Consider the following 42508-nt stretch of genomic DNA (forward strand, 5'->3'; position numbering starts at 1 on the left):
CAGCACCAGGCATGCTGCCTGCTGTTTGAACTCAGGGGAAAACGTGCGTCTTTGCTTGCTCATCAAACACCTCTCCATGGCGAGCATTCTCGCCTAAATCAGTGTCCGGGTACATTAAACCACTACAAAGTGATGCGGTCAGGTTGGCCATTTGGCGCTGGGCGCCATAGAAGCGAGTCCACACGAAACCTGATTAGAGCCACGAACGAACAACGCAGACGCGCGAGGCTGCTGCGCAGCGGCAGCAGTTGGTCGCTTCGGAGAGGGCCAAGCCGCTAGGCCCAGCCCTTCGAATCCCCCCTCGCCCCGCAGGGGGCGTGCTTCTCTTCGCGGACAGACGAAAGAAAAAGCTACCCGAGGGTAGATTTTTCTTTTTGAGAGGGGGATTCCCATCATGGCTAAAAACGTGTATGAATAGCCGATTTCGATGGATACTAACTTAAAGAGTACCCTCAACAATACCCTTACCAAGAATTTTCCCACCGGCACCATAAATTAGTGCAAAAAAAATATTCATTCGAGTCAAGGATTGAAAATCCCTGTGCCAGTGGTTCGATTCCGTCCAGAGCCACTAAGAACACACGTCGACAAACACCAAACCATGTAAGTCGGCATTTTTATTTGTAGACAGAAAGTCCTTCTGTCCGGTCCATTTCCGGCACCGACACAGCCATCGCGTGGACAACTCAAAGCCCACAAGCCTCACGTCTCATCAGCCCCTAGCTTTCAAACACGGTCCAAGAAATTCTCGGGTGCAATTAGCAGCCTCGACAACGCAAGTGCTACGCTTTTCATAAATACATTACTCGCGGCAATACTGCAAGCCTTGATCCGAATAGGGTTTTGACGGATTCTGCTTGGTTCGCGCAACGAGGATCGATTCCGGTGATTTTGTATGGTGCCACTATGACCAATACGCAACTCGCATTCGTAGCTCACCCGTCGAAAGATCCAATGCTAGCCGGCACAATTAACGAGTGTATTGGGAAAGCGCTTGCAAGATGGAAGCGCCCCAGTACCAACTATGGAAATTCAATGACATTGCGGGAACATCGCTCATTTCTCTAATTATTGAAATCCTCAATGCATTATCGCCGATTGCATCTGCTTTTGAACGTACTGGTAAATCACGTCGGCGCACACTTCGATGTCTTCGCTGGAGTATTCATCAGGCATCCCTTCCAACATCCGGTCAATAATCGCGGCCTTCATTTTCGCTTGAATTGCAGCCCTGTCGCGCAAGTCGCCCATCTCGTACCGACGGGTCTCAACTGTCTGCATCAGATCCTGGGCGACTTTTTTAATCTTCTGAATATCACCTTTAGTGATACTTGCATTATCTTTCGATAGCAGATCAAACAGGGCCAACTCCTTTTCGCTCTTGAATCCTTCGCGTACGTAACGCTGCTCCTCTTGATCGAGTGAATCATGCAGTTTCATTAAATCTTCAAAGACTTTCTGAATTTCGGCGTCGTCCTTGTCCTTGTTGTACTCAGCAATAATGTCTTGGTAGCGCTTATAGAGGTCAATCCGGCTCGGATTCTCTGCCATCATTAGATCTAAACGGGCTTGAATTCGCTCCTGCAAAGTCAGCACAACCGTTTCCTTAAAAGGCGACTTGGCAAACTCAACCCGAAGACGCTCAAAATCAATGCGCGACAAGTCGTATTGTTTGGACATTTGATTGAGGCGCCCTCTCGGAGTGACTTCCAATGACGCGTCGATGACACCACGAATCTCTTGCATGATCGCGGTTATATCCACTTTTGGCTTTGGCTTTTGTAGTAGGTTATAAATTGCCGAGATTGCATTTTCTTGCGGCTCGTACTTGAACACTCCTGGATTCGGGAAAAGACCACGGAAGCGATCGAAAACATCTTCGGCCAACACCTGAAAAGTCTTCTTACACTCGGCAGAGGCGCTCACCGCGTTCTGCGCATTCAACAACTCCGCCCACGTCTCCTCGCCCTCTTCAGCTCTTACTAAGGCATCAAGATCAAAGCCGACTATGGCCAAGTGCGCCCGGACCTTATCAATGGAATTAGAATATTCAGCCAGTGCTTGGTCTTCGTCGAACAAGGGATCGGCCGGTGTGCCTTTGTCGCCCTGAGCATAGGTGGCGAGAGCTTTGCGCAGGCTCTTGAGCATGCCGTTGTAGTCAATGATTAGGCCGTTCTTCTTGTTCGCAGCGACACGGTTAACCCTGGCAATGGCCTGCATCAGTGTATGCCCCTTCATGGGTTTGTCTAGATACAAGGTGGCTAGTGCTTTCACATCAAAACCAGTCAACCACATGGCGCAAACTACGGCGATGCGGAACGGATGTTTGCCATCTTTAAAACACTCATCAACGGCCTTGCCGTTGATCCCCTTAACCAATATCTCACGATATGGCCTCACATCAATCCCGTCTGCGGCGAAATCCTTAATTTCGTTTTGCTCAGGACTGAAAACCGGGTGAATCTGCGTATCAGCCATCCACGCAATCTGCGCGCGTAAACGGGCTACGAAAGCAGTCTCAGGCTTTCCTACCTTCGCGAAGTATTCCTCTTCATTTTGAAGTCTGCCTTGCAATTGAATCCGCTTGGCTAGCCATTTTCCCTTGATCCGCTCCGCCATCTTGGCACAAGTAATTTTGTCAATACAGACCAACATTGCCTTGGCATTGCCACCGTACTTCGGCGTCGCGCCTAGCTTTACGGGCGACTCCATAAGACGCCAGCGCTGGTGATAATGCTCGACAAAGTCTGTCGCCACATCGTTCAAGTGGGTGTCTGACGTAAAAACCGGATACTCACGAGCTAATTCACGGTAAAGCTTTTCCTCCTGTTCCTCGGTGAGTTCGCCGTCAGAACGGGCTGCGTCGATGCGCGCCTCAATGCGCTTATTCAGATCCGGGTCGACGATGCGCAACTTCTCGCCACGGTTCTCGTAGTACAACGGCAAAGTCGCTCCATCTGCCACTGCTCGTTGAAAATCATAGACGGACACGTAAGGACCGAACACCTTCTCGGTCTCATGCTGCTCTCTACCGTCAATCAACGGTGTCCCCGTGAAGGCCATAAAAGTCGCACTATTGAGCGCCATACGCATCTGAGTAGCCAGCCGACCGTATTGCGTGCGGTGCGCTTCGTCAGACAATACAATGATGTCGCGCCGAGTTGTCCAAGGTTCGGCCACTCGCTTGCGGAACTTGTGGATCAAGCTGAACACGTAACGGCGGTTTTCATCACGCAGTAACCGTTCCAGTCCTTCGGCGCCAGTGGCCTTATCGCCCTTGTTGGTCGAAACCCCGCAGCCGACAAAAGTTGTGTAAATCTGATCGTCTAACTCTTTGCGGTCTGTCAGCAATACAAAGGTGTAGGCTGCCGATACTTTTCGGTGCACTTTCTGGCAGAAGAACAACATTGAATAGCTTTTCCCACTCCCTTGAGTGTGCCAGAATACCCCCAGCTTTCCTGCCAGCACGTCGGCATCTCCAGCTTGCAGCTTGGCGATAGCCTTGTTGACACCCAAATACTGATGATTGCGTGCAACCACCTTCAGCATGTGCTCTTCGCTGCCGTCGAATAAAGTGAAGTTCTCAAAAATATCCAGCAATGCACTCTTGTTACACATGCCACGCAACAAGATTGGGAGAATGGGCTTCAGCGGAGACTCATCGTGCTTCGGTGCTGGGTCCGTGTCGTCTTCATTCAAACGCTTCCAGCGGTAGAAGTGATCCCATGTACTGCTAATGGAACCAAAACGAGCATCTAGCCCGTTCGAGACGATAACTAGCGCATTGTAATGAAACAAATGCGGAATCGTATCTTTGTAATCGTTGTAGTTGTCGTCGAACGCGGCCTTCAGCCCCTTGTCGTGCCGCTTAAGTTCTATGAAAACCAGCGGAAGCCCATTGACGAAGCCAATAAGATCACAACGCCGCCTAAATGGGCCGCTTTGCACCCATAGTTCGCGTACCACCAGGAAGTCATTAGCCTCTGGCGCATTGAAATCTATCACTGTGATGTGCACATCCTCCACCGCATTGCCGCCAAGCGATTTCAAGGTGATGCCATCACGCATCATCCTCCATTTGGCTTCATTATGTTGCAAGAGTGTCTTAGTCGGGTCCGCATCCAATAACTGATCTCGTGCAATTGCCAACTGGGATCGCCCGTCAGGCGTCGCTGCCAGTTCCGAGTTCAGTTTCGCCAATGCCGCATCTAGTGCTCGTACAAGTACGACCTGAGTCGCATCTTTGCGGCCAAGTAGGGATGTTGCGCCAAAGGTTTCTGCGTTGAAGGCATAGACTGAGCGCCAATCAAGGTTATCCTCGAACAGCTTGGCTGCGGGTTCCTGAATATTGTTGTCTTCTGAGTAATCTGCGCACGCCATATTGTTTCTCCTCTTTCGTTCAGAGGGTAAATTCACCCGACATTATTTTTGGCAACAGTGCGTTACGAGCAGCTTGCAACCCTACTTCCTGCCGACCAAGATTTTTCACTTGATCGAATAGCGGCGTTACAGTTTGTTCAAAAAGCTCTAATGCTTCATCGCTTGGACGCAGGACTGGTAGCGAATATGCATAAGTCCTATTTAACCCAGGTACTGCTGTATCGCTACTAACGAACGGCTGTGATTCCAGGAGTAAATAGTTGTAGTAAGTGGCTTGGGCACCATCGACGTAATACACTGTATCAATCGGAAAGCAGCTCGTCGCCGAGTAATAGACGCTGCCCACATTGCCTTTTCTTCCGACTATAATTGCAGAACCATTGACAAGAGCATGATTGTTGGCCCCAACAATTCCGCTGGACCCATAGACCGGAATATCACCCGCGATACGAACTGAGTCTTTTAAAGATTTCCCATAATTTAGCGTGACCAGATCACCCAAGTTGCAACTTGCCCAGCCGATCGGCAGACCACTACCTTTGACTTCAGCACCAGGGCAGCGTAGATTCACAAACCATTCACGGTAAAGCATGCGTACAGCTTCTTCAAGCAAAGCAATTCGGCGCTGGTTAGTTTCAATCAAATGGTCGTAGCGGACAATGAAATCGACAATTCGATCTTGCTCGTCGATGTTTGGCAATCTGAACTCAAAGCTTGCAATGTCCTTGCCGCTGATATGAGGAATGTTTGCGCCAGTCGTGATGCGATCAATGTGCGCAAGGAAACTAGGGGTCGATAGAACATAACGCAAATAATTTGTTTTCGCCTTTTCGGAAATACCTCTGATTCGAGTCACACGCTGCACGAGCAGACTTGGTAAGTCCTCATCCCTAATCCAAGCGAGCTTAAGCCCGCCGCCCACAATAGGGCGATCCATTGCAAGGATCACATCATCTTTTTGCAAATGATAGCGTACCAAGTCGTCATAAGCATCATTACGCCATTTTTTTGCCTTTTCTCCCCAGCGAATGAATCCTTGCTGTACATTGTCGCCACGTACCAAATAGATGCCGTCCTCAGAGTTGTCGAGAAACTCTTGACTCTTAAAGGCAAAGCCCGACATCATATCTGCAACATCGCCTAGCCTGACAAGCTGCCCCATCATTCGTCCATCTCGGCGAAAACATCCTGGATCTTGGTTGCGAGAATATTTGCTAAGTCATTTAGTTCAGCTAAGTCGGCGTGAATCTCCTTCATCCGAAAAATAAATGCCTCACCTTCATCGTCACTTTGGCTAACATGCGCCACGCCTACATAGCGCCCTGGCGTCAATGAATAGTCGCTGTCTTCGATTTCTTTTTTCGTCACAGCCTTGCACAGCCCTGGCACGTCGTCATACAAACCGTCCGGAAAGCGACTTATCAGCCAGTGCCCTTGCGCAATGAAGTAACTGGCTCGCTTGATCGCTTCTAGTCCCTGATCGTGCAGTGTAGGTTTTTCGCGCTTCTTCGCATCATGAGGAAGCAATGCTTTTTTAGCATTTCTCGCCACATCGGCGGCAAAATTTTGCCAATGGCGCGCTCTCAATGTTTTTTCTGCAATATCTAACACTTTCAGCCAGCACTTATGCCGTACCTCCAAGACGGCGAGTGCCGCTTTCAGTGACGGACTGATCGTCTCAATCTGGTTCTGTAGCGACCTGCGCTCTGCAAAAGTGCTGCTTGGCGAGAGGCCTGCGATTGCTTGTTGTATAGGTTGGATACCTGCCAACGCCGCTTCCAATGCAAAGCCCCAGCCTTCGGCAAGCTTGTCCAACTTTATGAGCTCGGTCCGATAGATTTCCACCGCCTCATCGGTGATGCAATGTTCATCCCCTAATCTATCGCGCACCGTATTAATAATTGCTGCATCTGCGGTCGTCTGGCCAAAGTTACGCAGCGCTTGGCTCAGCAAGTTAACTTGCTGCTCGTCACTGGCGAATCGTTCTGGGAGCTGTGACAAATACTGCCCGGCCCTAATTTGGTAGCTGGCCAATAGTGCCGTGAATTTCTCGTGCTCTCCCCGGTAAAGCCAAGTAATCGCACTGAGGTTGAGAAGCTGTTCGTCGGTGAAAACGTGGGAGCGCGCCGATACCACCGTGTATACATTGCGGGCATCAATCATCAGCACGGTGTCTAGCAAATCGTCAGGCTTGCCTTTATCGAAAAACCACAAAGCACATGGCAAGGTGCGCGTGTAGAAGAACTTCGGCCCGATTGACATCATCACATCCACATGTCCGGTTTCCACCAACTTCTGCCGGATTTCCTTGTCCTTATTTCCGGCATCCGAGGCACTAGAGGCCATCACGAAGCCTGCGCGGCCACTCGCGTTCAAGTAGCTATAAAAGTATTGAATCCAAAGACTGTTGGCATTGGAGATGGTTTCACCGTCGCCATTATTCTTGCCCTTGGATTTTCCAGCGACGCCGGGCAAACCAAAGGGCAACCGTCCGGTCTGGTTTTCGCCGACTTGACTCTTGATCTTGGCAACCTGGACGCCATCAACATTGAAAGGTGGGTTTGCCATGACGAAGTCGCAAGTACCCAGCAGTTGGTGGTGGTCTTCATAGAAGGTATTGCCAATGCGAATGTTGCCCTCCAGCCCATGCACGGCCAAGTTCATACGGGCTAGCTTGCTGTTCAGGTCAGCTTTCTCTTGGCCATAAAACGTGATATCGATGTCGTTCGTGTTTTTGTGACAAACCTCTTCGATGAAGTGGCCTGTTTGCACGAACATACCAGCTGAGCCGCATGCTGGATCAAGTACCATGCCGTGGTCTGGCTCGATCACATTCACGATCATGCGCACGAGGCTTGGCGGCGTAAAGAATTCACCGCCCTCTTGAGCACCGCTTTGTGCAAACTGGTTCAGAAAATATTCGTAAATACGACCAAAGACATCACCCTTGGCTGTCTGCAACGCGGGGCGGTTGAATATCTTGATAAGCTCGGCGAGCAAGTCCTGCTCAAGCCCGAGATAGTCCTTCGGCAACGCGCCCTCAAGGAGCTTCTGCCCCTTTTGATCTGTCACAGAATCTTCGATAGCTATCATGGCGTCACGGATAGCCGCTCCAACATTTGTGCCAGCTGGCAGCGCGGCCAAGTAGTCGTATCTAGCTGATTCTGGAAGGTAAATGGCGGCCTTACTCTGAAAACCAAGCTTGAGGCGATCCTCACGCAAAGCACCCGTGGCGCGGGCTGGTACTGCTTTTAACACTTCAGGCAATAGGTCATTAAAGCGCGTGGTGGCGTGACGCAAGAAGATCAGACCTAGCACAGGCATAGAGTACTCGCTGGCCGTGAGCTTGGAATTGGCGCGAAGTTGATCGGCGGCTTCCCATAGGTCGTCTTCAAGTAGTTTAAGTTCTTGGTAATCCATTAAGTTCTATTTCCTGCAATGAGTAGTTCGCCCTGAAGTACGTGTCGGGTTAAAAAATTGGGAATACGCGGCCTACGAAAAAACGCTCGCATGAAGCCAACCCACTGGCTCTGCCATTGTTATTCTTCGACCATAGTCTTGCTCTCGTCGGCGCCGCCAGACTTAACCCATGTATCAACTTCGACACGCTGAAACTTCCAGAATCGGCCTACTCGATGCGCGGGCATCCTCTTCTTAGAAATCCATGCATAGACGGTATCCTTGCCAATTCCAAGGTGTTCAGCAATTTCCTCAACCGACAACCAACGATCTGACATGACGTCGCCTTTTCAAATTACAAAATATTCCATACTGGAATGATGATCCCACAGTCTCCGGCCACATGCAAATAAGATTAGAGCAATTTAGAACTGAGTAGACTTGATTTAACCAAATTTAGACCAGTCCTGCATACACCCAGTGACATCAATTCCATTTTTTCGAATACGTGATTACGACTGTTGAACACAACCAAATCCCAAAACCCTGTAAATGCCTTCGGACTTTCACCTCGACGCAGAAAAATGAGGAATCAACAACGATAGACATCACGGCAAAACCGACCTAGCAGTGGTCAAGCAAAGACACCAACACACGTTCGGCTAGTACACGAATCAACAACGCAGGCGCAATGGCTATCAAGCAAACCTTGCTACCGCGCAGCCTGGATCTGGCCTCCTCACTCAAGTACCGACGCTGACCGATCTGCGACACCCAACGTCAGCTCATTGAATCCCCATGACGGCGAAGTCATGATTTCTTTCTTTCTGAAGCATCAACCTACAACAGAAGATCAGCATAACAAAGACAAGCTCTACGGATACATCACCGACGATTCCGGAATCATCAATGCCCGCCGACGCGACCATGCAAGATATCGCCATCCCACAATCGTTCTGGCTGCTCAAGGACAGCACCATCTGCCACGCCCTTGCGTTTAGGGCGAAGGTCTGAGATGTACACAGCTGCTTCAGACCGGCTTCCGAACTGCCCCAGCTATCACGGCTTGATCAGTGGGTCAATGGCGACCTCCGACCGGCACTCGTCCGCAAGCTTCCACTCCTTGTCTTCGGGACGTTTGATCCAAAGGTCTCGCCACGCGTTACGACTGTTGCCCGCGATAGTGTTCGCCAAACTTCCGGGTGAGATTGGTTGGCCGTCGTAGATAATTTCGTCACCATCCACCTTGGCGTAGAAGTATGCACCCTTGTACTGCATGCGGATCTGAGTGCCGCTGGGCAGAAACAGATTTTTCCACTGGTAGCCGCGAGTATCACTTTCGGATAGAAGCTCTGGCTTCCAACTGGCGTTATCAAGCCAATAGTCAATCGCCACTGATACTATCTCCACCGGATCGCGAGGGTCACCGTTGCTTCGAAGGAAATTTGCCAGCTCAAGAAATTGTTGAGTGTGGATTGGGATCGATAATTGCGTTTTCATTCGTTTTTCTCCTTTTTTTAACTTAATCAAGTCTATAAAGAAAAAAAAGTATTGTCAAGACAAAAAACGTGTAAATAAGAATGAAAACGCAAATTACCCTATAGCACCGCATGCCGGGTACAGGCGTTAGGTGCGGCACCTCAGATAATCCAACACTGGATGTCAGATGGGATAGCCATGCATTGATTCTTTCCACGACTAGGTATCCGCTACTCCCTGACTGGCAAGCAATAGGCTGGAGAAACGCCGATCAACGTCTCAAGCGCATCCACGCCTGGCGTCTATACAGCGCTGTTGCCATTCGGCGATTTCAGCCGCGTCCCAAGCGACAGACTTAGGGCCGATAGGAATTGGTGCTGGCAACACGCCTGCCTTCACCTTGCGCCAGATTGTGGCGCGGGACCAGCCGGTGGCCTCGATTACCGCAGGCAAGCGGAGGAATTTTTTAGTCGTGGTCATAGAATTCTCCTTCGATTGATGAACAGCAAACAATGGAAAGTCGTGCCGACTCTCCGTGATCATTTCGGCAGCGCCAGCGCTGCCCCCTCTGCATCTCTTCTATTTCATGCGCTGCAGCCCCCGATACAGATGGCCGGTCATCTCCCCAGATAGATGGAAGTGACCTGTTCACGTCCATGCCCCATCTCCACCGAAATCTTCATCCGCGCAGCTTGATCTGCGAGTTTTTGTGAAGCATCCAGCTGTCTGGACGTCGGGCCGCCACAGGCTGGACAAGGTCGGCCAGTCAGCTCCGTATAGCGCCGCTGCGCGTACTCATGGCGCAGCCCATGCACGCCATGGATGCCAGCCTTGTCGCACTGCGCCCGAAAGCGGTTCAACTGGTCCCGATACTGCAACTGCGCCGGAATCAAGCTGCCTTTTCCCGCCAGCGCCTTGGCCGCTTCCAGCACGGCGCGCTGCTGCATGGTTGTGATCGGCACCTCCCTATACTTGCCACCCTTGGTCCAGCTATCCTGCAGCCGCAGGATGTTCCCGCCATCGGCCCATCCCGGCTTGATCTTGATGCTTTCCTCGCGCCGCAATCCAAACGCCGCCTGCAGCTGCAAGGACATGCGCGTATACGGATCATTCACGCGGGCCAGCGTGTCGGGGTCCAGCACCTTCGCCTTCGAGACGTTGGTGACAAACACCCGCTCCGCGATGCCGTATTCGCTGTTGGTGCGCGCAATGATGTTTTCCTTGCCGATCTTCTCGGCCCACCAGCGCAAGGCGCTCATGCGATTCTTGATCGTTCCAGTACTGACGCCATCCTGCTTCCACTTGTCGAGCAGCGCCGCCACATGCTTCGGCTTCAGGCTGTCCACGCTCATATGCTGGAAGCCCCGTTCCGCCAGGTCGTTGGCGCACAGGTTTAACAAGCGTTCGCGGTCGGCCTGCGTCGCAAAACTGCCATCGCGGTTGCGGTGACACAGTTGCTTGAGCTGGTAGTTCAAGTCGCGCATGGCAAAGTCATCCCTTCGATCCTTGGTTTTTACATCGATGCTGCGTGGTGTAATCCTGTCTGGTAAGTGTTTCTGGCCACCCTCACTGCCTCGGCAGAAAAGGTTGAATCAAGGGCCTCGGGACACCACTCCCGTGTATGCGGTTGCTGTTACTGCCTGCCCGCGCCGCATGCGCGTGTGGCACCGCTGCGCGCTCCCGGAGGGAGCCGCCGCAGCAGGGACCAATCACCCAGGGTCCATGGAGTGCACCTCGTGCACGGTTCAACTTCTACTAATCAGCCCTTAGCGGGCGAAGGAAATCGCAAGGCTAGCCTGCGATGAAGAGGCATCTGGCCTCGTCACTGAGCACCGTCACGCGGACGCTCCGTGCTTGCCGCCTTGGCCTATGCCGTCGGCGGCGCGTCGTCACTGGCAGCACGCCGCCAGTAACGACGCGCGCACGTAGCCATGGCATGTGACGGCATATATGCCAGCATCGCACTCGCGGTGACGATACTGGCGGCTCTGAAGCACAGGCGCTGGCAGCGGCCGCGATGGCATCGCATCGCTGGCATTTCTGCTGACGGTGCGGCTTGCGGCAAAGCCATGCTGTGCTTTATAGGGTTCGCTACCTCGCGGGGTATGCGAACCAATCAGGGCAGGAGTCTTGCTCCTGTTTGAAGGAGCGCCCATCGGGCGCAATCATCCAGGCAATCCGTCTTGCGGATTGTGGGATATGAAGACGCTGAAGGCAGCGCTTTATCGTGCCGAGATGTGCATGCTTCTGCATGGCCCGGCGATATATATGTCTAGCAGAAACTGCTAGGTATCATGGTGGCGGGTAACGACCGCAACGCCTATGCCGCTAAGCACAGGTACATGCTCGATGCATGCCCTCGTGGGAGCGATTCCCACATAAGAGAGCTTCATTCTAGGCCTGATCACGACATTTGCAAGCGGTTCGTTTCGTCAAGGGTGCTTTTCGTAGTACGCAGAATTGCAGTACGGACAAAGGCTCAAGTAGCTACTGCATGTTGTCTCCCTGGCGACGTACCCGCCTCCTTGACTCTTTCATCGCACTAACCAATTGGTCCATGCTCATACCGTTACGTAAATAGCTGGCAGCGAGCGCCGTCGCAACACCCTCCAGGTGTCGGGAAACGACCTGCAAACCGTCCTGTTCAATTTGCCGAATGGCTGCTTGCTGGATACTGTGCTGTGCTTCACTGACGGAAATGCGCTCCAATGCAGGAAATAAGGCGGTTTCGAGGTGACGGATAGCGAACAGGGTCGCCCGCAGAACACTGGTCTGCACATGGCCCCACTCCGGCTCATCGAATATTTCGTCGAGTGGAATAGGCTTTGGCAGTGGATGCAATTTTTCTCGATTGAATTCTGTGCTCGGGTCCTGCTTCCTCTCCAGCATCTGATGCGCTGCAAGCCTGTGTTCGCGGGCTTTGGCGATGGACACTTCGGGATACCGGCCAAAAGTCAGAACGCTTTCTCCACCGCCTTGCTGGAGATACTTCATGCGCCAGATCTTGCTGCCGCTGGGCTGCACTTCGATGTACAGACCAGCCCCATCGGGAAGTTTATATAATTTGTCCTTCGGAGCAGCCTGCTTGATAAGCGCATCCGTGAGGCGCAATACATACTTAGACATGGTGCCCTCCTGTTCCGCCATCCCGGCTGAATTCGCCACTGACCAGCGTTAATCTTGGCGTCTGCGGTGGCGCTCCCTTGCCGCTGACGGCATCGATGTAGTCGGCCCAATCCTGCATCATCCGGCGCCGTTCCGCCAGGAACTGCGCCCGGTCATAGGCGCTGGCCACCTTATCCTTCGGTGCATGTGCCAGTTGCCGGTCCACGACTTCATGCCGGTAGCCCAGGCGCTCCTTGATAGTGCTCATGGCCAGCGCCCGGAAGCCATGGCCGGTCATCTTGCCCTTGTATCCCATGCGTCCAAGCGCCACCAGTATCGTGTTATTGCTGATCGGCTTTTCGTGGTCGCGCTGATTCGGGAACAGGTACTGGCTGCGGCCCGTGATCGCGTGCAGTTCGCGCAGCAGCTCCAGCGCCTGGCGCGACAGGCAGACGTGATGGTTGGTCATATCCGGATTGACGGTCAGCTTGCCGCGCTTCATGCGTTGCCATGGAATGATCCACTCGCCGCGCTCCAGGTCAATTTCACTCCAGGGCGTCTCGATCAACTCGCTGGTGCGCACAAAGCACAGCAGCATCAGCCGCAGCGCAATGCGGGTCGGCGCGAACATGCGTGCTTCGTTGCGGTCCAGAATGGCCAGGAACTGCGGTAGTTCGTCGGCGCTGATGGCGGCGAAGTGTCCGGCGCGGACGGTCTTCAGCACATCCTTCATATCAGTGACCAGATTGCGCTCTGTGAATCCGCACTGAATCGCGTAGCTGAAAATTGACGCACATACCGCTCTCAGGCGATGGGCGACTTCACTTGCGCCACGCTCCTCGATCTTGCGCAGCGCGGCAATCAGATCGCGGTGCTTTATCTCATCGATCGGCATGCGGCCAATGGCTGGAAAGATGTCCGCTTGCAGGCGCTGGATGGTGTTCTTGGCTGTGCGTTCGCTCCACGTGGGCACTTTGTTGCCATGCCACTCGCGCGCGATTTTTTCGAACGTGTTGGATGCCTTATCCTTTGCCAAGCGTTTGGCATCGTCGCGATGCTTGGCGGGGTCGATTCCTTGCAGCAGCAGGCGGCGTGTCGCCAGGCGCTTTTCACGTGCATCCTGCAAGGTAATTTCCGGGTAAGGGCCGAACGTCAGCGTATTCTCTTTGCCGTTGGCCTGCCTGAACTTGAAACGCCAGATGCGGGAGCCGGTAGGAGCGACGACGAGGTACATGCCGTCACCATCGAACATTTTGTACGGCCGCTCGCGTGGCTTGGCGTTGCGGATGAGTAAATCTGTCAACGGAGCAATGATCTTTGGCATGGCAAACCTCCTGCGCGACATGCTGTAAAGATCAATATAGTCGTTTTTTTGAATTTTTGGGGCAAGCGGCAATGGCTGAGTACGAGAAGCCCCCAAACTTGCGCCTACTTGAGGTTGATGTCCTGGGACGCTGTGCAACGTCCAGAAACGAAAAAACCGCTTAGAATCAAGGCTCTAAGCGGTTTTTGAGGGACTTCCTGAGACGTCCTGATCTTACTTAACTACTATCCGTGGCGGAGAGAGGGGGATTCGAACCCCCGATAGGCTATGAACCTATACACGCTTTCCAGGCGTGCGACTTCAACCACTCATCCACCTCTCCTGCAGGCAATGCGTCTACTTGCTCGCATTGCGTACTATTTCTCGCTTGTCGCGAAGCCGCAGATTATAGCAAAGATTCTACGGACTGCCAAAGTTATTTACCGTGGGGTAAAAGTTTAAGCACACAGCGACAAGCAGCAGCCCAACAGAGGCCATGGTCGGCCCCCGCAGGGACCGACCTTTCATTACGACGCTTCCTTCAACTGCTCCAGGATGGCCGGGTTTTCCAGAGTCGACACGTCTTGCGTAATCGTCTCGCCCTTGGCCAGCACGCGCAGCAGGCGGCGCATGATTTTGCCGGAGCGGGTTTTCGGCAGGTTGTCGCCAAAACGGATTTCCTTCGGTTTCGCGATCGGGCCGATTTCCTTGCCGACCCAGTTGCGCAGCTCCAGGGCCAGCTTCTTCGCTTCCTCGCCCGTCGGACGCGCTTGCTTGAGCACGACGAAGGCGCAAATCGATTCGCCTGTCGTGTCGTCCGGACGGCCGACTACCGCCGCTTCGGCCACCAGCGGGTTGGCCACCAGGGCCGACTCGATTTCCATCGTGCCCATGCGGTGGCCCGACACGTTCAGCACGTCATCGATGCGGCCCGTGATGGTGAAGTAACCCGTGTCCTTGTTGCGGATGGCGCCGTCGCCTGCCAGGTACATCTTGCCGCCCAGTTCTTCCGGGAAGTAGCTGGACTTGAAACGGTCCGGGTTGTTCCAGATCGTACGGATCATCGATGGCCATGGACGTTTTACCACCAGGATACCGCCCTGGCCGTTCGGCACGTCCTGGCCCGCTTCGTCGACGATGGCGGCCATGATGCCTGGCAATGGCAGAGTGCAGGAACCGGGGACCATCGGCGTCGCGCCTGGCAACGGGGTGATCATGTGGCCACCCGTTTCCGTTTGCCAGAAAGTGTCGACGATCGGGCATTTCTCGCCGCCGATATGCTTGTAGTACCACATCCACGCTTCAGGATTGATCGGCTCGCCGACGGAGCCCAGCAAGCGCAAGCTCGTCAGGTCGTAGTTGCTTGGATGGACTTTCGGGTCCACGTCGGCCGCCTTGATCAGCGAACGGATGGCCGTTGGCGCCGTGTAGAAAATGCTGACGTTGTGTTTCTTGATGGTTTCCCAGAAACGGCCCGCGTTCGGGTAGGTCGGGATGCCCTCGAACACCACTTGCGTGGCGCCCACGGCCATCGGGCCATACGCAATGTAGCTGTGGCCCGTCACCCAGCCGATGTCGGCCGTGCACCAGAACACGTCGTCAGGTTTGATATCGAAGCTCCACTTCATCGTCAGCGCGGCCCACAGCAGGTAGCCGCCGCTCGAATGCTGCACGCCCTTCGGCGTGCCCGTCGAACCGGAGGTATACAAGATGAACAGTGGATGCTCGGCATCGACCCATTCCGGTTCGCATTGCGCGCTCTGGCCTTCGACCAGGTCGTGCAGCCATGTGTCGCGGCCGGCCACCATCGGCAAGTCGCTGCCCGTGCGTTTATACACGATGACGTTTTTCACGGAATCGCAGCCGCCCAGCGCCAGCGCTTCGTCGACGATGGCTTTCAATGGCAGCTTCTTGCCGCCGCGCAATTGCTCGTCGCCCGTGATGACGGCCACGGCGCCCGCGTCGATAATGCGTTCCTGCAGGGATTTGGCCGAGAAGCCGCCGAAGACGACGGAATGCGTGGCGCCGATACGGGCGCAGGCTTGCATTGCAGCAACGCCTTCGACGGACATCGACATATAGATGATGACGCGGTCGCCCTTGGCGATGCCCTTGGCTTTCAGGCCGTTGGCGAACTTGCAGACTTTTTCGTGCAGTTCTTTATAGCTAGCCTTGGTGACGGTGCCGTCGTCCGCCTCGAAGATGATGGCCGTCTTGTCGCCCAGGCCATTTTCGATGTTGCGGTCCAGGCAATTGTAGGACACGTTCAGCTGGCCGTCTTCGAACCACTTGTAGAACGGCGCGTCGTCTTCGTTCAAGGTGCGCGTGAACGGTTTTTTCCAGCTCAGGTTTTCGCGCGCCAGCCGGGCCCAGAAGCCTTCGTAGTCGGTTTCCGCCTCTTTCACCATGGCGTGGTACGCAGCCATGCCGGAAATGGTGGCTTGTGCGGCAAAGGCCGCCGATGGTTCAAATACGCGCGACTCTTCTGGTCCTTGCTGCTGCGTGCCCTGTCCTTGGTTTTCTGTAGCGGCCATGCTTGTCTCCAGTGTAGTAATTGTTTGCTAACACGATAAGCGCCGTGTCTTACGGACGCCTTACATTGCGCGTTTTCTGCTGCGTTTTCCTCGCTCCATGCTAACCATAAGCGCCTTCGGCGATGGGCGTCAAGGGGACGCCGTACAGTATTTTCATTGGAGAAATGCCTGGCGCGCCGAAGCTTCAATACCACTTTGTATTTCATCAAACCCAATAATCCAGAGCAAGGCCATGCGCAGTAATCGACAGCAAGTGTAAAATGTCGGGCATGCCAAAAATTGGTATTTACTCCCCCAGGAAACCCCACATGATCGACCACCTACCACCGTCTGCCAAACATACCAAGCTGCATCCATTGTCCGCCTTCATCTTCATGTCGCGCTGGCTGCAGTTGCCGCTGTACCTGGGCCTGATCCTCGCACAATGCGTGTATGTCTTCCATTTCTGGGTGGAATTGTCCGACCTGATCGGCGCCGTGTTCGGCAATGATGCAGCCCTGCAGCACGTCATCAGCGCGGTGACCGTGCCTGGCGTACCGCCTCCCGTGAAGCTGAACGAAGCGACCATCATGCTGGTGGTATTAGGCCTGATCGACGTGGTGATGATTTCGAACCTGCTGATCATGGTCATTATTGGCGGCTACGAAACCTTCGTGTCGCGCATGCACCTCGATGACCACCCAGACCAGCCGGAGTGGTTGTCGCATGTAAATGCTTCCGTGTTGAAAACGAAACTGGCGATGGCCATCATCGGCATCTCGTCCATCCACCTGCTGAAGACCTTCATCAACGCCACCGCGTACGCGAAGGAACCGAATGTGGTCATCGCGCAAACGGTGATCCACATGGTCTTCATCCTGTCCGCCATGGCGATCGCGTACACGGACCGCATCATGACCGTAACTCAGAACCAGGCACGACCGCATTAAACACTAAGCCCATGGCTGCCAGCGGCGGCCGTGGGCTTTTGTCATTCCAATGCAGTAACCAGTATTAGTAAAGAGTCTTACCCTTCTTATCTACCGCGAGAACACCATGACTGTCATAAAGCAAGAAGACCTGATCGAATCCGTCGCCGCAGCGTTGCAGTACATTAGCTACTACCACCCTGCTGATTACATCGAACACCTGGCGCGCGCCTATGCGGCCGAGCAAAGCCCGGCGGCAAAAGATGCGATCGCGCAAATCCTGACCAACTCGCGCATGTGCGCGGAAGGCAAGCGTCCGATTTGCCAGGACACGGGTATCGTCAACGTCTTCCTGAAAATCGGCATGGGTGTGCGCTTCGAAGGCTTCAGCGGCACCGTTACCGACGCCGTCAACGAAGGCGTGCGCCGCGCGTACAACTTCGACGACAACAAGCTGCGCGCCTCCATCGTGGCCGACCCGCATTTCGACCGCAAGAACACCAAGGACAACACGCCAGCCGTCGTGCACATGGAACTGGTCGAAGGCAATACCGTCGACGTGAAAGTGGCGGCCAAGGGGGGCGGCTCGGAAAACAAATCGAAGATGATCATGATGAACCCGTCCGATTCGCTGGTGGACTGGGTCATGAAGACCGTGCCGACCATGGGCGCCGGCTGGTGCCCGCCTGGCATGCTGGGCATCGGCATCGGCGGCACGGCCGAGAAAGCCATGCTGATGGCAAAAGAGGTGTTGATGGAAGACATCGACATGTTTGAGCTGAAACAACGCGGCCCGCAAAACAAGCTGGAAGAATTGCGTATCGAGCTGTGCGACAAGATCAACTCGCTGGGCATCGGCGCGCAAGGCCTGGGCGGCTTGACGACCGTGCTCGACGTGAAAATCATGATGCACCCGACGCACGCCGCGTCGAAGCCTGTCGCCATGATCCCGAACTGCGCCGCCACGCGCCACGGCCACTTCGTGCTCGACGGCTCGGGCCCTGCCTACATGGAACCGCCATCGCTGTCGTCGTGGCCGGAAGTGCACTGGACGCCGGACACGGAAAAATCCAAGCGCGTGGACCTGAACACCCTGACGAAGGAAGAAGTCGCTTCGTGGACGCCGGGCCAGACCTTGCTGCTGAACGGCAAGATGCTGACGGGCCGCGATGCCGCACACAAGCGCATCCAGGACATGCTGGCCAAGGGCGAAGAGTTGCCGGTCGACTTCAAGAACCGCGTGATCTACTACGTCGGCCCCGTCGATCCCGTGCGCGACGAAGCCGTGGGCCCGGCCGGTCCGACGACCGCCACGCGCATGGACAAGTTCACCGACATGATGCTGGAAAAAACGGGCTTGATCGCCATGATCGGCAAGGCCGAACGGGGCCCCGTCGCCATCGAATCGATCCAGAAGCACCAGTCGGCCTACCTGATGGCCGTGGGCGGCGCCGCCTATCTGGTGTCGAAAGCCATCAAGCACGCCAAGGTGCTGGGCTTTGCCGACATGGGCATGGAAGCGATCTACGAATTCGACGTAGTCGACATGCCAGTCACCGTGGCCGTGGATGCCAAAGGCACCTCGGTACACAACACGGGTCCGAAAGAGTGGCAGGCGAAGATCGAGCAACTCAATAGCGTCAGCAAGATTCCCGTGACGGTTGCTTAAACAGGCTCTACCATAGACGCCGCGCGGCAACATCAGCGCGGCGTTTTTTTATCTTCCCCGGTTCCCTATGATTTCTATTGCAAGCACTGCCCGCCCAGACGCCCCCATCGGCATTTTTGACTCCGGCGTGGGCGGCCTGTCGGTGCTGCGCCATATCCGCGCGCAGCTGCCGCAGGAAGACCTGATTTACTTTGCCGATTCCGGCTATGCCCCGTATGGCGACAAGACGGAACAGCAAGTGGTCGACCGTTCGCTGGCGATCACCGCCTTTTTATTGCAGCAAGGCGCGAAGGCGCTGGTCGTGGCCTGCAACACGGCCACCATCGCCGCCATCAAGGCACTGCGCGCGCGCTACCCCGACCTGCCCATCGTCGGTGTCGAACCAGGCTTGAAACCGGCGGCAAGCATCAGCCGCAACGGCAAGATCGCCGTGCTGGCCACGGAACGCGCCTTGCGCGGCGACAAACTGCTGGCCCTGCGCGAACAGGTGAGCGCCGCCACGGGCGCCACGTTCATCTTGCAGCCCTGCATCGGCCTGGCCGACCGCATCGAGCAGTGCGAGCTGGGCACCGATCCGCAGGACGCCACCAGCGCCATGCTGGAACGCTACATCGCCCCCATGCTGGAACAAGGCGTCGACACCCTGGTGCTGGGCTGCACGCACTACCTGTTCGTACAGGACGCCATCGAACGCACGGTGCGCGCCCACACGCAGGAAACAATCACCCTGGTGGACACGGGCGACGCCGTGGCGCGCCAGCTGGCCCGCCTGCTGGACGCGGCAGGCTTGCGCCGCCTCGACAACGACGCGCCGCGCCTGCAGGGCTACACGACGGCCAAGGTCGAGGCGCTGGAGAAAGCCTTCGCCGGTTTGCTGGACTTGCAGCCACCCGTCGAGCACCTGTCCGTGTGAGTGAAATGGGCCGTTTTCATGCAATCTTTCGATTCTTTAAAAAAGACTGCATTTAGATTTGCCACTTTGCCGAGTTCTTTGTATAATTCGGCACCTGTTCAGCAAAACAGCTAAACAGGTAAGTAAGACAGTGGTGGCTGTAGCTCAGTTGGTAGAGTCCAGGATTGTGATTCCTGTTGTCGTGGGTTCGAGCCCCATCAGCCACCCCACAGAATAATGAAGAGCCCGGTTTTCGAACCGGGCTTTTTCTATTCCGGCACCACTTTTCTTCATTCTCCGATACCGGCCCCGGTATCGCTTCCTGCAAAAAATTCATTAGTGCAAATTCGACCATCGCCCTACTCTGGGGTGCGGCCTGGACCGCCCCATAAAAACAGTACGGAGACAACGATGAAGCAATTCCTGGCAGCACTCTGCCTGATGTTCTGCGCCCATGCGCAGGCGATCACCCTGACGGGCGTGCCCAATGCGCACGACCCCGGTACCCTGACAAAAGACGGCGACACGTATTTCAATTTCACCACGGGCGACGGCATCTGGTATTCCACCTCGACGGACATGCTGAAATGGTCGGCCGGCCCCGCGCCCGTGTTCAGCACGCCGCCAGCCTGGATCGCCAACAAGATCCCAAACTTCAGCGGCTCGTACTGGGCGCCCGACGTGATCCACATGAACGGCTACTATTATCTGTATTACTCGGTGTCCACCTTCGGCACGTCCGTATCGGCCATCGGCGTGGCCCGCTCGGCGTCGCTGAAGAACCCGAACTGGACGGACCTGGGCATCGTCGTGCAATCGTATGGGGGCGGAGGGGAAATCAATGCCATCGACCCCGCCCTGTTCCGCGACCATGACGGCAAGGTCTACATGTCGTACGGCTCGTTTTTTGGTGGCATCGGCGTGACGGAGATCAATCAGGCGACAGGCAAGACGAGCGGCAACGTCACCACCATCCTCGGTGGCGGCGGCAAGGATATCGAAGCGCCCTACATCACGCACGACGGCGAGTATTACTATCTGTTCGTCAACCGCGGCAAATGCTGCCAGGGTGCCGCCAGCACATACTATGTGGAAGTGCAGCGCGCCAGCAGCGTGACGGGACCGTACAGCGGCACGCGCACGCTGCTGCCCAACCTCGATGGCAAGTACAAGGGACCGGGCCATATCGGCGTGCTCAAGCAGGATGGCTGCAACTACACCTCCATCCACTATTACGACGTGAACGACAATGGCGCGGCCAAGCTCGATATTCTGAAGATGACGTATGGCGATGGCTGGCCCGCCCTGACGCGCAATTTTACCGTCGCCAGCTGCGGCGGCATCTCGGACGGCCCCACGGTATTGCGCTCGCGCCTGAGCGGCAAGGCGCTGGCCGTGGCAGGCGCCGGCATGGCCAATGGCGCGCTGGTGCAGCAGCAAACGTACACGGGGGCAAAGCACCAGCAATGGTATGTGGTGGGACACGGCGACGGGTATTACAGCCTGATCAATGCGAACAGCCTGCTGGGCCTGGACGACTACAACAACTCGACCACGGCCGGCACCAACATCGCCCAATGGAGCTACTGGGGCGGACTGGGCCAGCAATGGCGCTTCGCCAGCCCCGCGTCCGGCTACCAGACGATCAGCAACCGCTACAGCAACCTGACCCTGGACGTCCTGAACCTGAGCACGGCCGAGAATGCGCAGATCATCCAGTGGAACTTGACCAATGCGAACAACCAGCAGTGGTCGCTGAGCCGGCCGTAGAACAGGAACCTAGCCCGCCAGCACCGACTTCACCGTCGTTGCCAGGTCGTCCAGGCGCACGGGCTTGACGAGGAAGTGGCGGAAGCCCACAGCCAGCGCATCGTCCATGTACATGGGCAGGCTGTGGCCCGTGACGGCGATCAGCACGGCGTTGGCCGTCTCGGGATTGTGGTGCAGGCGGCGGCCGATCTCGATGCCGCTGATGCCGGGCATTTCGATGTCGAGGTAGACGGCGTCGGGCACGCACAGCTTGACTTGCTCGACGGCCATCTGCCAGTTGCGCACCACCACCGCGTGGTGGCCCAGCGCTTCGAGCAGCATGGCCAGCGATTCGCCCACTTCCTGGTTGTCGTCGACCACCAGCAGATTGAGTTTGCGCGCAGCACTTGCCGGCTGGTCGCCCTGGCGGCGTTCCACGGGGAAACTGCCTGGTGTCGTTTCAGTTATCTGGCTCATTGTACGTTCACGTCTGACGGCTGCAAAAGCGGGAGTATACAAGAAGCGCGCGCAATGCCGCCGCACCCGAGCAATGGTGCCAAGCGGCAATCCATATCCCCTGCTGTACCGTGCCAGCAACACTTCCCGCCTTTCTCCGGGCAAAGCCCGCCTTACGCAGTTTGCGCAATTGACGGATAAAATGAGAATCATTATCATTCTTATCCCCTTGCGCCGGATGTCCTCGCCACGATGTTGTCGCGCCGCCCGATTGCCCGCGCAACCATCGTCATTACGGAGATTCATGCATGGCCGCCACACTTTCCCCACTGCCCTTTTCGCTGCGCCCGTGCGCGCTGGCCATCGCCCTCGCCTGCCTGGGTGCATCCCTTGCCGCGCAGGCACAGAACGCCAATACAGCCGATGATGCCGGCCCCATCCTGGAATCCATCCAGGTCAGCAGCAACCTGCTGGGCACCAGCATGGCCGCCAGCACGAAGAATTTCGCGGGCGCCCGCACGGTGGTGCAGAAGGACGACATAGAGAACTCGGGCGCGTCCAGCCTCAGCGACGTGATGCGCCGCATTCCCGGCGTGCAGATCAGCGACAACTCGGGCAGCGCCGGCAGCGCCATCTCGCTCAATATCGGCGTGCGGGGCCTGGCCGGGCGCTATTCGCCGCGCAGCACGGTGTTGCTGGACGGCATCCCGATGTCGGTGGCGCCCTATGGCCAGCCGCAATTGTCGTTCGCGCCCGTCAGCCTGGCCAATGTCGAGACGGTCGACGTGGTGCGCGGCGGCGGTGCCGTGCGCTTCGGCCCGCAAAACGTGGGCGGCATCATCAACTTCAAGACGCGCCGCGTGCCCACCACGCCAGGCATCACGGGCGACGCCACCGTGCGCTACAACTCGTACAGCGAAGTGGGCCACAATACGCAGGCCAGCGTCTTTGCCGGTACCCAGCTCGACAGCGGCCTGGGCCTGGCCGTGCTGTACTCGGGCATCCGCGGCAGCGACTGGCGCGTGGGCAGCGACGAGAAGGTCAACGACTTCGCCCTCAAGTTCCGCTACGACCTGAGCCCTACGGCCGAGGTGTACGGCAAGCTGTCATATTACGACGTGACGTCGCGCACGCCGGGCGGCTTGACGGCCGCGCAATACAAGCAGGACCCGTTCCAGAACACGCGCCCTACCGACTTCTGGAGCGGCGAGCGCAAGGCCTTCGACATCGGCTACCTGAATGCCCTGTCGGGCACGCAGGAAGTGGAAGTGCGCGCCTATTACAACAAGAGCTCGCGCGAAAGCACCCTGATCAGCGCCAATCTGAAAGGCCTGGGCCACCAGCCGCGCAACTATGAAACGACGGCCATCGAGCCCCGCTACACGCAGCGTTTCATCACAGGCAAGGTCTCGCAGGACGTCACCGTCGGCTACCGCTACCTGGTCGAACGGGCCGATGAAAGCATCTACAACGTCGTCATCGCCAGCGGCGTACAGCAGGCGCCGACGCGCTTTGCCGACAATTCCACCGATGCCCAGGCCGTGTATATCGATGACAAGATCGCCATCGGCGCCTGGCGCATCACGCCGGGCGTGCGCTACGAACACATCAAGACGGTGCGCTTCAACCACTTGCCGGCCGACCAGAAGATCGAGTTGCTCAACAACAAGGCCCTGCCTTCGCTGAACGTGGCCTACTTGCTCAACAACAACGTCACCCTGTTCAGCAACTACAACAGCTCGTTTGGCGCCGTGCAAAATACGCAGCTCAATGCGCAGTCGAGCAAGAACCCGCTGCAGCCGGAACTGGCGAAAACCGCCGAGCTGGGCGCGCGCTGGAAGAGCGGCCAGCTGTCGGCCGAAGCGACCTTGTTCAACATCAAGTTCGACAACCAGATCCAGTCCGTCGGCAGCGGCGAGAACGTCGTCTTCTACAACGTGGGCGCCACGCATCACCGGGGCCTGGAAACGGCCGTCGACTACCACTTCAGCCAGTTCGGCCCACTGGCCGGCTTGAACGCCTACGCCACCTACACCTACACCAAGGCCACCTTGCAGGATGGCGTAAACGCGGGCAATGACGTGCCCTTCTATTCGCGCACCACGGATACCGTCGGCGCCCATTACCAGCTGGGCGCCTGGGGCTTCGACCTGTCGAGCAGCCACCAGAGCCGCCAGTTCGCCGACGAAGCCAACACCATGGCGGAAAACGCGGCAGGCAACCTGGGCGTGATTCCCGGCTTCCGCACGTGGAACACGCAAGTGAAATGGGCCGTGCCTGGCCAGAAGGGCCTGGAACTGGTCGCCGGCGTCAACAACCTCGCCGACAAGCGTTACTTCACGCGTACGTCGGACGGCAACCTGGGCAAGCTGGTGGGCGCGCCGCGCATGGTTTACCTGCAAGGCCGCCTGGCGTTCTAGTCCCGCACACGTCCCGGCTATGGCAGCAATAGCCGGCGCGCACGCCAGAAGCACGCAAAAAAACCTGCATCGTTGTTGTTTCGATGCAGGTTTTTTTACGCCCTGATGTCACAAAAATACTCCAGGGCAAGCAGCCTCAGGGCCGCGTTCACCTTGCGGCAGCACTGCAATTGATTCACCATGGAAATTAATGCAATTATGAACACAAATGATTTCACAATTACAAAATTTTTTATCGTGCCGCAGTTTTTTTCGTGAGTTTTAGTGATATTCTTTAAATGTCATTTAGGAAATGAAATTAACTTTTAAATAATAGAACGGACCCACATGAAAATGCCTGCTACCCTCTTCAAGATCGCCGCGCTGGCCTCCCTGATCACCGCCGGCGGCGCCAACGCCGCGACCGAACTGGTCGTCAACGGCAGCTTCGAAAGCAATGCCATCACTACCCCGTTCGCGCAACTGAGCGCCGTGACGGGCTGGACGTCGTCCGTCAGCGGCAATACGGCCTTTGAAATCCAGAAGGGTGCCACGCAAGGCGGCCTGAGCGGCTTCAACCCGGTCGCTGCCGCCGGCACGCAATACCTGGAACTCAACGCCGAGCGCCTGACGTCCGTTTCGCAATCGCTCGCCACCACGGCCGGCGGCACGTATGCGCTGTCGTTTGCCTACTCGGGCCGCCCGGGTACGCCAGGCGGCGCGAGCAGCCTGATGAATGTCTACTGGGGTTCGACCCTGCTGACGCCAACGGCCCTGGTCGGCACCACCACGGGCGTGTGGCAAACCTACAGCCAGAACGTGACCGCGCTCGGTTCGTCCACCTTGCTGCGCTTCGAATCGATCGGCCCGGCCTCCGCGCCGACCTACGGTTCCTACCTGGATAACGTCTCGGTGACGACGGCCGTGCCGGAACCGGAAAGCTACGCCATGATGCTGCTGGGCCTGGGCTTGCTGGGTTTCATGGCACGCCGCAAGACCGCCGCCTGAGTCCGGACAGTCGTCGCGCAACAGCCGCCCCGCCACCTGGCCGGGCGGCTTTTTTCATGGGCAGACGACGGTATTATTTCCCGGGAAATGTTGCCAAGAGGAATTAAATTGGCGCTACAATAGCGGGGTATCAAGCAATGCCAAGCATCGCTCCGCCAGGGCCACTACCCCGCCCTGATCATCAGCACGCATTTTTTGAACAGGATGACTGGCGCTGCCGGGCCCGTTTGCGCTCCCGGTACGGCCACCAAACACGCACCATGTCTGCAGAAAAAACCATTACCGAAACCAGCTCCTACGGCAAGGATACGCCCGTGGGACGTCCCGACATCGATGGCCGCGCCGGCATTTTCGTGCCCACGGCGGAATTTGACATCGATAACACCACCACCATCCGCAAGGGCGCGGGCATTGTCGGCTTCGGCAACCTCGATGGCACCCTGACCGTGTATTTCGAAGCGAACCGTTTCGACGAAAGCAATCTGCACAAGTGGGAACACAAGGCGCGCAAGGCATATGACCGCATGGTCATGGGCGCGCCCACCGTGTCGAAGGCAAAGATCGATGCGCGCATGCTGGAACAGGTCGGCATCATCGACGGCATGGGCATCAATCTCAAGCATCCGGAACGCCTGACGCACTGGCTGGCGATCTCGAACGTGCCGGACACGGCGCCGGAAGAGCCCGTGGTGCGCTGGAAAAACCGCTAAGCAGCCGGAGAGCGAGGCGGGGCGTCGGGGACGAGGTGTTGTCCTACATCGTGGCGGACATTCATCCGATGCCCGATGGCATTAATTCATCCTATGATGAAAGCCTGACCACACCCCACACCACTCAGGAGTACGACATGTCCCGCCTCATCCCGATCAGCTTTGGCGCCTTGCAAATAGGTCTGGCAGCGGCGGCGATGTACATCCTGTGCTCGGCGGACGTGCTGCACCAGAGTTCCGTGTATTTCCACTGAACTCCTCTGACGTCACACTATCTGACCAAATGGTAACGGGCGGCAGCAAGCCGCAGGAGGAAGCGCGGCTGTACCTGGTACAGGGCCGCCGAGGATGGAACCGCCAAGGCAGCGCCTAGAGCGCTGCCCGCGCATCGCGACGCGTAGCGTAGTAATGGTGGTGCGATGCAGCCTAGCGGCGGCCGTAATAGCGTCCGTGCCCGCCCCAGCCGCCACGGTGACCGCCATAGCGCCCAAAACCAAACACGAAGTCCAGCCCGATCGAGACGGGCGGATTGTAATAATACGGCTGCGGCGCGTAGACGGGCGCCGGCACATACACGGGCTGCTGCACGTACACCGGCTGCTGCTGCACGTAGACGGGCTCATTCGTGTATTCCACGCGCGGCTCGCTCACCACGCGCGACGACTGCACCGGCTCGGACGACACCGTATGCCAGTCATAGGGATTGTAGGCTCCCTGTGGCGCGCGCGAACCGTAATAGGCGGGCCCGGGCGGGGCCACGGCGCAGCCACCCAGGGCGGCGAGCGAAATTACTGCCAACAGGGTTTTCATCGCAATTCTCCTCTTGTACCAAACTCTTGTACTACCTCTAATTAAGTACTATAAGAAATTACGCCGTGCTTTGCTGCGCTTTTACCGATTGTTACACCCCGAAGCACGCCGCAACATGAAATGTGGCAAAGCAGCCACACGCGGCCCACGCGGCATGTTTCCTCAGATAAATGGAATCGCACACGTATCGATGGCCTTGCCGGCCGCATCGTAGCGCTGCACGCACACCTGGTAGCGCACGCCGTAATCGAGCTCGACCTGCTCGACCTTGCCATACTTCAATTTCCAGCTGGGCTGCAGCTGTTGCCGGCCAGCCAGCGCGGCCACGTCCTGCGGAATCGCCATCGCCGTCTGCGTCTCGCCCTGGCGCGCATCCTGGCGCCGCGCCACGTCGATGGACACGTTCACGGCCAGATCGACGCCGCCCTCCACAAAGCTCAGCGTGGGCGCGCTGCGCTGCGCCCGCATCACGCCCCAGGCGCAAGGCTTGCCGCCCGCCTCGCATTGCTTCAATTGCGCCAGTGGGAAATATTCAGGGGCAATCTTGCCATCCTTGATAGGCCAGCTCGTGCGTACGCCGTCGCGCTTGCCCGTCAGGGGATTGTCCCAGCTCAGGCTATTGACGACGGCCACGGTCTGCCCCGCCTGCAAGCCCGCAGGGGTGCCCAGCGATGCGCAGGCGGAAAGCAGCAAGCCGGTGGCGGCCAGGGAGGAAAGTGTCAGGATGCGCTGCATGGTAGGCCTCTTGTGGTGGGAGAACCCGAAGGTATGATTTGAGGGTAACAGAATCGGGGGTGACAGCGCCGTTGGCTGGCGCACATAACAATACGGGCGGCACCCTCGCAGGCGCCGCCCGTAGCGGATACGACCATGCCGGGAGTCCCGCTCCCCGCATGCGTGGATCAGTCCAGTTTCCAGGCGTAATCGACCTTGGTCCAGGTTTGCGCTGCGGCGCCATCCTTGGTGCCCGGCTTGAACTTGCATGCGGACAGGGCCTTGATGGCGGCCTTGTCCAGGTTCTTGAAGCCGCTGCTCTTCTCGACTTTCGAATCGGCAACGCTACCGTCGGCATTGACGAGGAAGGACATCGATACGGTGCCCTGCTCTTCGTTCATCAGCGAGGCTTTCGGATACTCGGCCTTGCAGTTCTTGGAATCAAACGACGCCGGCACCTCGGCCGCGAAGGCCGTGGACGAGACGGACACCAGCAAGGCTGCTGCAACACTCATAAAACGCTTATTCTCAAACATGTGCTTCCCCATGATTATCAGATACGGTAATTACAATTTCTTGCCTGCTACGCAGGACGGTGCTGCCGGGATGTCAGCCTCCCGGTGGGCACCTTGCCTTCGTGATGTCGCTTGATGCTTAAAACTCTTCCCACTCGTCATTGCTGGTGCTGCTCGCCGCCGCTGCCTTGCGTGGCGCCGGAGCCGCTGCGGGAGCGGCCGCTTCAGCCTTGCGGGCCAGCGACTTCACGGGGCGCAATGCCGGCGCCGGCTTGCGCGCAGCTACCGGTGCGGCCACAGCCGCCACGGGGGCCGGCACATACGCTGCCGGCTTTTCTTCGCCTTCGACCAGTTTGAAGATGCTGACCACGTGGGCCAGTTCGGCCGCCTGGTCTTGCAGGCTTTGCGCCGCAGCGGCCGCCTGTTCCACCAGCGCCGCATTCTGCTGCGTCATGCCATCCATCTCGATGATCGACAGGTTGACCTGTTCGATACCGGCACTTTGTTCCTGGCTGGCACTGGCGATCTCGCTCATGATGTCGGTGACGCGGCGCACGCTGTCGACCACTTCGCCCATCGTCACGCCGGCCTGGCCCACCAGGCGCGTGCCGCGCTCGGTCTTCTCGGCCGAGTCGTCGATGAGGATCTTGATTTCTTTCGCGGCGCCAGCGGAGCGCTGGGCCAGGTTGCGCACTTCCGACGCCACCACGGCAAAGCCGCGGCCTTGTTCGCCGGCACGTGCCGCTTCCACGGCCGCATTCAGCGCCAGGATGTTGGTCTGGAAAGCGATGCCGTCGATGACGCCGATGATGTCGACAATTTTCTTCGCCGATTCATTGATCGAGCTCATGGTGTCAACCACTTGCGACACGACGGAGCCGCCCTTCAGGGCCACGTCCGAAGCGGTGGCCGCCAGCTTGTTGGCTTCCCGCGCATTGTCCGCATTCTGTTTCACGGTCGAGGTCAGCTCTTCCATGGCCGACGCCGTCTTTTCCAGCGCGCTGGCCTGCATTTCCGTGCGCGACGACAGGTCGATATTGCCGTCGGCGATTTCGCGCGACGCCGTGCCGATGGTTTCCGTGCCCACGCGTACCTGGCCGACGATGCCCACCAGGCTGTTGCGCATTTCCTTCATTTCCGCCAGCAGGCTGGAATTGTCCGAAGGCTGGGTGTGGATGCCGATCGACAGGTCGCCATTGGCGATGCTGCCGGCGATCGATGCCGTGTAGTCAGGCTCGCCGCCCAGCTGTTTCAGCAGGCCGCGGGTAATCACCAGTGCTGCCGCCACGCCCATCGCCACGGCCAGTACGCCGAGGATGATCATGAACAGGCGCGCACTGTCGAACGCCTTGCGGGCATCCGATTGCATCTGCTCGTTCAGCTTGTCTTCCAGGGTGGCCAGCTGCTCCAGCGCTTCCATCCATTTTTTCTGTACCGGGCGGATTTCCTTGATCATCACGCGCGTGGCGCCTTCCGCATCGTTGGCCATCCACAGGGCCGATGCCTTGGCGATGGCCGGCATGGCGGCCGCCTCGTATTCCTTGATCGAGCTCAGCAGGGCTTTTTCTTCGGAAGTCGACTCGACGGCGAATTTCTCTTCGAGCTTCTTCTGCGTTTCCTGATAGGTGCTGGTCTGCGTCTTGATACGCGCCATTTCCGGCTCCATATCGCTGGCGTCCGTCATCAGGGTCAAAATGCGCAGCGAGGTGATGCGGTCGCTGACGTTGCCACGCATGTCGATCACCAGGCGGGTGACGACATTGTTGACATTGATCACGTGATCGAGACGTTCCTGGATTTGCGCCATGCGCGCGATGCCGAGGACGGTCACGGCCACCAGCAGAACCAGTACCAGGGCGAATCCCAGGCCCAGGCGGGTACCAACCTTCATTTTTGCTAAATTCATTTCGGCTCTTCGTAAATGAAACTATTGATAAGAATTTTTGCCCGGCACGACAAGACGAAGGCTGCGTAACGCCGGTATCCGCCCTTACCCACTGGTATGCTGGCGGTCTCCGGCCGCACGCAGCCTGGGGTACTTCCTGGTCTTTCGCCAGCCCTGTTCAACCCAGTGACTGCGAATGCAAACTTGTTCCACACGCTGAAGTTTTGACACCGTTGATATGAGATCAACATCAAACATTCATATGAGAAATATTTGTCTATAATCAATTATAGGTGTAAATTTTGCCTCAAAGCAAGCAATAAGTACCCGAATAAATGGCAGATTAACTTTCTTCGGGGAAATGGCAACAATGCCGTTTCTTGCCCCTTAGAAATGCCCCAAGGCAGTGCGGCCGTGCGCCGAAACAGCGCATTTACAACACATGGCATAGCCATATGACATCATTCATTGAATGGAATTCAGGGGAAGGGGAAGTGCGGACAATACCACTGCGCCGGGGCAGCGGTATAGACAAGTTGGGTCAGCTGTCCCAGCTGCAATGCATCACATAGGCGTGGCCGCCTATGCCGAAGACAAAGACGCTCCAGATGGCGCCCAATTGTCCCGCCAGGCTGTGCTGGCCAGACGATACCAGTTGATACCAGTGCGGCTCACTGCCGAGCAGTTCGGCCAGTTCGCGCACGAAACCGTCATACAGGCGTGCGTCGAGCGGCTGGCGGTCGGCCTCGCTCATCGGACGCAAGCGCTCGAGCAGCCACTGGCGCGGCGTGCATGCGCCGCCGCTGCACACCACCTGCTCCAGCGGCAGCAGGCGCAGGCCGTCCGGCCGTATGTCCAGCGTGCGGCACACGGCATCGAGCGCTGCCTGCGGCGCCACCGGCCCCAGATACGAACACAGCAAGTCGCTGCCGTCATCCTTGAGCGCGCTGACGGCTTGCAGATAGCCGTCCAGCTGGCGCGCAAGGCCGTGGAAGTCGTCCATTACGCAGGCAGCGACAATCGCGCCGCCGCTTCCAGCAGCAGGCGCGGGTCGCCCGAAGCCAGCTTCTTCGAATCGGACAGGGTCTGGCGGAAGCCGCGCGCGCCGGGCAGGTTTTGCATCAGGCCCAGCATGTGGCGCGTGACGCTGTTCAGCTTCAGGCGCCCCGCCTCCTTCTCCAGCTGCGCACTGATATATGGAATCATCGCCTCGAGCACCTGTTCGCGCGTTTTGACGGGAGCGTCGTCGCCGTAATAGCGCTGGTCGAACTGCGCCATCACGTAGGGGTTGTGGTAGGCCTCGCGGCCCAGCATCACGCCATCGAGGTGCTGCAGATGCAGGTCGATCTCGTCGAGCGTCTTGATGCCGCCATTGATGATGAACTCGAACTGGGGAAAGTCGCGCTTCAGGCGGTAGGCATAGTCATATTTGAGGGGCGGCACTTCGCGGTTTTCCTTCGGGCTCAGGCCTTTCAGGATGGCATTGCGCGCATGCACGATAAACGTCTTGCAGCCGGCGTCAGCCACGGTGCCGACGAAATCGCGCACGAAGTCGTACGACTCGCTGTCGTCGATGCCGATACGGTGCTTCACCGTGACGTCGATATCGACCACGTCGCGCATGGCTTTCACGCAATCGGCCACCAGTTGCGGTTCGGCCATCAGGCAGGCGCCGAACGCGCCCTTTTGCACGCGCTCGGACGGGCATCCGCAGTTCAGGTTGACCTCGTCGTAGCCCCACTGCTGGCCCAGTTTCGCGCTGGTGGCCAGGTCCATCGGATCGCTGCCGCCCAGCTGCAGCGCCACCGGATGCTCTTCCTCGTTGAAACGCAAATGGCGCTCCACGTCGCCGTAGACGAGCGCGCCCGTCGTCACCATTTCCGTGTACAGCCAGGTGTGGCGCGTGATTTCGCGGTGGAACTTGCGGCAATGGCGGTCGGTCCAGTCCATCATGGGGGCGACGGACAGGCGGCGGGAAGGCAAGGAGGATGAAGTCATGGTGTCTACAAAAAACAGGGGCTGCAAATGACAAACCCGCTGCGCGCCTCACCAGTGACGGTGACGCGGCGCAGCGGGCCAGAAGCAGCATGGCCCGCAGGCCATGCTCTACAACAGATTACGAATCGCGCGACGCTTTTTTACGCTCGTGCTCTTTCAGGAAGCGCTTGCGCAGACGGATCGATTTAGGCGTGATTTCCACCAGTTCGTCGTCCTCGATGAATTCGACTGCGTATTCCAGCGACATCTGAATTGGCGGTACCAGGCGCACTGCTTCGTCGGTACCCGACGAACGCACGTTGGTCAGCTGCTTGCCCTTGATCGGGTTGACGACCAGGTCGTTGTCGCGCGAGTGGATACCGATGACCATGCCTTCGTAGACTGGGTCATTGTGCGACACGAACATGCGGCCGCGGTCTTGCAGTTTCCAGATAGCGTAGGCAACAGCAGCGCCGTCGTCTTGCGAGATCAGCACGCCGTTGCGACGGCCAGCCATTTCGCCACGGGTGTTGTCGACTGGTGCGTATTCGTGGAATACGTGGCTCATCAGGCCGGTGCCGCGGGTCAAGGTCATGAATTCGCCCTGGAAACCGATCAGGCCACGCGCCGGGATCAGGTACTCGAGACGCACGCGGCCCTTGCCATCCGATTCCATGTTTTGCAGGTCGCCGCGACGACGGCCCAGTTCTTCCATGACGCCGCCCTGGTTCGCTTCTTCAACGTCGACCGACAGGTTTTCAAACGGCTCGTGGCGCACGCCATCGACCATCTTGAACACCACGCGTGGACGCGATACGGCCAGCTCGAAGCCTTCGCGACGCATGTTTTCGATCAGAATCGTCAGGTGCAGCTCGCCGCGGCCCGATACTTCGAAGATCGTGTCGTCGTCGGTTGGTGCCACGCGCAGAGCAACGTTGGCTTTCAATTCTTTTTCCAGACGGTCACGCAGTTGACGCGAGGTCACGAACTTGCCTTCGCGGCCAGCCAGTGGCGAGTTGTTGACCATGAAGTTCATGGTCAGGGTCGGCTCGTCGACGGTCAGCATAGGCAGCGCTTCTGGCGTGTCCACTGCGCACAGGGTCGAACCGATGCCGATTTCGTCGATACCGTTGATCAGGCAGATGTCGCCGGCGACGGCTTCGTCCACCAGCACGCGCTCCAGGCCCTTGAAGTTCAGCACCTGGTTGATGCGGCCCTTGATCGGGGTCGCGCCTGGGCCATTGATGACCAGCACGTCCTGACCAACTTTAACGGTACCGCGGTTGACGCGGCCAATGCCGATCTTGCCCACGTACGACGAGTAGTCGAGCGAGGTGATCTGCATTTGCAGCGGACCTTCAGGATTGTCGTCGCGCACTGGAACGTGTTCCAGGATGGCGTCGAACATCGGCTTCATGTCGCCGCCGCGCACGTCTTCGGTCAGGCCGGCATAGCCGTTCAAGCCCGAAGCGTAAACGATAGGGAAGTCCAGTTGTTCGTCGGTAGCGCCCAGCTTGTCGAACAGTTCGAACGTCTGGTTGATGGCCCAGTCCGGACGTGCGCCTGGACGGTCGATCTTGTTGACGATCACGATAGGCTTCAGACCCAGTGCCAGCGCCTTGCGCGTGACGAAACGGGTTTGCGGCATCGGGCCTTCCTGTGCATCGATCAGCAGCAGAACCGAGTCCACCATCGACAGAACACGCTCCACTTCGCCGCCGAAGTCGGCGTGGCCTGGGGTGTCGACGATGTTGATGTGGGTGCCTTCGTACTCAACGGCGCAGTTCTTCGACAGAATCGTAATGCCGCGCTCCTTTTCCAGGTCGTTCGAGTCCATGACTCGGGTGTCGACCGCTTGGTTTTCACGGAAGGTGCCGGACTGACGCAGCAGCTGATCCACGAGGGTGGTTTTGCCGTGGTCAACGTGGGCGATAATGGCGATATTACGAATTGCGCGTTTTGTATTTGACATGGTCGTAGTAGTTACTGAAAAACTGCGGAGTGCGTACAAGATGTACGAGATACCCGAATGCTAATCTATTTCCGGAACCGCGTAGTATAGCATGTTGCGTTGCAACGCTATCTAAAAATGCTGGCGGCTCCCACAGTCGGGGACGGTTTGTTTAAAAAAGCGACACTGTTTGACGAGTGTCGCTGGGTAATATGACGTTGCTGTGACTTACTGATGTGCTGTCGCAATCAGACGTTCCGGCGCCAGGATGCTGTACTCCTGCAACTGGCCCGTGCCCAGCAGTTTGCTGTCGTGATACACGCGTACCCTGCCCGGCTCGGCCGGCACGGCGACGTCTTCCTTGCCCAGCGCGATGCGCTGGCCGTGCAGGAAACGCTTGGCCAATTCTTCCGTCAGCTGGACGGCGGGAAAGCTCGACAACAGGGCATCGACGGGCGCCAGCAAGCTCAACGGCGTGGCATGCGCCGTCAGCTCGTCGAGCGTGACGACGCCGTCCAGCGTCAGGTTGCCCACCTGCGTGCGGCGCAAGGCGTTCAAATGGCCGCCGCAACCGAGGGCATGGCCGATATCTTCGCCCAGCACGCGGATGTACGTACCCTTGCTGCACATCACGGACAATTTCAGGAACGGGGCTTCATAGCCGAGGAACTCGAGCTTGTGGATGGTCACCGGGCGCGCTTCGCGCTCCAGGGTGATGCCTGCCCTTGCATACTCATATAAGGGCTTGCCGTCTCTTTTCAAGGCCGAGTACATGGGCGGCGTCTGCAGGATGGGCCCGCGGAACTGCGCCAGCACGGCTCCGATCTGCTCTACGGTGACGTTGACGTCGCGCGTTTCCAGCACCTCGCCTTCCGTGTCGCCCGTATCCGTCGTCTGTCCCAGGTGTACCAGGGTTTCGTAGGTCTTGTCCGCTTCCAGCAAGTCCTGCGAGAACTTCGTTGCCTCGCCAAAGCACAGCGGCAGCAAACCCGTGGCGAACGGGTCCAGGGTGCCCGTATGGCCCGCCTTCTTCGCGTTCAGCACGCGCTTGGCCTTGATCAGCGCATCGTTGCTGGACCAGCCCACGGGCTTATCCAGCAGCAAGACGCCATCGACGAGGTCGCGCACCCGCTTGATGCCGGGAGGTTTCTTCGGACCGGCCACGCTTACTGCTCGTCCGTCTCGGGTTTCGCGTCCGGCTCGGCATCGGCCGCGCGCGTGGCGTTGGCCTTGTCGATCAGCAAGGACATTTCCATGCCGCGCGAGGTCGAGCTGTCGTGCACAAAATGCAGCATCGGCAAGGTGTGGATGTGCAGGCGCTTGCCCAGCAAGCCACGGATGAAGCCGGCCGCGGCCATCAGGCCTTCGGTCGTATTCTTGATGGCTTCCTTGCTGTCTTTCAACATCGTGAAAAACACCTTGGCGTGCGCGTAATCGGGCGTGATCTGCACTTCGGTGATGGTGATCATCGTGCCCACGCGCGGATCCTTCAATTCGTAGGCGACGATTTCTGCCAGATCGCGCTGGATCTGGTCGGCCACGCGCAAGCCGCGCGCTGGCATGGTTTTGCTATGTTTAGCCATGATTTTATGCTGTCCTAAGTGCCGCAGGGCGCATGGGTCAAACGGTTGCCCGTTGACCAATGCGCCCCACGTATTTGCGCGGACAAAGTGTCCGCGCCATTACTGCTGTGATTACAGGGTACGAGCGATTTCCTGGACTTCGAATACTTCCAGTGTGTCGCCAACCTGAATGTCGTTGTAGTTCTTCAGCGACAGGCCGCACTCCAGACCGGCGCGAACTTCTTTCGCATCGTCCTTGAAGCGTTTCAGGGAGTCGATCTCGCCGCTCCACACCACGATGTTGTTGCGCAACAGGCGGACGGAAGAAGCACGCTTGACCACGCCATCGGTGACCAGGCAACCGGCAATCGCGCCCACTTTCGAGACCAGGATAACCTGGCGGATCTCGACCTGGCCGATGACCGTTTCGCGTTTCTCTGGTGCCAACATGCCCGACAACGCCGATTTGATCTCGTCGATCGCATCGTAAATGATGTTGTAGTAGCGAATGTCCACGCCATTCGACTCGGCCAGCTTGCGTGCCTGGGCATCAGCACGGGCGTTAAAGCCGATGATGACCGCTTTCGAGGCGACTGCCAGGTTGACGTCCGATTCCGTGATGCCGCCGACTGCCGCGTGAACCACTTGTACGCGCACTTCGGAGGTCGACAGTTTCTGCAACGAACCAACCAATGCTTCTTGCGAACCTTGCACGTCGGTTTTGATGATCAATGGCAAGTTTTTCACTTCGCCTTCGGCCATCTGGTCGAACATGTTTTCCAGTTTCGCAGCTTGCTGTTTCGCCAGTTTCACGTCGCGGAACTTACCTTGACGGAACAGACCGATTTCACGCGCCTTGCGCTCGTCAGCCATGACGACGACTTCTTCACCGGCAACCGGCACCTCCGTCAAGCCCTGGATTTCGACCGGAATCGAAGGACCCGCTTCAGCGATCGACTTGCCGTTCTCGTCCAGCATGGCGCGAACGCGGCCATACGAAGAGCCAGCCAGGATCACGTCGCCGCGGCGCAAGGTACCGGACTGCACCAGGATCGTCGCGACAGGACCACGGCCCTTGTCCAGACGCGCCTCGACTACCAGGCCGCGCGCAGGCGCTTCGACCGGTGCCGTCAGTTCCAGCACTTCGGCTTGCAGCAGCACTTGTTCCAGCAGGTCGTCGATACCTTGACCCGTTTTGGCCGAGACGGGCACGAATGGCGATTCGCCACCGTATTCTTCCGGCACGACTTGTTCGGCGACCAGTTCCTGCGTCACGCGGTCCACGTTGCCACCCGGTTTGTCGACCTTGTTGATCGCCACCACCAGCGGCACGCCGGCTGCTTTCGCATGGGCAATCGCCTCTTTCGTTTGCGGCATCACGCCATCGTCGGCGGCAACCACCAGAATGACGATGTCGGTTGCCTTGGCGCCACGGGCACGCATCGCGGTAAACGCTTCGTGGCCCGGGGTGTCGAGGAAGGTGATCATGCCGCGTGGCGTATCGACGTGGTATGCGCCGATATGCTGCGTAATGCCGCCCGCTTCGCCCGATGCAACCTTGGCGCGGCGGATGTAATCGAGCAGCGAGGTCTTGCCGTGGTCGACGTGACCCATGACGGTGACCACCGGTGCGCGTGGCTTGGTTTCGAAGTGCGCGTGTTCGCCCACGTCGGCCAGCAACGCTTCCGGATCGTCCAGTTCGGCGGCGAACGCCTTGTGGCCCATTTCTTCCACCAGAATCATGGCGGTTTCCTGGTCCAGCACCTGGTTGATCGTGCACATCTGGCCCAATTTCATCAAATGCTTGATGACTTCGGATGCCTTGACGGACATTTTGTGCGCCAGTTCGGCCACGGTGATCGTTTCCGGTACGTGCACGTCCTTGACGACGGCTTCCGTAGGAGCCTGGAAGTTCGATTCACGGTCGTCATGGTGCGTCGGGCGACGGCCCTTCGCGCCACCGCGCCAGCTGTCACGGCCGCCTGGGCCGCTGTTGCCGCGTGGCTTGGGACCACCGGTGGTGCCGCGTTTTTTCGCGTCATCGGACCAGGTGGACGACACATTGGCCGACTTGATGGATTTCTTGTCTGCAACAGCAGGCTTCTTGTCGCCTGGCTTGTCGCCAGGTTTCTTGTCAGCAGGCTTGTGCAGGGTGCCTTCCGGCGCCTTCGGCTTGACCGGCACCGGTGCTGGCTCAGGGGCTTTGATGGCGCGGCGTGGCGCGTTCATCATGGCCTTGATCTGGGCGACTTCGTCGGCAACGGCCTTGCGTGCACGCTCGGTGGCTTCCGCTTTGTCAGCGGCTTCCTTGGCGGCAACAGCAGCGGCGGCGGCTTTCTTCTTCGCTTCTTCAGCAGCAGCAACTTTTTTCGCTTCGGCAGCGGCGTCGTCAACGACAGGCGCAGCGGTGCTGGCGGCAGGCGCAGCAGCAGCCTTGGCAGCCGCTTTCTTCGCTTCCGCTTCCGCTTCTTTCTTCGCAGCCAGTTCAGCCTGTTGCGTGGCTTTCGCCTGGGCTTCTTTTTCCGCGTCGAGCTTGGCCAGACGTTCTTGCTTTTCGCGCAGATCGGCTTCCTGGCGGGCGATCAGTTCAGCCTGTTTACGGGCTTCTTCTTCACGGCGCGCCACGTCGGCGGGATCGATGACCGGTGCGGCAGGCGCGGCCGGTTCAGCTGCGACCGGCGCAGCTTCGTCACGCTGGACGAAAGTGCGTTTCTTGCGCACTTCCACCTGGATGGTGCGCGATTTGCCGGTGGCGTCAGCTTGCTTGATTTCAGTCGTTTCCTTGCGGGTCACGGTGATTTTTTTCTTTTCTGTGTCAGCCGCTGCGCCGTGTGTGCGGCGCAGATGATCCAAAAGCTTGTCCTTATCATCTTTCGACAATGGATCTGACGTCGAACTTTTCTCGACGCCGGCAGAACGCAGCTGCGTCAGCAGCAAATCTGCAGGCATCTTCAGTTCGGTGGCAAATTGGGCTACGTTGTTACTCGCCATTCAGTCCTCTTTTCTATGTGTCGCGGAGATGATAAAGATACTCAAATTAAGCCTTTGCGGATTCGGCCAGACTCCATGCCTTGGCTTGCAACGCCTTGGCACGATCGTCGTATTTCGAGTCAACCAACTTCATCTCATCGTCGGTCACATCTTTAAATTCACTTGTAATCAGTTCACGCGCACGGTCCGCAGACAAGGCCAGGATTGCGCCAAATTCGTCGTATGCCAGTGCTGCAAATGCTTCAACGGTCTTGATACCAGCCAGACCCAGCTTGCCGGCGGTAATGCGGTCCATGCCTTCCAGACCGACCAACGCCTCGTCCATGCCTTCCAGACCCTCTTCCGAAGCAATCGCTTCGGTCACGAGCGCATCACGCGCACGGGTACGGAGTTCATTGACGGTATCTTCGTCAAACGATTCGATTTCCAGCATTTCGGAAATTGGCACGTAAGCGATTTCTTCCAGACTGGCGAAACCTTCTTCCACCAGAATATCGGCCACTTCCTGGTCGACATCGAGCTTTTCCATGAACAGGATGCGCACGGCAGCCGTTTCCTGGGCAGCTTTGTCAGCCGATTCTTCGGCCGTCATGATGTTGATCTTCCAGCCGGTCAGATCCGAGGCCAGGCGCACGTTCTGGCCGGAACGGCCGATCGCGATTGCCAGGTTTTCTTCGTCGACGACAACATCCATCGCGTGTTTTTCTTCATCGACCATGATCGACGACACGTTCGCCGGCGCCAGGGCGCCGATGACGAACTGCGCCGGATCTTCCGACCACAACACGATGTCGACACGTTCGCCACCGAGTTCGCCGGTCACAGCCTGCACGCGCGAACCGCGCATGCCGACGCAAGTACCGATCGGGTCGATGCGCTTGTCGGCCGTGTAGACGGCGATCTTGGCGCGCACGCCGGCATCGCGGGCTGCGGATTTGATTTCCAGCATGCCTTGCTCGATTTCCGGCACTTCCAGTTCGAACAGCTTCATGATGAATTCCGGCGCGGTGCGCGACAGAATCACTTGCGGGCCGCGCATGTTGCGGTCGATGCGCAAGATGTAGGCACGGACGCGGTCGCCGATACGCAGATTCTCTTTCGGTATCATCTGGTCGCGCGGCAAACGTGCTTCGATCTTGCCCGATTCGACGATGGCGTCGCCACGTTCCATGCGCTTGATGGTGCCGGTAACGAGCGAATCGCCGCGTTCCAGGAAGTCGACCAGGATCTGCTCACGTTCGGCGTCACGCACGCGCTGCAGGACGACCTGTTTGGTATCCTGGGCGAAACGGCGGCCGAATTCAACGGATTCGATCGGCTCTTCGATGTGGTCATCGACTTCGATATCGGGAATCTGTTCTTTAGCCTCGAAATGCAGGATCTCCTGATCCGGCAGCTGCAGACCTGCTTCATCGGGCACCACGTGCCAGCGGCGGAACGATTCGAATTCGCCCGTTTCGCGGTCGATCGAAACGCGGATGTCTACCTCACCCTCATACCGTTTCTTCGTGGCTTGCGCCAACGCGAATTCGAGGGCGCCGAAGACGACATCTTTATCGACGTTTTTTTCGCGCGCCAGCGCGTCAACCAATAATAAAACTTCGCGGCTCATGCTTTGCGTCCCTTAAAAACCACCTGCGGCACCAAGCGTGCCTTATCCACATCGGCGAGCGTAAACTCCAACATCGCCGGACCATCCTTACCTTCAAATTCCAACGACAATTTATCGCCCACGGGTTCTTGCAAGATCCCCTGGAACGATTTCCGGTTGTTCGTACCCGGCATCGCCACCATCAGCTTGACGATGATTTCCTGCCCTGCGAAACGGACGAAGTCTTCCAGCTTGCGCACCGGACGATCGAGACCCGGGGAAGAAATCTCGAGACGTTCGTAAGGAACGTTCTCTACCGTCAACACATGCGATAACTGGTGACTCACCGTGGCACAGTCTTCGACCGTGATCGGACCTTTTTCAGCGGCATCGGCGGCGCTGAAATCAATAAAGACGCGCAGCAGTCCGCGCTCGGCACGTTCGACATCAACGAGCTCATAGCCCAGACCTGTAACTGTCTTTTCAATTAATCCCAACTGCTGCAAGAAATTCTCCAGAAATAAGGCCCGTTTTCGGCATGACAGCGCCACATCGGGCGCCGGCAACATGCAAAAACACGCATTCAAGTCATATATGGCCCCTTGCGGAGCCATTACAAACGGTTCAACAAAAAAAAAATGGGCATCTGCCCATCTTCTTGTATTTCCCCAACCAGATGAAAGCACTCCCCACCAAACAACCCTGCGGAGAACTTTTATTAGGCTGCAGATTATAACCTCTTATTAACTTCGCCGCAATGCCGCACACAAGGAGCGGCCCGGCTTACAACAGTAACAAGAGCACGCGCCCGCGGCAGATTATCGGGCGCGCAAGAAGAAATCCCCTGAATTAACCTTTGCTGCGGCGGCGCGGCATGCCATCCATGCCGCCACGGGGCTGACCACCGGAGCGCGCTTGCCCACCAGCACCACCCGCATTGCGGCGCGGACCCGTGTTGGCGAAGCCGAATGCCGTTTGCAGCGGATCGGGCTGACGCGGACCGCGCTGCGGCGCACGGCCTTCGCCACCGGGACGACCCTGGCCCTGGCCAGCGGCGCGCGGAGCACGGCCTTGCGGCACGCCTTCGAACGATGCCGACGAACGGGGCTGCCCGCCCTGGAACGGACCTTGCGGCTGGCCACGGCCTGGACCACGCGCTTCGCCTGGACGGCCGGCGCCGCCTGGGCGGCCCTGGCCTTGCGGACGGGCAAACTGGCCTTGCGGCTGGCCACGGCGCGGCGCGACGGGGAACGGATCGGCGTTGCGGTTGCTCACATCGATGCGGTTGCCATTCGGCTCGTCATCGCGGCTCGCCTTGCGCGCTTCGCGGCCCTTGGCGGCGCCAGCGGCACGAGGATCGCCCGAAGGCGGCATTTTCTTTTCGATGCCGTAGGCGGCCAGCAGGTCGCGCACGGTGTTTTCATCCATCTCTTCCCAGCGGCCGCGCTTCAGGCCGCTCGGCAGGGTCATGGCGCCGTAGCGGGTACGGATCAGGCGCGAGACGGTCAGTCCGATCGCTTCGAACATGCGGCGCACTTCGCGGTTACGGCCTTCGCCGATCACCACGCGGTACCACTTGTTGATGCCTTCGCCGCCGCCATCGGCGATCTTCGAGAACTGCGCCATGCCGTCTTCCAGCTCGACGCCGGCCAGCAGTTTCTGGCGCATGCCCTCTTCCAGCTCGCCCAGGGTACGCACGGCGTACTCGCGGTCGATGCCGTAGCGCGGGTGCATCAGGCGGTTGGCCAGATCACCGGAAGTGGTAAACAGCAGCAAGCCTTCCGTGTTGAAGTCAAGGCGGCCAACGGCCAGCCACTTGCCGGCCTTCATGGTCGGCAGGCGGTCGAACACGGATGGACGGCCGTCCGGGTCGTTGTGGCTGACGATTTCGCCGGCCGGCTTGTGGTACACCAGCACGCGCGGCGGCTTCTTGCTGACGCGGCGCTGGATCAACTTGCCGTTGATGCGCACATGGTCGCTCGGCAGGATGCGCTGGCCGATGTGGGCCGGCTCGCCATTGACGGACACGCGGCCCGAAATGATCAGGTCTTCCATGTCGCGGCGCGAACCGAGACCGGCTTCGGCCAGCACCTTGTGCAGCTTCGGCGCATCGTCGTCGGACGTCAGGTCGCGGCGCACGACGGCTTTTTGCGCGCGGCCCGTACCGCCTTCTTCGCTGTCGAAAGCATCGGAGGTGACGAACGAGAACACGGCGTCGGCATCGCTGACCTTGCCTGGCGCAGCCTGGCGGCCCTTGCCCTTCTTGCGGCTCTTGCCCGCATTCTTGCCAGCGCCCGGCACGTCGTTGCGCGGACCGCGCGGCAGGCGCGGACCGGAAACGAGGTTGCCTTCAGCGTCGAACACATCGGCGACAGGCGCGGCAGCTTGCTCAGCGGCAGGCGCGGCTTCCGCTGCCTGCGGCGCTTCGGCGCGCGGCGGCTGGCGTCGTCGGGCCAGGGCGTGGTGTCGAGTTTTTCCACGCGCACCTGATCGCCGTTGCGGATGAAGCGCTCGCGCAGGG

The 42508-nt window shown here is 58.0% G+C and carries 31 protein-coding genes and 2 tRNA genes; 8 read left to right on the forward strand and 25 right to left on the reverse strand.

Features of this window, described 5'->3' with window-relative positions; all coding sequences use genetic code 11:
• Positions 1-1080: 1080 nt before the first annotated feature.
• The 11 genes from GCN75_RS25465 to acs all read right to left on the reverse strand — a co-directional run bounded on the left by GCN75_RS25465 (position 1081) and on the right by acs (position 16200).
• Positions 1081-4380 carry a type I restriction endonuclease subunit R gene (locus GCN75_RS25465; RefSeq protein ID WP_152284865.1) on the reverse strand — a complete coding sequence of 1100 codons (3300 nt, stop codon included), beginning with the start codon at positions 4378-4380 and terminating at the stop codon, positions 1081-1083.
• A 19-nt stretch (positions 4381-4399) separates the two neighbouring features.
• The gene (locus GCN75_RS25470; RefSeq protein ID WP_152284866.1) at positions 4400-5545 is read right to left on the reverse strand and encodes a restriction endonuclease subunit S; all 1146 of its coding nucleotides are present in this window, start codon (positions 5543-5545) and stop codon (positions 4400-4402) included.
• The gene (locus tag GCN75_RS25475; RefSeq protein ID WP_152284867.1) at positions 5542-7800 is read right to left on the reverse strand and encodes a type I restriction-modification system subunit M; all 2259 of its coding nucleotides are present in this window, start codon (positions 7798-7800) and stop codon (positions 5542-5544) included. Before GCN75_RS25475 ends, GCN75_RS25470 begins: the two co-directional genes overlap by 4 nt.
• Positions 7801-7919: 119 nt before the next feature.
• Positions 7920-8117, reverse strand: a complete 198-nt coding sequence (gene mads1 / locus GCN75_RS25480; protein ID WP_152284868.1) for a methylation-associated defense system helix-turn-helix domain-containing protein MAD1 — start codon at positions 8115-8117, stop codon at positions 7920-7922.
• A gap of 721 nt (positions 8118-8838) precedes the next feature.
• On the reverse strand, positions 8839-9279 hold the full coding sequence (locus GCN75_RS25485; protein ID WP_152284869.1) for a hypothetical protein: 441 nt from the start codon (positions 9277-9279) through the stop codon (positions 8839-8841).
• A gap of 258 nt (positions 9280-9537) precedes the next feature.
• Positions 9538-9738: a helix-turn-helix transcriptional regulator gene (locus tag GCN75_RS25490; protein ID WP_152284870.1), complete on the reverse strand. Its 201-nt coding sequence runs from the start codon at positions 9736-9738 to the stop codon at positions 9538-9540.
• Between the two features lie 137 nt (positions 9739-9875).
• Positions 9876-10742: a phage integrase N-terminal domain-containing protein gene (locus GCN75_RS25495; protein WP_152284871.1), complete on the reverse strand. Its 867-nt coding sequence runs from the start codon at positions 10740-10742 to the stop codon at positions 9876-9878.
• A gap of 1003 nt (positions 10743-11745) precedes the next feature.
• Positions 11746-12384 carry a DUF4102 domain-containing protein gene (locus GCN75_RS25500; protein ID WP_193317652.1) on the reverse strand — a complete coding sequence of 213 codons (639 nt, stop codon included), beginning with the start codon at positions 12382-12384 and terminating at the stop codon, positions 11746-11748.
• Positions 12377-13687: a tyrosine-type recombinase/integrase gene (locus GCN75_RS25505; RefSeq protein ID WP_152284873.1), complete on the reverse strand. Its 1311-nt coding sequence runs from the start codon at positions 13685-13687 to the stop codon at positions 12377-12379. The genes GCN75_RS25500 and GCN75_RS25505 overlap by 8 nt, the downstream gene beginning before the upstream one ends.
• Positions 13688-13918: 231 nt before the next feature.
• Positions 13919-14009 (reverse strand) — tRNA-Ser (locus GCN75_RS25510).
• 184 nt (positions 14010-14193) lie between these two features.
• Positions 14194-16200, reverse strand: coding sequence for an acetate--CoA ligase (acs, locus tag GCN75_RS25515; RefSeq protein ID WP_152284874.1), 2007 nt, complete (start codon positions 16198-16200; stop codon positions 14194-14196).
• A 308-nt stretch (positions 16201-16508) separates the two neighbouring features.
• Between acs and GCN75_RS25520 the strand changes: the two genes are divergently transcribed.
• The 5 genes from GCN75_RS25520 to GCN75_RS25540 all read left to right on the forward strand — a co-directional run bounded on the left by GCN75_RS25520 (position 16509) and on the right by GCN75_RS25540 (position 21439).
• The gene (locus GCN75_RS25520; RefSeq protein ID WP_152258977.1) at positions 16509-17129 is read left to right on the forward strand and encodes a YqhA family protein; all 621 of its coding nucleotides are present in this window, start codon (positions 16509-16511) and stop codon (positions 17127-17129) included.
• A 106-nt stretch (positions 17130-17235) separates the two neighbouring features.
• Entirely contained in the window at positions 17236-18777 is a 1542-nt protein-coding gene (locus tag GCN75_RS25525) for a fumarate hydratase (RefSeq protein ID WP_034784516.1), read from the forward strand.
• 67 nt (positions 18778-18844) lie between these two features.
• Positions 18845-19690 (forward strand): glutamate racemase, encoded by an 846-nt coding sequence (murI, locus tag GCN75_RS25530; protein WP_152284875.1) that lies wholly within the window; start codon positions 18845-18847, stop codon positions 19688-19690.
• 133 nt (positions 19691-19823) lie between these two features.
• Positions 19824-19899, forward strand: a tRNA-His gene (locus GCN75_RS25535).
• Positions 19900-20080: 181 nt separating this feature from the next.
• On the forward strand, positions 20081-21439 hold the full coding sequence (locus tag GCN75_RS25540; RefSeq protein WP_152284876.1) for a family 43 glycosylhydrolase: 1359 nt from the start codon (positions 20081-20083) through the stop codon (positions 21437-21439).
• A gap of 9 nt (positions 21440-21448) precedes the next feature.
• Here the strand turns inward: GCN75_RS25540 and GCN75_RS29360 are convergent, their stop codons facing one another.
• Complete coding sequence (locus GCN75_RS29360; RefSeq protein ID WP_193317653.1) at positions 21449-21895, reverse strand: response regulator; 447 nt, start codon at positions 21893-21895, stop codon at positions 21449-21451.
• A 287-nt stretch (positions 21896-22182) separates the two neighbouring features.
• Between GCN75_RS29360 and GCN75_RS25550 the strand changes: the two genes are divergently transcribed.
• From GCN75_RS25550 to GCN75_RS25560, 3 genes are all read left to right on the forward strand, one after another.
• Positions 22183-24294 carry a TonB-dependent receptor family protein gene (locus tag GCN75_RS25550; protein ID WP_152284878.1) on the forward strand — a complete coding sequence of 704 codons (2112 nt, stop codon included), beginning with the start codon at positions 22183-22185 and terminating at the stop codon, positions 24292-24294.
• Positions 24295-24621: 327 nt separating this feature from the next.
• Positions 24622-25281: an FxDxF family PEP-CTERM protein gene (locus GCN75_RS25555; RefSeq protein WP_152284879.1), complete on the forward strand. Its 660-nt coding sequence runs from the start codon at positions 24622-24624 to the stop codon at positions 25279-25281.
• A gap of 260 nt (positions 25282-25541) precedes the next feature.
• Positions 25542-25991 carry a hypothetical protein gene (locus tag GCN75_RS25560; protein ID WP_101484088.1) on the forward strand — a complete coding sequence of 150 codons (450 nt, stop codon included), beginning with the start codon at positions 25542-25544 and terminating at the stop codon, positions 25989-25991.
• Positions 25992-26417: 426 nt separating this feature from the next.
• On the opposite strand, the gene GCN75_RS25565 is transcribed toward GCN75_RS25560, so the two are convergent.
• The 13 genes from GCN75_RS25565 to rluB form a co-directional block, all read right to left on the reverse strand.
• A complete protein-coding gene (locus GCN75_RS25565; protein WP_152258985.1) occupies positions 26418-26801 on the reverse strand; it encodes a hypothetical protein in 384 nt (127 codons plus the stop codon).
• Between the two features lie 162 nt (positions 26802-26963).
• Entirely contained in the window at positions 26964-27536 is a 573-nt protein-coding gene (locus tag GCN75_RS25570; RefSeq protein WP_152284880.1) for a hypothetical protein, read from the reverse strand.
• A gap of 167 nt (positions 27537-27703) precedes the next feature.
• On the reverse strand, positions 27704-28030 hold the full coding sequence (locus GCN75_RS25575; RefSeq protein ID WP_152258987.1) for an energy transducer TonB: 327 nt from the start codon (positions 28028-28030) through the stop codon (positions 27704-27706).
• A 139-nt stretch (positions 28031-28169) separates the two neighbouring features.
• Entirely contained in the window at positions 28170-29936 is a 1767-nt protein-coding gene (locus GCN75_RS25580) for a methyl-accepting chemotaxis protein (RefSeq protein ID WP_226941565.1), read from the reverse strand.
• A gap of 520 nt (positions 29937-30456) precedes the next feature.
• On the reverse strand, positions 30457-30918 hold the full coding sequence (locus GCN75_RS25585) for a hypothetical protein (protein WP_152284881.1): 462 nt from the start codon (positions 30916-30918) through the stop codon (positions 30457-30459).
• Entirely contained in the window at positions 30918-31868 is a 951-nt protein-coding gene (gene dusA / locus GCN75_RS25590; RefSeq protein WP_449768871.1) for a tRNA dihydrouridine(20/20a) synthase DusA, read from the reverse strand. Before dusA ends, GCN75_RS25585 begins: the two co-directional genes overlap by 1 nt.
• A 163-nt stretch (positions 31869-32031) precedes the next feature.
• Positions 32032-33864 carry a translational GTPase TypA gene (gene typA, locus GCN75_RS25595; RefSeq protein WP_076569139.1) on the reverse strand — a complete coding sequence of 611 codons (1833 nt, stop codon included), beginning with the start codon at positions 33862-33864 and terminating at the stop codon, positions 32032-32034.
• A 207-nt stretch (positions 33865-34071) separates the two neighbouring features.
• The gene (gene truB, locus GCN75_RS25600; protein WP_152284883.1) at positions 34072-35007 is read right to left on the reverse strand and encodes a tRNA pseudouridine(55) synthase TruB; all 936 of its coding nucleotides are present in this window, start codon (positions 35005-35007) and stop codon (positions 34072-34074) included.
• Between the two features lie 2 nt (positions 35008-35009).
• Complete coding sequence (rbfA, locus tag GCN75_RS25605) at positions 35010-35426, reverse strand: 30S ribosome-binding factor RbfA (protein ID WP_099665290.1); 417 nt, start codon at positions 35424-35426, stop codon at positions 35010-35012.
• A 111-nt stretch (positions 35427-35537) separates the two neighbouring features.
• Positions 35538-38396: a translation initiation factor IF-2 gene (gene infB / locus GCN75_RS25610; RefSeq protein WP_152284884.1), complete on the reverse strand. Its 2859-nt coding sequence runs from the start codon at positions 38394-38396 to the stop codon at positions 35538-35540.
• Positions 38397-38442: 46 nt separating this feature from the next.
• On the reverse strand, positions 38443-40008 hold the full coding sequence (gene nusA, locus GCN75_RS25615; protein ID WP_086144982.1) for a transcription termination factor NusA: 1566 nt from the start codon (positions 40006-40008) through the stop codon (positions 38443-38445).
• Entirely contained in the window at positions 40005-40493 is a 489-nt protein-coding gene (gene rimP, locus GCN75_RS25620; protein ID WP_035828693.1) for a ribosome maturation factor RimP, read from the reverse strand. The genes nusA and rimP overlap by 4 nt, the downstream gene beginning before the upstream one ends.
• 343 nt (positions 40494-40836) lie before the next feature.
• The coding region (gene rluB / locus GCN75_RS25625; protein ID WP_226941566.1) for a 23S rRNA pseudouridine(2605) synthase RluB at positions 40837-42508 on the reverse strand (1672 nt) is incomplete at its 5' end.

Source organism: Janthinobacterium violaceinigrum, assembly GCF_009208555.1.
Classification (GTDB): domain Bacteria; phylum Pseudomonadota; class Gammaproteobacteria; order Burkholderiales; family Burkholderiaceae_D; genus Janthinobacterium; species Janthinobacterium violaceinigrum.

Coding starts and splice junctions, on each gene's coding strand:
- GCN75_RS25465 (WP_152284865.1), bottom strand. CDS start 4,380: ATGGCGTGCGCAGATTACTCAGAAGACAACAATATTCAGGAACCCGCA.
- GCN75_RS25470 (WP_152284866.1), bottom strand. CDS start 5,545: ATGATGGGGCAGCTTGTCAGGCTAGGCGATGTTGCAGATATGATGTCG.
- GCN75_RS25475 (WP_152284867.1), bottom strand. CDS start 7,800: ATGGATTACCAAGAACTTAAACTACTTGAAGACGACCTATGGGAAGCC.
- mads1 (WP_152284868.1), bottom strand. CDS start 8,117: ATGTCAGATCGTTGGTTGTCGGTTGAGGAAATTGCTGAACACCTTGGA.
- GCN75_RS25485 (WP_152284869.1), bottom strand. CDS start 9,279: ATGAAAACGCAATTATCGATCCCAATCCACACTCAACAATTTCTTGAG.
- GCN75_RS25490 (WP_152284870.1), bottom strand. CDS start 9,738: ATGACCACGACTAAAAAATTCCTCCGCTTGCCTGCGGTAATCGAGGCC.
- GCN75_RS25495 (WP_152284871.1), bottom strand. CDS start 10,742: ATGCGCGACTTGAACTACCAGCTCAAGCAACTGTGTCACCGCAACCGC.
- GCN75_RS25500 (WP_193317652.1), bottom strand. CDS start 12,384: ATGTCTAAGTATGTATTGCGCCTCACGGATGCGCTTATCAAGCAGGCT.
- GCN75_RS25505 (WP_152284873.1), bottom strand. CDS start 13,687: ATGCCAAAGATCATTGCTCCGTTGACAGATTTACTCATCCGCAACGCC.
- acs (WP_152284874.1), bottom strand. CDS start 16,200: ATGGCCGCTACAGAAAACCAAGGACAGGGCACGCAGCAGCAAGGACCA.
- GCN75_RS25520 (WP_152258977.1), top strand. CDS start 16,509: ATGATCGACCACCTACCACCGTCTGCCAAACATACCAAGCTGCATCCA.
- GCN75_RS25525 (WP_034784516.1), top strand. CDS start 17,236: ATGACTGTCATAAAGCAAGAAGACCTGATCGAATCCGTCGCCGCAGCG.
- murI (WP_152284875.1), top strand. CDS start 18,845: ATGATTTCTATTGCAAGCACTGCCCGCCCAGACGCCCCCATCGGCATT.
- GCN75_RS25540 (WP_152284876.1), top strand. CDS start 20,081: ATGAAGCAATTCCTGGCAGCACTCTGCCTGATGTTCTGCGCCCATGCG.
- GCN75_RS29360 (WP_193317653.1), bottom strand. CDS start 21,895: ATGAGCCAGATAACTGAAACGACACCAGGCAGTTTCCCCGTGGAACGC.
- GCN75_RS25550 (WP_152284878.1), top strand. CDS start 22,183: ATGGCCGCCACACTTTCCCCACTGCCCTTTTCGCTGCGCCCGTGCGCG.
- GCN75_RS25555 (WP_152284879.1), top strand. CDS start 24,622: ATGAAAATGCCTGCTACCCTCTTCAAGATCGCCGCGCTGGCCTCCCTG.
- GCN75_RS25560 (WP_101484088.1), top strand. CDS start 25,542: ATGTCTGCAGAAAAAACCATTACCGAAACCAGCTCCTACGGCAAGGAT.
- GCN75_RS25565 (WP_152258985.1), bottom strand. CDS start 26,801: ATGAAAACCCTGTTGGCAGTAATTTCGCTCGCCGCCCTGGGTGGCTGC.
- GCN75_RS25570 (WP_152284880.1), bottom strand. CDS start 27,536: ATGCAGCGCATCCTGACACTTTCCTCCCTGGCCGCCACCGGCTTGCTG.
- GCN75_RS25575 (WP_152258987.1), bottom strand. CDS start 28,030: ATGAGTGTTGCAGCAGCCTTGCTGGTGTCCGTCTCGTCCACGGCCTTC.
- GCN75_RS25580 (WP_226941565.1), bottom strand. CDS start 29,936: ATGAATTTAGCAAAAATGAAGGTTGGTACCCGCCTGGGCCTGGGATTC.
- GCN75_RS25585 (WP_152284881.1), bottom strand. CDS start 30,918: ATGGACGACTTCCACGGCCTTGCGCGCCAGCTGGACGGCTATCTGCAA.
- dusA (WP_449768871.1), bottom strand. CDS start 31,868: ATGATGGACTGGACCGACCGCCATTGCCGCAAGTTCCACCGCGAAATC.
- typA (WP_076569139.1), bottom strand. CDS start 33,864: ATGTCAAATACAAAACGCGCAATTCGTAATATCGCCATTATCGCCCAC.
- rbfA (WP_099665290.1), bottom strand. CDS start 35,426: ATGGCTAAACATAGCAAAACCATGCCAGCGCGCGGCTTGCGCGTGGCC.
- infB (WP_152284884.1), bottom strand. CDS start 38,396: ATGGCGAGTAACAACGTAGCCCAATTTGCCACCGAACTGAAGATGCCT.
- nusA (WP_086144982.1), bottom strand. CDS start 40,008: ATGAGCCGCGAAGTTTTATTATTGGTTGACGCGCTGGCGCGCGAAAAA.